The following is a 57,671-nucleotide window of genomic DNA, read 5'->3' on the forward strand; positions in this document are numbered from 1 at the left end:
TCCATCTGCCGGCATCCTTCAATCCTTGGCATTCTGATGGGGGTACTTAGGCTGAGTTTCTCTGCAGCGGCAAGCGCATCACGAATGTTGTGCCGTTCCCCTCCTCTGTCTCGAAAAACAGTTCCCCCTGGTGTTTGCCCATCACGATATCCTGGGCAATCGCCAATCCCTGCCCGGTGCCACGCCCTACATCCTTGGTGGTAAAGAAGGGATTGAAAACAGAGTCCTGCACCTCCATGGGTATGCCGGTACCCGTATCCGCAACCCTTACCTCCACACTATTCTCACTGTGAGACGTGGTGATGGTGATTTTTCCCTTCTGCTGCAACTGGGCCGCTTCTATGGCATGGGCCGCATTGATAACCAAATTGAGCACAACCTGGGAGATCTCGCCCCCCAGGCACTCGACTTGAGGCAGGTTGTCACCAAGCTTCAAATCCGTATCCGCCACATATTTCCATTCGTTCTTACAGACTGCGACAGCATTGCTGACAATCCGATTCATATCCGCCAGGGCCATCTGCTTTGAGCCGGGATGGGCAAACTCTTTCATTGCCAGCACAATATGCGCAACCTGACTGGCACCGGAGATCGACTGCTGTATGGCGTTAGATGTCTCCTCCTCCAGGTAGGCCAGATCGATCTCATCAATGGTTTCCTTCACTTTAGCCGCTTCCGCTCCCAACTCAGGTATCTCAGCGGCCTTGTGCATAAGGTTTGAGTAATCCTGCAGCAGTGAACCCAAATCTTCGTAGGATTCCTTGATGAATTTAAGGTTATCGCCAACATACTGAATCGGGGTATTGATCTCATGGGCGATGCCCCCCGCCAGCTGCCCCACCGCTTCCATCTTGTGGGTTTGATTCAGTTGGCGCTCCAGGTTTCTGCGCTCCTCATCGGCACGTTTCCGTTCAGAGATATCATTAAATGTGACCACCACGCCGCTATCGCTCACCTCTCTGAGCAGGGGTGATACCGAGAAGGCAACATCGACCTGACGGCCCTCTTTGTGGAGAAATACATCATCGAAGCCGGTGCGGATCAATCCATCTCTCAGGGTCATGTCGATTGCCGATTTGACGCTATTCTCGCCGGTGGGCTGCTTGTCTCCGTAGACCAATTCGACAAATTGGCATCCCTCCATTTCCACACCATCCCAGCCCAACAACCATTCACTCTCCGGGTTGGTATATCGCACTGCCCCTTGCTGGTCGATAACCACAAACCCTTCGCTCATGCTGTTGGTCACATCACTCAGAAATTGCTCCTTCTCCCTCAGTTCATTCTTGGTGCGGTTCAATAGGTTGAATTGGTTTCGTAATTGTTGGATCAGCAAGACACTGGTCAGGGAAATAAGCACGAAACCGGCCACATGCATGAAGGTCATCATCTGCTTGAACTGGAATTGCGAATCCATGATCGGTTGCGCCATCACCTTGACGCTGATGCCGCCACGTAAATCACCTACTTTTTTGCCCTCGTAACCATGACACTGGATACACTGCTCCTGCATGAATACCGGGCCGATATACCTGAAATATCCTTGCGCCTGGTCCAGGAACGGCTGGAACACATACCCAGTCCCATTCTCAAGTTTGGAAAGCGCTTCCATTTCCCACGCTTCTGCCATATTTTCCGGATTCACCGGCTGTGCCGACACTGTTCTGTAGTGAATATCATCCATAACCTGTTTCTTGAAAACGGCAGGATCATTGGCCATCAAAACAGGATTGATCTTGGTAAGCCTGACCATCTCAAACATAATGCGTCCGCGTTCAAAGGCGATATCTTTGACGGATCGATCGATACGGGAGAGATTCCATATCAAGGAAGTGGTGGTTATGAGTAACCAAAACAATACCGGAAACAACCAGTAATACCTGGATTGCAAAAGCCTAATCAACATGACTCCACCTATTGCAGGAGAGAGCGGGTAAGGCGGCAGGTTGTTATTAGGGCCTGTTTACAGGCCCTAGGGTATCAGTACCAGCTTACCTTGCATCCGTCCCTGTTCGATCAATTCATGGGCCTTTACAGCCTGATCCAGCGGTAATGAATCGCTGACATGGATCCGCAGGGATCCGCTGTCTATCATTTCCGCGCAATCACTTAAAATAGCGACCTGGTTCGCTCTCGCTTGAGGAAGATGGCGCAGCATCGGCGTCAGCATCAGGGTAAAACCGACACGCAGGTTACGGTTTCGAGCCTCTTTCCAGTCCACCGCCGGTCCCGGGTCGAGCAGCGTGACCAGGTCCCCGTAGGGCGATGTGGCGTCTATCGATGCCTTGAAGACATCCCCCCCCACCGTGTCGAGTACCACATCCGCACCTGCACCGCCGGTTAACGCCATCACCTGGTCCACAAATCCGTGCTCCCTGTACAAAATCGACTCATCAGCACCGAGGGAGGCGACAAATGCCTGCTTCTCTTTCGTACTCACAGTGGTCAGCACACGCGCACCCGCCTGTTTAGCCAGTTGAATCGCCACATGGCCGACGCCACCTGCACCGGCATGCACCAACAGGGTCTTTTCATCGGTCAGACGCGCGCGCCCGAACAGCGCTTCCCACGCGGTGATCAGTACCAAGGGGGCGGCTGCGGCATGGATAAAATCGACGGACACCGGTTTTTTGCAACAGACCGACTCTTCGATGACGGCATATTCCGCATAATTCCCATGCAGTCCACCCAGTCCGCCATCGCAGTACCAGACTTCGTCACCAGAGCGAAACTGAGTCACCTGGCTGCCTGTCTCGACCACAACCCCGGCACCATCACATCCCAATACCGCCGGCACGCCATCGGGTAGAAAGAGTCCTCTGGAACGAAGTTTGGTGTCGACCGGATTGACCCCCGACGCCTCGATGCGCACCTTCACCTGTGTTGCCGAGGTGATTTCCGGCGTTTCGATCTCTTCAAGGGAGAGGACCTCAGGACCTCCGGTTTCTCTCATTACCACTGCCTTCATCTATCACCTCCGAATGAATAGATCATCTCCTCAGTGTTCACTCCCCTTTCTCTCGCCCAAGGGGGCCAGCAAGAGATAGAGGATCCATGCAAACCATGAGACAAAAACCACCGCAAGAATCCAGAACAGCTTCTCAGCGCCATTGGTTTTTCGCGACCGCAAAATCAGCAGGATGGGCAAAAACCAGATGAATCCCGCCACCAGCAGGGCCGTGAGGCTAAGCCCCAGAATGGATGTCATAACAAACCCCTCTAATCATCAGGCTAGTTTGGAGCCCCCGACGACAATCTGCAAGCCTTTGGCGGAACACTCCTTTTCTCAAAATAATTGTTTTGATGCCAGTTAACATCCAAATAATCGTCACATGGAGGATGACATACTTGATCCGCAACAGATAGTGTTAAGCTATAGCCGACCAAATTCACCGATGCCTGGAATCCGATGACACATGCCAAACCCAATCCGGATAAGGCCTTTCAGCTGCGTGCACATCAAGAGAGCCTCAAGCAATGCAGTCGCTGTGATGCAATGATCGGGCCGGTCGTGACTGGACAACCTGTCGCCTCACCCGTACTTCTGGTGGGCCAGGCACCGGGTACAAAAGAGGGTATGGCAGGGAGGCCATTTGCGTGGACTGCGGGTAAAACCCTTTTCAACTGGTTCGGACGCCTGGGTATTGACGAGGAACAGTTCCGCCGGCAGGTCTACATGTCTGCCGTCTGCCGCTGTTTCCCCGGCAAGAACCCCAAAGGTGGCGACCGGGTACCAAACACACAGGAGATCGAGGCCTGTAGCCAATGGTTGCATCGGGAGCTCGAGCTGTTGCGCCCGCAGCTGATCCTTCCGGTAGGCAAGCTGGCAATCACACAATTCATCGACGTGGACAAGCTCACACAGGTCATCGGCCACGTTCATTCCATACAGCTGCAAAATGGGATATGCGATATGATACCCCTGCCCCACCCCTCTGGCGCCTCGACATGGCACAGAACAGAACCGGGCAAGAGCCTGTTGCAAAAGGCGCTCGAACTGATAGGCAGGCATAGGGCCTGGAATAACCTGCCGAAGGCTGCTGAACAAATGCATGGTTAAAAAAACATAATATTGAGGAGGAATAGCATGTCGGAAGAGATTGGCAAGTTCACGATCCAACTTGAACAGGAGGATGACTACGCATTCAGGGTGAAATTCGATTTAAAGAAGGCGCCGGACATCATCATGGACGAGCCTCCCCCATTGGGCGAACGCAACGGGCCCAATGCCTCGCGCATGTTGGCGGCGGCGGCTGCCAATTGCCTCAGCGCCAGCCTGATGTTCTGTCTTGCCAAGGAGGATGTACCGGCAAGAAACGTCCACACCGAAGTCACCTGTACCATGATAAGAAATGAGAAAAAAAGACTACGCGTGGGACGACTGGATGTAAGTATCACCGCGGGTGACGAACTGCTGGCCTCCAGGAAACTCGATCGCTGCATGACCCTTTTCGAAGACTTCTGTGTGGTCACTGCCAGTATTCGCGAAGGTATACCGGTCGGGGTCGAAGTGGTGAACAGCGCCGGAGACCTTCTGCACAAAGCGGAATGACGCCATGGGCCGGAAAATCACACTGAAGACATCGCAGGATGAACCTTTCAGCGCCTACCTCACCGGCGATAAGGCGGCAGCATCTGCCGTGATGATTTTACATGAGTGGTGGGGAGTCATGCCCCATAACCGGCTGTGGGCCGACAGATTAGCCGACATCGGCCACCTGGCGCTGGTGGTCGACCTCTACGACGGCCGCACGACCGATGATCCGGAGTTGGCTGCGGAGATGATGCGCAATATCGATCAACAGCGCGCCGATCGAAAATTGCTGACCGCCATCGACTTTCTGCATACAACCGGTAGGCGCGTCGCCTCCTTCGGCTGCTCCTTTGGCGGCAAGGAGTCGATGCGGGCGAGCCTGCTGCAAGCGGACAAAGTCAGTGCCACAATCGTTGCTTACTGCCGCATGGAAACCGAAGTGGAGCGCCTGAAAAAATTGTCTGGACCAGTATTGGCCATCTATGCCCGGCAAGAACGCAATTGGCCGGAAAAACAGGAGGCCTTCGAGACGGCAATGAAGGCGGCGGGTAAGCAGACCGAATCGGTCGGATTCGATGCCGCCCATGGCTTCACCAATCCCACCAGCCCGCGCTATGACGAGGCGGCTGATAAGGCATCCTGGGCGTGTATCGTCGATTTTCTGCAACGGTATTTAGGCTAGCCTGTAGGCTTATGAGGATCAAATGGCATTAATCGAACGGGTTCCCACCGAACTGAAGGAAATCCAGAGCGGTCTGCCGCAAACTAGAGTTTCGAAGAACGCCGAATCTGGGTGCAGTGGTGCGGTTACTCAGCTAGCCTATTCTTTCAAACAGTAAATAGAAAAGAGATCAGTGCAGGCTGAGGGGTTGTTGTGCCTGATTCTGTGTTATCCCCCATATTGAGCCTATATCAATTCCTTGAATCTTTCGATTATTCACATAATCGCACGATATATCGCTGTTATTTCTGACTGGATGGCATGACCTTCTTGTATCTTTACCCGTCAGAAGGAAGGCTATTTAGCAATGAGTGTCTTGTCAATCTGTGATGGATGTCTTGTCAATCTGTCAATCTTGATTCGGGACGCCTGCGATCAACAGACCAACCCCTATCATCTTGCCGGGATCGGACTATACCTCGCCGATGAATGGGTCAACACACTCGACGGGGAACTTGAAGCGCTCAGGGCATTGAGGCAACCTCAGCCATAAACACGGCGCTTAAAAAAGCAAAAGCCCCGTTCGGTAATGAGCGAGGCTTTATTTTCGAGGGAGGCATTTAATGGCTGTCCCGATTTATTTCGTATTCTTGGCGTACTTGCATCTCTCCTGCTAGCGCGTTCTCAAAAAAATAACTGACTGATTCCCATCTTGCTTCTGGATAGTTCATACCCTCCGAATAAAAATATACTTGAGGATCTTCACTCTCCCCCAGCAAAAAATATCCAAATTCATAACCCTGATGCATAAAAATGATAAATGCATTTTTTGGCAATAGACTGCTTTTACCTTCTTCTTCTAGCAATTCGACAGCCCATTCTTGTATCTCTAGAATGCTATCAAAAAAAATATCTGTTCCCTGGAGAAATGTTCCACTTGATTTCCCCAAGTTTTTCAAAAATTTTTTATACTCCAATGGCAACTGATACCCAGCAGTTTCTTCAATTCTTTTGATTTCAGATTCAACGCAACCTGTTATTTCTTTTTTCTCTGCAAAATAAACCGGACACCCATCGATAATTTGCCAAAATAGTTTAAGTCTGGCAATCTCTACTCATCATCAGCTATCAAGGAGTGATACGATGCCCAAACCAAGGAAAGCCCTGGTGCTTCTGGAAGAGACACCCTATTACCACTGCGTGTCGCGCTGTGTGCGCCGCGCCTTTCTCTGCGGTGTGGACGCTCATACCGGCAAAAGCTATGAACATCGACGCCAGTGGATCATCGACCGCATGAAATTGCTGGCCGATATCTTTGCCATCGATATCTGTTCCTATGCCGTTCTTTCGAATCACTATCACGTTATTCTTCATGTCGATTCTGGGTGTGCAGCCAAGTGGAGTGACCAAGAGGTCATCGAGCGTTGGGAGCTCCTCTTTTCACTCCCGGTGATTGTCCAGCGCTATCTGGGTAAAGAGCCTATCACTCAGGCAGAGCGCGATACGGTTTCTGAATTAATAATTAAATGGCGTATACGGCTTCACGACATCAGCTGGTTTATGCGCTGTGTCAATGAACCCATTGCTCGCCAAGCCAACAAAGAGGATGGCTGTACGGGGCGCTACTGGGAGGGGCGATATAAATCACAGGCTCTGTTGGATGAGAAGGCCCTGGCGGCTTGTATGGCCTATGTGGATCTCAATCCGGTTCGGGCAGGAATGGCGGAGACACCCGAGCAGTCTGAATATACCTCCTTCAAAGAGCGATCCTATTTTTTCAAAAAGAACTCTGGTAGGGCCAAAGAATCCAACACTCCCAATGGTCTGCTACCGTTTGCCGGCTACCTGCGAAAAAATATGCCTAAGGGACTACCCTTTCGCCTCAAAGACTATCTTGAGCTCGTCGATTGGACGGGGCGCGCTATCCTGGAAAACAAACGCGGCTACATACCTGATCATCAACCTCCTGTTCTTGAACGATTACAGGTCGATCCCAAGCATTGGCTCTACATGACGCAGCATTTTGAAAGTCGCTTTAAGGGGCTGGTGGGAGCAAGTCATGCACTTAAAGCGGTCTGTCGTAAACTTGAGTTTCGAAGAACGCCGAATCCAGTGTTGCGGTTACTCAGCTAGCCTATTCTTTCAAACAGTAAATAGAAAAGAGATCAGTGCAGGCTGAGGGGTTGTTGTGCCTGATTCTGTGTAATCACCCAGCAAACACCTGGTCAAACCCGTAAATCTATCAATTATTCGCTTAATCACATTATATATCGCCGTTAATTCTGACTAGATGGAATGACCATCTTCTTTCTTTACCCGTCAGAAGGAAGGCTATTTAGCAATGGGTGTCTTGTCAATTGCTCTCTTGTCAATTGCTCCAGCCATAACCACAGAGCTTAAAAAACAAAAGCCCCGCTCTGGGATGAGTGGGGCTTTTTTAGGGATCATTTAACGAGTGCCCCGGCTTTTATCCCGGATTATTTCACGCTATTTTCATATGGCAGACTGTAGCCATTTTCTTTAAGAATACTTTCGTAATTTTCTTGTTGAGACTCAAAACATTCTACCAAATATTCCAACTCATCAATAAGAACTTCATCTCCCATCTTTTGCGCCAATGACAACGACCTTCTAAGATTAGATAGATAAATACTCCATGTATCACCTTGGATAGCAATAGCCGGAAACTTTCTCCAAGGTAACTTAACTACATTAGATCGCTGCCCATCAGGAAACAAAAACGTATCTGCTTTTTCAGACATATTTTACTCCGGCGTAAACTTAATATAAGGACGACGCTTATCAAGTGGATTTTCAGCTCTAGAGAAAATATCTTGTCCTGTTCTCGCATGTTCACCAGTACCAACAGGGCCTCTCGGCAAAAACCTTCTGATTTTCTTTCTAAGTTTATGATTTAGAGGTCCATCAACGATAAAGTCCCAATCCGATCCATGAGCATAACCGCCAGTATATGCTTGGCTACCTACTACAGTTATCCCAACACCGGTTACGTTAACAAACCCTTGAATGACCCTTTCCACACCTACAGATAAACTACCCGGCAATGCACCTCCTCCGTACTCAGGGGAGCAATTCTTAACCAGGACACTAGAATTACCAATATGATAATTATGAGCACTTGCTACTGTCAGGTTATATGTTTTAACTACGTTAGAAATAGGTTTTATGCCAGTAATTACAATTTGTTGCTCGGCATTTTTTACTTTATCACCTACTATCAAATCTTTGGCGTGGACCCATTGCCCAGAAACATAGAATGGGTGTTCCGGCGTCGCGTTTATTACATCACCTGAATTGAATTGGATCTCGAGATATAGCGCTTTTTCACCTTGAATAAGGTGAATAATTTCTCTGTAGACTAGTTCTTCATTTAATTCATCATACGCGAGTACTAAGTCGCCAATCTCAATATTTTCTATTGCAACCTTTCCATCTGGGGTATCGACCAAAGTCCCTTCAGAAAAACTGTTTTTCTTTTTACATCTATTATTCTTCTTGCTTCCTTTGGATTTACTGAAACCTTTAGCTTTCGTCAGTTTAAGAACACGCAGTGATAAAGATGCAAGAAGCAAAGTTCCCGCTTCTCTTGAAGTTAAACCGTCACCATCTGTTGACAAAGTGAATACGTCATACGTAGTCGTGGCAATCGTCGATAATGTCCCCATGACATTAATCGCCGATATCATGCCACCGATACTAAAGTTGCCCGATGGATCGATCAGGTTCCCCGGATCGGCATGGGCATAGAGATATTTATGCAGGGTGATGGGATCGTGATTTCTTCCCATCCAGGTATCTTGCTGGGTAAAGCGTCCTTGGCTTGGATCGTAGTATCTTGCGCGTAGGTAATACTGATCTAATGTCGGGTCGAACTGCTCTCCAGCATACAGATAGCCGTTTTCAACAGCACCTATCTGATTAAGCACCTCCCCAAACGCCTCATAATCATAGGTGTTCGCAAGGATACCCTGGCTGTCTGTTAAAGAGCGTGTACTGCCCAGCCCGTCGTAGTGGTAGTAGTGGATTTCTCCACTACGATCCTGGCTGATCAGGTCGTCCCCGTAAGTGTAGCTCACCTGGCTCGCGCCGTCGTCCTCGATCAGCACCTGGGCGTAATCCCGGTTCTCGTCCACGATGTAGCGGGTGGTGACCCCGCTCTCGGTCTTGCTGGTGCGGATGCCGTTGGGGTTGTAGCGGTATTGAGTCGTTATCCCACCCAGCTCCACACTGATCAGCTCGTTCTTCGCATTGTAGCTGTAGGTAGTGGTGTCGGTATCCAGCGTTTCACTCAGGGTGTTGCCGTTGTTGTCGTAGGTATAACTCGTTCCCCCCTGCTGGGTCAGTCGATCATTGGCATCATAAGTGTAGGCGGTCTGCACCCCATCGATCGTGCTGTAGATGCGATTGCCCACCCCATCGTATTGGTAGCTGGCGCTGTAATTGCCGTTTTGGCTATCGGTGATGCTTTCGCTGGTCAACCGGTAGAGATCGTCATACCCATAGGCAGTGCTTCTGCCGCTCTGCTCGTCGATCCCGATGCGTCTGCCGGTGGCATGCAAGGTGTAGTCGTAGGCCCGGATCAGGGTGCTGGCGCCGTCGTAGGTCTCCTTGCGGGTCAGGCGGTTGAGGCTGTCGTAGACATAGACCTCGCTGCTGCCGTTGGGATAGCTGACGCTGGTGCGGTTGCCCACGGCGTCGTAGCCGTAGCTGGTGATGCCCGCAGCGTCGGTGACGCTCTGCAGCCGGTTGAGGCTGTCGTAGCCGTAGCCGGTGGTTGTCACCGTACCGCCTCGGGTGAGCGTTACCCGGGTACGGTTGCCCGCCGCGTCGTACTGGTACGCGAGGGTGACACCGTCGGGCTGGGTCTCGCTGATGAGGCGGTCCCGAGCGTCGTAGGCGTAGGTGGTGATTTCGGTTGTGCCGCCTGGGAGGGTAACCAGGACTTGGGCGCGATTACCCACCGCATCATAACTGAACTGCTCGATCCGCCCGTCGGCATAGTCGCTCTGGACCAGGCGGTTGTCGCTGTCGTACTGGTGGCTCGTGCTCTGGCCGTTGAAGTCCACATGGCTGATCAGGTTGCCGTTGGCGTCGTAGGCGAAGCTCTCGCGCTGACCCAGGGGCAGTTCACGGGCCGTGACCCTGCCCAGGGCATCGTAATCCCAATGGGTAGTGCGGCCTGCGGCGTCGGTCTGGGTCAGTTTGTTGCCTGCCTCGTCGTAGCTGTAGGTGGTCTGGCCGCCCAGGGCGTCGGTAACCAGGATAAGACGACCCAGGGCGTCGTAGGCGTAGCTGGTCTCGATGCCCGCCTCATCGGTTTGGACGGTGCGCCGCGAGAGGGCATCGTAGGTCTCGTTTCGGTTGCTATTGTCGTCATGGATCACCGAGATGCGCTGATCCAGGGCGTTGTAGACGTAATCCGTACGTCGGTTCAGGGCGTCGATTTCGGCTATGAGGTTGCCGTCGGCGTCGTATTCGAAGCGGTGCTCGTTACCCTGGGCGTCGGTAGCACTGATGCGCCGCCCAGCGGCGTCATAGGCGTATTCGGTGCGATTGCCCCGTTCGTCGATCTCGGCGCTGACCCGGCCCACGGCGTCGTATTCGGTTTGGACGGTGACGCCGTCGGGGGTGGTGACCTGGATCCGGCGATCGAGGGCGTCGTAGGCGTAGCTGGTGGTGCGGCCCAGGCGGTCGGTCTCGGTGAGCAGGCTGCCTTCCGGGTCGTAGGTTTTGGTTTCAGTGGTAGTGTCGGGGTAGCGGGTCTCCGTCAGACGGCCGTAGGCGTCGTAAATCATTTCGGTGCGCCGGCCCAGGACGTCGACAGTGGCGACTTGGTTGCCCGCCAGGTCGTACTCGCTGTGCGTCACGTTACCCAAGGCATCGGTGGTACGGATTACCCGGTCGAGGGCGTCGTACTCGTAGGCGGTGGTCTCGCTGACCTGGCTGTTGTCGGCCAGGGTGCGGCTGCGGGTCTCGGTGAGCACGTTGCCGTTGGCGTCGCGAGTGTAGCTGGTCACCGCCCCCAGGGCATCGGTTTCGGTCGCTTTGTAGCCGTTGCCGTCGTAGGTATAGCTCGTCACATTACCCAGGGCATCGGTGGTGCTGGTGACCTGGCCGAGGCTGTTGAGGGTGTTGCCGGCGGTGTTACCCAGGGGGTCTTCGATGCCGGTCAGGTTGCCAACGGCGTCATAGGTGTTGGTGAACACATCGCCACTAGCGTCGGTGATAGTGGTTTCCTGACCGCGTGCATTGTAGGCGTAGCTGATGGTATTACCCAGGGGATCGGTCTGGGTCAGTTGATCGTCGTCTGCGTTAAAGGTCGCACTGCTGACCTGGCCCAGGGCGTCGGTTTGGCTGAGCTGGTTGTCGCGGGCGTCAAAAGTATAGGTGGTAACGTTGTTCAGGGCATCCACCTGAGTAGTGACGTTACCCCGTGCGTCGTAGCCGTACTGAGTCGCATAACCCCGGCGGTTGGTGACCACCGACTGGTTGGCGCCCAGGTCATGGTTGAAGCTTGTACGGTTACCGTCGCTGTCTTCCTGGGCGATGAGACGGCCGTCGGTGTCGTAGATATTGCGGATCAGCCGACGGCCCAGGGGGTCGAGGGTATCGATCAGGCCGTGGCTGTTGTTGTAGGTGTAGGTGTAGGTGGTGACCGCGTTGTTGCGGTCGGTGACCGAGATCAGATCACCGGTATATCGGTAGGCGTAGACCAGACTCCGCCCCGCCGGGTCGGTGACGCCGGTGATCCGGCCGTTGCCGTCACGGGTGAAGGTGACGGACGGACCGGCGGAGTGGCTGATGCCCATGTCGCTGTAGGTCAGGGTCTGGCCATTGGGATCGGTGATCCGCTCAACCCCGAAGTCCTGGTTGAGCTGGTAGACATAGCCGGCGCGGGTGGTCAGCGTGTAGCGGGTGACCGGTTGGGCCTGGCCGTCGCCGGCCGTGGCCAGATAGCCGTTGTCCAGATCCGAGAGGTAGAGGGACTGGGCATCGGCGGTCTCCAGGGTCGATTGGGTACCGTCGATCGCCTCGAAGAAGAGATCGTAGGTACGATCAGTCGACATGTAGCAGTTGGGATCGCTGACCGCCCCTTCCAGACCGTTTGACGGCCGGGCCACGACACGGAATTTTTCGATGTCGTTGTTGGGCAGGGTGATCGAGACGGTCTTTTCCGATATCGGGTAGATGCAGATGGCATTGGTGTTGACCAGGCCCGTACCCGACTGGAATGTTTCGTTCTGACTGATCACCTGTTGCCAACCCTGGGTCGGCTCCTGGCTCTCTTCGAGCCGGACATTCTGGTAATCGATCGTCCAGCCGTAACCGAAATCAAGGGCCTCGGTGCGGCGGCGGCTGTCGTAGGTGCGCGAAACCGTGATCGGGATGCCGACCAGGGAGAGTTCGAGATCTTCCACAGTGAAGCTGAAGTGACCGACTTTGCGGTCGCCGTCGACGAAGACCGAGGCCCGCCGACCCATCACGTTATTGTTGCTGTCGGTAGCCTGCAGCAGAATGTGATAGATACCGTTGACCAGCAGACTGGGGTCGAGGTTGGCGATGATCTCGTTGTCGAAGCTTCGGCTGCCCCGGTAGAGGTCGATATATTCGGCGTCGTTCTGATCGGCGCGTTTGTAGGCCAGCCAGACTTCGGCCAGGTTGTCGTCTTGGGCGGTGCCGATGATGTCGGTGAGGGAGGTGATCGTGGTCGCCGTGGCCGGGGAGACGAGCTCCACCACGGGCGGCGTCGTATCGTTCGGATCCCGGACCACGACATAGGTGGTGCGTTCCACGGTTTCGTAGCCATCACTGACGGTGACCGTGACGGGGATCCGCCCAACCCGGTCGGGGGTAATGGTGGACGCCAGCAGGGCGTCGAGATCGGCCGGCGCGCCATCCACGTTTAGCGATACCTGCGGGGTGGTCGACATATTCCGGGGGATCACATTGAGCGTAACGGATTCACCGAGATCGATCGGCTCGGCTGGGGTGAAGAGCAGGTCGACATCCAATGGGATGGTAGCGGGCACCACTTCTACATACCATGTTATTCGCCTGTTAGAAGCAAAGTTACCCAGACTGTCCGTTGCTGCAACCGTTATCCAGAAACTGCCTTCGGTTGTAGGTGTCCAGCTAATGGTCCCATTTTCTGAATCGATAATCGGCTCAGGTGAATATGAGCCTAAGCGATACGTAATGGGATAATCGCCTTCACGGTCGATTGCCTGAGGCTGATGCGTATACTCCCTGCCTACTTTTGCATAGTTCGGCCGGTAAGCGGGGATGAATTCAGGGGGACGGTTAGTGAACGCATCGATTCTGACCAGATTTCTTTTTTCAGCGGTCAAACCCTGCGCATCCGTGACAACATAACTCACCCATGCATTGGTGTTATTATATCGATCAGTTGGAACCCAGTTGATCATCCCCGTGTTTTCATTAACCGTCATACCATCCGGGGCGACTGCCAAGCTATATGTCAGTGAGTCGCCATCAGGATCCGATGCATTAATTTGATATTCATAGGGAATTGACACTTCGGCATTGGGCATACCACCCGGAGTTAAAACCGGTGGTAGGTTATCATCCACCACATTGATAGTGAATTCCTCTGTGGTGCTACTATTCAGTCGATCTTCGACATGCAAGCGAACGGTATGGGTTCCCAACTGATGATTGTTTGGTGTCCAATAAATGTGTAACTTCTGGGTACCATTGGCCATTACCAAGTCATACCGCATACCCGCTGGCGCTTGTTCAAAAACAACCTTTAGATCATCCAGATTGGCATAGGCGTGAGGAGGAACATCGTTTTCAACATTTAATATGTACGAATACTGATATCCCATTGACGCAATGCTTGATGGATTGAAGTCTACGATTTGCGGCGGTAGGTTGGGCGACACATTGACAGTGAAGGCGCGACTCTCCGCCGTACCCCCACGGGCGTCGCGCAGGCCCAGTTCGAACGACTGTTCACCCACCTGCTGGGGAATCCAGCGAAGATAATGTGTTGCACCTACCCGACTGCGCCGATCATTTTCCCGGGTAATGCTCGTATACCAAGATTGAATGCGTTGGACATAGGCCTCATCGGGGCCCGTCAGGATATCCACAAACGCTGCATCTTGATCGGCATCAGTGACCAGCATTTGATATTTGAGGTACAACAGATTGCTCTGTAGATAGTCCTGATTGTAGACATAAGGCACGCCCAGGGTCGCGCTCAGGCTGATGTCCGCCTCGCCAAACACCGGTGGGGTGTTGAAGGGCACATACTCTCGGAGTTCGAAACGTTGTACAGTCTCCAGGCCCTGTGGGTCGGTGACGCTCAGGACCACCTGTTCCCGTTTGTATTTGCTCAAATCGAATTGGGCCTGGGGCCAGGCAACATGACCCGATCCGTCGAGAGTCATGCCGGCCGGTCCCTCGACCAGGGTGTAGACCAACGCCTCGCCTTCCGGGTCCTCCGCCAGCAGATCATAGGTGAAGCTCTCGCCTGCCACGACCTCCAGGTCGGGGAGCGACATCACGACCGGCGGCCGGTTTTGCGTGCCGATCGACCATTCGACGGTGACGGACTGGCTCAATTGATTGACGCTTGCGGTAACTGTATCGATACCTGATTTGTCGCCACTGTAGCAGTAGCGGACAATGCCATGGGCATCAGCAAAGCGGTAAGCATCACGATTCGTCGCCCCGGCCAGGTTAAAGCGGATACGTGCGCCGTTGACTGGTACGCCCTGCGCATTCAGGGCGGTTGCTTCACCACACCATTCATTATCCAGCGTTTGTGCGGCATCTCCGGATAGCGACAAAGAAGCTACCGTGTGGCCCACACTGAGAGCCATGCCCCCCAGGTAGCCGTAGGATTCGAAGGAGTCGTAGCCATACACATAAGCGCCGAAGGGTTCCTGCGCCTCGATGTGATGCGAACCTGGTGTGATAGGCAACTGGCTGTAGGAATAGGGACTGTTCGGGATTTCACTAAACAGAACCGGATCGACACTTTGACCGTCGAGGGTCAGTGTGGAGAGGGCGGCTGTGGGTGCCAGCAGATTGATAAAATTGTAGGCCAGACTCCTTGCGGGCGTATTGATGGTGTATTGCGTCAGGAACTGCTCGGCGGGGGGCACGACCACCATGAAGGGATCGGTGAAATCCGCTTCCAATTCACGGTAACCTTCGTCGAAGCTGTTGCTGTTGGCATATTGCACCAGCAGGATCGGGTGGCTGGCCTTGACCTGTTGCGGGTTGAACGACCTGAATTCGAAATACTCGCCCTCGTTCAGGCGCGCCCTGAGTACACCGTCGATATAGACGGCGGTATTATCGTAGGGCGCCACGGCGCGGAAGGTATCGCCGTACTCTACATGCCAGAAGCGGCCGTTCTCCGTGCGTCCCCAAAACGGGGCGGTATAGTATTCCATCGCCAGGCTTTCAACGGGCGGGAGTTGCTCGACGATGTGGTCGCAGGCGGTATAGCCAACAGGAATCACGACACAGTCCATCTGTCCAAACACACCGATGGGCTTGTCCGCCCGGATGGTGCTGCCGGTCAGATCGGCCTTGAAGGAGCCGCGGGTCTCCAGGTTGTAGACATCACCCCGGTTCATGGTGAGTTCGATCGGGGTGCCTGCCTCGATCTGTCCCTGACCGCCGGTAAAGATATCCATGATCGGATCGATGGTGACCCGAGTATTATCCTCGGTGGCCACCAGGGTAGTGATCGGCCCCGGTTGTCCGGCGTCCACAGTGGCCATAATGCCTATCTTGCCCAGCATGATAGCAGTCGCGGTGATGTATTCCCGGCCCAGACTGGCGACGGGGAGCCCCAGAAAACCATCCGTCGTATCGACCTTTTGGCTCATGAAATAGGCAGCAACTGGTGTCGCCGCAGTGATGTGAATGGCGTAATTATCCAGCAACGCGTTCAGGGTGAAGCCTTCCGTTGCGGCAAAATCATCCAGGTTGATACTGTAGGTCGCCATCTGGCCAGCTGTCAGCGAAAGGCTTTCAACCACACCCAACGCCGCTATCTCAATTGTCGCCTCTGTGTCTGTTCCTTCTGAAACTAGGTTGATATCAAAGGTGCCCCCGGCAATCGTCGTCATATTGTGCGATACCGGTATCCAAAACTCGGTGCCTACATGGCTCAGCGCACGCTCCGCCGGCATGACTTGTATTGAGACAGCCTGCTCCGCCACTCCCCCATTACCGTCCACTACGTTAAACAGGAAATCGTAATTACCCAGGACAACACCCGCGGTGGGCCAAGTGATCAGCCCCGTCGCCGGATTGAGCGCGGCCCCACTCGGCGCCTGGATCATGGCATAGTTCAGGCTGTCGCCGTCCGGGTCATCGGCTACCAGGGTATAGCGCCACTCATCGCCCTCAATTACAAAAGCCGTAGGAGCCGAGGTAATTACCGGTGCCCGGTTGCCTTGAACCACTGTGATAGTGAAACTGAGCGTCTGACTGTCGACGCCGTCACTGACGGTAACGACAACCGGGCCGTGGGTTCCGAGATTATTTCCACCGGGGGTAATGTCAATTGAAGTATCCTGGTGATGGGCGAAGGCAGGCAATCCTTCCACCTGGTAGGTCAGCTCATCCCCATCGGCATCACTGGCGTTGAGGGTAAGGGTCAGCGTGGTGTCGGCATCGAGGGTGATATCGCTTAGAGGTTCTAACACCGGTGCGCGGTTGGTATCGGCAATGGTAAGCGTAAAGAACTGCTCGCCACTGGCGCCAAGCGTGTCCTGTACAGCGACTGTTACGGGATGGTCGCCTGCTGCCGCGTAATCCGGGGTCCAAGCGATAAGCCCATTGGCGTCGATACTCATACCCGCAGGCGAGGTGGTCAAGCTATAGCTAAACGTATTGCTGTCGGGATCGTTGACTTGAACCTGGTATTGATAAGCCTGGTTTTCTATGCCACTTGTCACCGGGACGGAGGCGATTGCCGGCGCATCGTTAACTGACGAGACCGTCACATCAACCGTGGCAGTAGGGGAACCAAGCAATCCATCATGGGTTAAATAAGTGAAGCTGTCACTGCCGTTAAAGTCGGCGTTCGGCGTATAGAGCAGATTGGGTGCCACTCCGGAAAGCTGTCCGTTAAGCGGTTGCGTGACAATGGAGTAGCTTATGCTGTCGCCATCGATATCCTGTCCTTGCAAAACAATGGAAAGAACAACATCTTCTTCGGTGGTCACAGCGATATCGGAGGCACTCGGCGGACGATTGTCGTCAAGCACTTGCAGGGTAAAGCTTTGACTGTCTGTCAGTCCTGCCGGATCGGTGGCAGCCACCGTGACAGCATGCGTACCGATATCGACCTGCCCTGGAACCCAGGTAATCAATCCGTTAGTCGCATCAATGACCATGCCGGCCGGCGCCGTCACTAATGCGTAGGTAATAACATCGCCCGCATTCGGATCGGTGGCATCGACGTCGTATTGATAAGCTTGGTTTTCCATAGCGCTGGTCACGGGCGTGGAGACGATTTGCGGCGCTTGATTTATAGTCGATGCCTCAGACACGTTCAGCATATAGGTCTGCTGATCGTATAGGCCCGCATCATCCACGGCACGCACAGTGACCTTGTATTCACCCGTTTGAGGAGGTGTCCAGGTTATGAGACCGCTCTCACTGTCGATACTCATGCCGGCAGGGAAGGATTTCAGTGAATAGCGAACCGGATCGCCTTGTCTGTCTATCGCATCCACATCGTAGTGATAGACCACACCCACTTCCGCTGTCAGTAGCGGCGTACTGGTGAAGACAGGAGGTTTATTGTCGCTTCGCTCTTTGGGCGTCACATGCACAACCGGTGACTGACAGACCTCCACCCCGTTCGAGTTCACCTCTTTCACGGCATATCTGTAACTGGCCCCGGAGATCAGACCCGAATCCAGATAGTGCGTATCGGAGGATGTTATCTGTACGATCGATTGATAACTGACGCCATCATCGATACTTCGATAAACGTTATATTGCGGCGCCCCGGAGTAGACCCAACGCAGTTGCACCTCGCTTACCGATGCGTTGGCGTTGAAGTCGGTCAGGCAGTAATCGCTGCCGTCTGTCACGATCGGTTCCGCACAGGCTATGTTAAACATGACCGGCAGAGCAAAGATGAACGCTGTGAGTCGCTGAAGATATTTGCTAGAAGACATATCCTTTCTCCGAAACTACTCCTGGTAGTCCTTTTATCCGGTCACTCTTGGGTATTGCTTACTCTATTGAGCAAACCGAAGCCGGCTTGACATCAACATCAAGTCCTTATTGGTGTTAACTTATTCCATACCGTTGAACTCGGGTACAATCCACCAACAGAGCGTGGAGATTTACCCGAATTCCAATTTATTAACTGGGGATTGTTTATTCGATATCTATCGAGGAGCGTTCGAAGCTGTAATGAGAGCAGCGAATGGTTCGGGCTGCCTTGAAGGGTAGGATCCGTACAACATCTTTCCATTATAAACATCCGTGGTCGTGCCGCTTGACTATCAGTAAGCTGTACAGCTCATTCATAATCCGCAAAAAAACGGCCTGTAAAATAACCGATATCCTATTTTGCAGTTAAAGAACTGCATCAGTCCGAGTATTCATCGGACCGACTCAGGATATCTTACCCAATGAAACTATCAAGTAATTTAAATACTGACGTCAGACTGACGACTCAGCTCGGGTAGCAGACACCGGTTCCCCCGAGCCCACAGTATCCTGCCGGGTTCTTGGCCAGATATTGCTGATGATAGGCTTCGGCAAAGTAGAAGGTGGGCGCGGGCAGTATCTCCGTAGTCACCGGTGCGGAGGTCACCTGCTGCAGGGCAAGCTGATAGTGGTCGCGGGAGTCTTCGGCCATGGATTGCTGCTGATCGTCGAAGGTATAGATACCCGATCTATACTGGGTCCCCACATCATTCCCCTGGCGCATGCCCTGGGTGGGATTGTGCCCCTCCCAGAAGGCTTCCAGCAGTGACTGGTAATTGATCGCTGCCGGATCGAAGACAACTCTTACGACCTCGTTATGGCCCGTCATACCGGTACAGACCTCTTCATAGGTTGGATTGGGCGTGAAACCCCCAGCGTACCCCACCGCTGTCGAATAGACCCCAGGCAGTTCCCAATAGCGTCGTTCGGCACCCCAGAAACAGCCCATGCCGAACATTGCGAAATGGTACTGATCGGGAAAAGGCCCCACCATCGTATGTCCATTGACATAGTGGCTTTCACCGGGCTGAATCGGGGTCATTCGACCGGACAGCGCCTCATCCTGTTGCGGCATCCTGGTTTTGCGGCCAACTCCGAACATGGGCTTCTCCTGTGGCGGTTTGTGCTGAATATAGCCTCTTTAAACCCAGATCCAACCCTACAGTCCGTGACTCTATATCAATAGCCGGAGTTGGGTTATCGACCCGATTTGCTTAGCACAAGGCAGATTTACATGAAGAAGAGCAGGAAAGTCTCGATCACCACACCAGGCAAACAGCTACAGGAGCATGAATGCAGCTGCACCCGCAACCGCCAGCAGTCCCAAACCAAGAACGACCATTATAGGCATTTTTGACTTCTGATGCTGACTCTCCATTGCCTGATGAGCCAGATGTTGGTCGAGCAGACTCTCCACCGTCTCGGTGGCCACGGAATTGGCAATTTCACCCGCCACCTGGGTTGCGGTCTCATGAACCTGAGCCTCGAGGGAGCCTTCCGTGATGACACGGATATGCTCGATCATGTCATTCTTTTCCGGAACCTGGTTCAGAATCCGCTGCTCCTGTTCCTGCAGGCGTTGAGAGATATCATCGTCCAACTCTTTCATCTGGCTATAGATACTGGCCTCGATCAGATCCCCGACAGTACGCTGATTGAGCTGCCTGACAAACTCATCCAGGTCCTGATTGACCTTTTCCACCACCGATTCGCGAAGCGCTTCAGTATCGACACTTTGCGGCTCTACTTCTTTTAAACCTCTCTCTACCACAGAGACGATCATTGGTTCGAGTTTGCTGTCAAGATAGGCCTGTACAGTATTTTCGATACGGTCCGCAAGGGTCTCCGCAATGGTTTCTTCCGCCGCCTGACGGGCGGTTTTTTCCGCCGCTTGAAGTGCAACCTCTTTGGCGATACGCCGAACATCCTCATCCGAGAGACCGCTTTGCATCACTACGACCTCCGCTGCAGGCTCCACCGCCCCGGCAGCGCCTTCGGCCTCGACAGCTTGATCGGGCGCCGTCTCTGAAGTTGCAGCAACCTCTTGCTGGTGCTGTTCGATAAGGTCGATGATCACGCCCAGACTCTCATCGGTCGGAGGCTTGGCCAGGATACCAAGAGCACCGTGCTCGACGGCGGCCTGGACATACTCATCCCCTTCATTGGCCGTACACATAACCACCGGGGTATGGCTGAACCTGGGATCCTTTTTGATCTCGGTAATCGTCTCCAGACCGTCCATGCCATCCATCAAAAAGTCGACGAAAATAGCGTCAGGCGTCGACTCTTTCAGTCGCTCCAATGCCTCTTCACCCGACACCGCCATCTCAACGCCGTCAAAACCGCTTTTTTTCAGCATTCTACTGAGTACAATACGGGCGGATTTCGAATCATCGACTAAAAATGCTTGTTTTGACACGCTATAAACCCTTCATCAGATCTGTTTTGCATTCTGTTTTTACACGCTTCCCGAATACGGCAGGCGAAGCTATCACTGTGTCATTGCACCGCATAAATCAACTCTTTGAAAAACAAAGAAAATTGTAATACTAGTTAAGCCCCCGAGGCCACCATAGTCAAGGCGCTGTTTAATTCTGATCGATTACAAGTTTAGACCCATCCTGTAATAGATCACTCGCCTGCCTACCAGCGGCGTCTTATAATTGGCGGCCGTTACAGTTAAAACCTGAGTAGCTTGATGTCATCCGCAACCTCGAATACAGCCAATCATCCTATCGAATCTCTGCTTAAGCAGCGTATTCTCATCCTTGACGGCGCCATGGGTACCATGATTCAGCGTCGTAAACTCGATGAGCAGGGTTACCGCGGAGAACGCTTTGCTGATTGGCCATGTGATTTAAAAGGTAATAACGATCTGTTGGTGCTCTCCCAGCCGGCGATAATCGGCTCGATTCATGAGGCCTATCTGGCAGCCGGAGCGGATATTCTCGAAACCAACAGCTTCGGGGCCAATCGCATCTCTATGGCCGACTACCAAATGGAATCCCTGGCCTATGAGATGAGCGAAGCCAGTGCCCGACTGGCCAGGGAGGCCGCGGACAAATACACAAGCCCCGACAAACCGCGTTTCGTCGCCGGCGTACTCGGCCCCACCAATCGCACCGCCTCCATCTCACCCGATGTCAACGATGCCAGCCTGCGCAATATCACCTTCGATGCCCTGGTAGAGGCCTATACAGAAGCCGCCCGGGGTCTTATCGCGGGTGGCTGCGACCTGCTGCTGATCGAGACGGTATTCGACACCCTCAACGCGAAAGCGGCGGTCTTCGCCTGTGAACAGGTATTCGACGAGGACGCCATCCGCCTACCGGTGATGATCTCCGGCACCATCACCGATCAATCCGGCCGCACGCTTTCAGGTCAAACCACGGAGGCCTTCTACAACAGTCTGCGACATGCTAAGCCCATCTCCATCGGCCTCAACTGTGCCCTGGGTCCCGACCTGCTGCGTCAATATGTGGAGGAGATGTCGCGTATCGCCGACACCCATGTCTCCGCCCATCCCAATGCCGGTCTGCCCAACGAATTTGGCGAGTACGATCTGGATGCCCGGCAGATGGCGGGTTATCTGGCCGAATGGGCGGATGCCGGTTTTCTGAATATCGTCGGTGGATGCTGTGGTACCACACCGCAGCACATCCAGGCCATTGCAGAGACGATGGCTGGCAGAACGCCGCGTCAGCTGCCGGAAATTGAAAAACAGTGTCGTCTATCGGGGCTTGAACCCCTCAACATTGGTGCGGACTCCCTGTTTGTGAATATCGGCGAACGCGCCAATGTCACCGGTTCCGCGAAATTCAAGCGGCTGATCCTGAGCGAGGCCTACGATGAGGCGCTGGACGTCTGTCGCGAGCAAGTGGAGAACGGTGCGCAGATCGTGGATATCAATATGGATGAGGCGATGCTGGACGGTGTCGCCGCCATGCGCCGCTTTCTCAATCTCTGTGCCGGCGAACCCGAAATCGCCAAAGTGCCGGTCATGATCGACTCATCCAAGTGGGAAATTATCGAGATTGGCCTGCAGTCCGTACAGGGGAAACCCATCGTCAACTCCATCTCACTGAAGGAAGGAGAGGAAGCCTTCCTGCGTCAGGCCCACTTATGCCGCCGTTATGGCGCCGCAGTGATTGTCATGGCCTTCGACGAAACAGGCCAGGCAGACACCCAGGCGCGTAAAATCGAGATATGCGCACGGGCCTATCATCTGCTGACTGAGGGAGTCGGTTTCCCGGCCGAGGATATTATCTTCGATCCGAATATCTTCGCCATCGCCACCGGTATCGAGGAGCATAACAACTATGGCGTCGACTTTATCGAGGCCATACGCGAAATCAAACAGCGGCTGCCCCATGCCCTGGTATCAGGGGGCGTCTCCAATGTCTCTTTCTCGTTTCGCGGCAACAATCCGGTGCGTGAAGCGATCCACGCCGTGTTTCTCTATCACGCCATCAAGGCGGGCATGGATATGGGAATCGTCAATGCAGGTCAGTTGGCGGTCTTTGACGAGCTGCCGGGCGAGCTTCGCGATACGGTGGAATCGGTGGTGCTCAACACCGACCCGCAGGCGGGTGAACGCCTGGTGGAGCTGGCGCCCAAATACCAGGGTGACGGCAGGGTGGTAGAAAACAAGGAGGATGCCGAGTGGCGTAACTGGCCGGTGAACAAGCGCCTTGAGCATGCCCTGGTCAAGGGCATTACCGAATTCATCGAAAGTGATACCGAAGAGGCCCGGCAGCAGGCTAGGCAAACCCTGGAGGTGATCGAAGGACCCCTTATGGATGGCATGAATGTGGTCGGCGATCTGTTCGGCGCGGGCAAGATGTTCCTTCCGCAGGTGGTCAAGTCGGCCCGTGTGATGAAAAAAGCGGTCGCCTACCTGGAGCCCTACCTGGAAGCGGAAAAGGCCGAGTGCGGGGTACAGAGCCAGGGCAAGATATTGATGGCCACCGTCAAGGGCGACGTCCACGATATCGGCAAGAACATAGTCGGCGTCGTGCTCCAGTGTAACAACTACGAGGTTGTGGATATCGGCGTCATGGTCCCAGCGGATACCATTCTGCAAAAAGCCAGGGATGCGCAGGTCGACATCATCGGACTCTCCGGCCTGATCACCCCGTCGCTGGACGAAATGGTCCATGTAGCCAAAGAGATGCAGCGTCTCGGCATGTCTCAACCGCTACTGATCGGTGGCGCCACAACCTCCATTGCCCATACGGCGGTCAAGATCGACCCGGAATATGACAACCCGGTGATCTATGTGGCCGACGCATCCCGTGCGGTCGGGGTAGCCTCCAACCTGCTGTCTACCGAGCATCGCGATAGCTATGCCGCCTCGCTACACGAGGAGTACGAAGCGGTGCGGCAACGGCGTGCCGGTATCAACCAGTCGCGCAACCTGGTCTCCATCGAAGATGCAAGGGCCAACCCGACCCCTATCGATTGGTCCCAATACACACCGGCCCGCCCCAATCTCTGCAATCCAGACTTCGAGGCCCCTGAATTTGCACAAATCGTGCGTCTGGACAAGGACAGGTCTGCCGGTAAACCATGCGCAACTTTGCTGGTGATGAAGCAGATCCCCCTTACAGAGCTGACAGGCTATATCGACTGGACCTTCTTCTTCCATGCCTGGCAACTCAAGGGGCGCTACCCACAGATACTGGATGATCAGACGAAAGGCGAAGAGGCGAAAAAACTCTATACCGATGCCCTGTCCATGCTTGAACGGGTAATTGACGAGGGATGGTTGCGGGCAGCGGCCGTTGTCGGCCTCTTTCCCGCGAATAGTCAGGGCGACGATATCCTTGTGTACCGGGATGAGACACGAACCCAAACCCTCGCAACCCTGCACAACCTGCGTAAACAGGGACGGCAACCTGGCGCTCCAGGTAAAAATGGACAGTACAACGAATCGCTGGCTGATTACATCGCACCGGAGAGGTACGGTAAGGCCGACTATGTGGGCGCTTTCGCCTGCACCGCAGGTATCGGCATCGAGCAGAAAATCAGCGAGTTTGAAGCGGATCACGACGACTACCATGCCATCATGCTGAAGGCCCTTGCCGATCGCTTGGCCGAGGCCCTGGCGGAGTGGTTGCACGAGCGTGTGCGAAAAGAGTATTGGGGCTATGCCAAAGAGGAGTCCCTGAGCAATCAACAGCTGATCGCAGAAGAGTATCGAGGCATCCGCCCGGCAATGGGTTATCCGGCCAGCCCGGACCATACGGAGAAAGATGTGTTGTGGGAGCTCCTCTCCGTTGAAGGGCTTACCGGCATCTGGCTCACGGAGAGTAAGGCGATGGTACCCACGGCGTCGGTCAGCGGCCTCTACTTCAGCCACCCCGATGCTCGCTACTTCGCAGTGGGCAAGCTGAATCGGGATCAGGTGAGTGATTATGCTCGCCGCAAGGGTCGTTCAGTGGCTGAAATGGAACGTTGGCTTGGGCCCAATCTCGCCTATGAACCCGGAGAGTAAATAGACTTCACAGCAAATCCCACATTCCATTCCATGCCGGAACATTGAGACTTATCAATACACGCTCCTGGCACAGTCTGGAATGCTTTGCCTTGTCTGCCGCCTATGATCAGGCAACATCGGCTACCGACGATCCACTGGCTTCATGCACAACCGGGGACCCCAGTTCGGCGAATGAGAAGAGCTTGAAGGCACGCTCGCCGTTGTAGTCGAGTACCCGCAGATCGTCACTTTCATGCAGATCGTTGGCTACCACATTAAAGTGGCCGCCGTAGCGCTGTTTGGCCAGATCATAGGGAACCTCATAGGCGAGAAACTTCTCGATGCCCTTACTCACCAGTTTTTCCAATATCAGAGGATCTTCTATGGAGGTGTGGGATGTGAGAATCATCAATGGACCGCTCCCGGTCATTAACATAAAGGTCTTCATGACTACCTCCCTCCCGCAGGATTAAGGATTGAAGGTTTTCGTCTTTACCTGCATTAATTTTAGCTCACTCCACAATATCCAGGTTAATCATTGCGATTAACTCACTGCCGAGCAGACAGTGGTCCTATGCGCTACTTCAACTAGATATGGCCCTGTTTTTCCAGGGGGATCTTGAAGCTCTCCAATAATTCCCGGGGACCGGATGCCAGAATTGAACCATTCAATTCATAGCGGATACCGGAGAGGCCCAGCAGTGCCGAATAGAGCCCCTTGCCGGCTTCGGCCAAATCGATGGTGAGGGGGATGCTCAACACACTGTTGCCGCCCTGCGCGATATCCACAGGTTGCCGGATCAGACCCTTGCCGATCGCCGCACCATTCAGCTTCAGATTGTAATCCAGCTGCTGCAGCACCAGGGAGAAGCTGTTCGGATTCTCCACCCCGAGCTGCAGCAACACTTCGGCTTCATTCAGGGTAAGCCGCTTGACCGACAAAGACCTGATACTGAAATCGGGTATTTTCGGTACTGGAAAATCACCTGCAAAACTGACAGGTAAGCGCAGGTTTCCGATCACCGGCATTATGAAACCCAATCCCATATCCAGTTGATAGCTGGCCTGATCGGCATTTCTCAATTGATGGTAGCTCTTCAGCAGTTGCTGGAAACCGAGCCGCAGAGGCACCTCTATGCGGCTTTTGGTTTGAGCCGCCAGATTCACGCCCGCAGATTGTCTGCCCTTGAGAAATGATTGTTCAAAGAGCTGCAGATCGTAATCGAATTCAGCCAAATCAATGGCGAAGAGATTCGGGTTGTGAACATCCACATCGAACACCAGATCCACACCATCAAAATCGAGACCGGTCAGCCTGATCCCCTCAACCTGAGCCGTAGGTTTCCGACCTTCCATCACCTGACCGACCTGCTGCAGGGAAGAACACCCCTGTACAAGCCCTATCAATAGACAGCAGATCAGAAACGATATATACCTGGGCATCATCGGAAGCTCCCGGCGTCCAGCGCCTTGTCGGGTTGAGATGCCCATCTTACTCTTTGAAACAGCGTATTCCACCCCACCGCCTTGGGTTGAAAAAACGTATTACAAGCGCCAGAGCCAGCAGCAGAGTCAAGAGACCAGTGGTGCCACCGCCGCCATAATCGTCGCGATAGCTATCCTCCAAAGGCAATACCGCCAGATCTCCATCCTCATATGGCCCATAATTCACTGCCAGCAGATCATTATCGCCATCATACAGCTCGATCAGGACATCATAGTAACCGCTCGGGTAACCATCCAGTAGCCGTGTCACCACCTCATACTCATCATCGCTGACATCACCCTCAATGGGAAACAGGTCGGTTGTGTAGTAGTGGTTCCATGGCCCCCCCTCCAGGCTGAGGTAGAGTCTGGCATAGACCCAGACCTCATCACCCGATGTGTCCGCATCGAAAATCACCTTAATGCGGTGGTAGTACCCATCGTCGTCGTCATCCCTGCTGATCACGGTATATGCATCGAATATACTCAATTCACGCCCCACAGCATGTGCTGCGAAAGTGCGCTGAGCCGTTGCCCGAATACGGCCTCCCGAGACGACCAATTCCTGATATTCGTCCACATCGGCCTGATCAAGCTGGATTTCGTCTTTTTCGACGCCTGCAGCGACCGCTCCCTCCACTGATTGCGAGAACCTCGCAACACCCTCAACCGCAAAAGCATGCTGCCCTGCCGCCAGCATCACTACCAGTAGTGTGCTCAATCGCAGCCATCCGATCTTGCTATACCTGTGCATCACGACTCTCCCGTTCAATCCCTACGGTCTCGACGATGGCGAGGTTTGTCGCCATGACGATGATTTCTGTGTCTGTCGCCATGACGATGGTTTCTGTGTCTGTCACCGTGACGATGGTGTCTGTGTTTGTCGCGGTGACGATGGCCGTAACTCTCACTGCGCCGATACTCTCTGTGGCGATAGTGGCGGTCTCCATGGCGATGGGAGTGACCATGGTCGTGGTAATGATTCCAACTCAAACCGAGGAACAACCCGCCCAGCAAACCGTAAGGGTAGTCATAGTAATCGTGGGCCTGTGCCGGCGCTGCTGTTACCACTGAGGCAGAGAGTGCGCTTGCCAGGATCAGTGCTTTGGCTTTCATCATGTTTCTCCATATCGAACGAGCTTATGAGTAAGCATATGGAGTTGTGGCTGAACGAAAGCTGAATGGTGTGGAACCCGCTTGGATACAGGCAGAAAAATAAAGACTTAGGAAATGGGGGACCTCTCCAGCAGATCGTTCTGATACAACGCCTGGGCAATCTTTTTACTCTTCGCCGCCAAACGGCTGAGATCACCAAAGCTGGGTATGGCGCCATTGGCCAGTTTGGCCTCCCACCCATCCAGTTCGGTTTCCAGATAGATAAGCAGCTTGCTTGAGCAGCCTTTACAGGAATCGCCACACAACGCCTCATCGGGGAGACCGAAGGGAATCTCGTTCCGCACCTGATCGATAAGTTGGCGCATCGCGGTCTGGGTATTCGGTTTACGGTTTCTGTCCGTCACGCTAATCATCTCGAACGACACCATCTAGACGTTGGCATTCAAGGATGGACCTCTATCTCATCCAAAATTGCGGAAAGATCCAGCCACACTGAGGCCAGAGATCGCCACATCAAACATATTACAGTAATATGACATTTAGATGACAGTGATCAAGGCAATCCACAACACACCGTAATAAAATCCGAACCATCAAAAAATAAGCATTGAACAAATTGTGTATCGACTTTGAGGAGGGGGCACGACAGAACGAGGCAAGAGCTCGATCAGGCTTGCGTGGAGGATATGCGTTTACCTCGCAAAAACCGCACATAGTAGTTATACCTACTACTAGAGACCCTGTTTCCGATGTTTCAAATTCAATCTGATACACATTGTTCACAAGTTATCTAAACCTGCCGTAAGGCAGCACTTTCATACCAACTCACACTAAATGAGGATAACTTTATGCGACCAACCAACCCCATTGCTTCCCTTCTGGGAAGCTCACCTTTCAAACCCATGCAGTTGCATATGGGTAAAGTCAGAGAGTGCATCTCAGAAGTTCCTGGGCTGTTCGATGCCCTCATCGATAAAGACCAAGAAAAGCTGAAGGCTATTAAAGAGCAAATCTTCTCCCTCGAGCATGAAGCCGACCAGATTGAAAACGACATTCGCGCTCGTTTGCCAAAAAGCCTGTTCATGCCGGTAGACCGACGAGACCTGCTCGAACTGTTGGAAATGCAGGACAGCATCGCCGATACCGCACAGGATATCGCCGGCCTGTTGATGGAACGAGACATGTCCGTACCGGCCGATATGAGTGAGCCGCTGCGCAACTTCGTGCAACGGTGTGTCGACACATGCAACCAGGCGGCCACCATCATCGACGAACTTGATGAACTGATCGAGATGGGATTCAAGGGAAATCAGGCCAATAAGGTCGAGGAGATGGTGGAAGCACTCGGCAAGGTTGAGGACGAAACCGATGAGATGGGCATGGCGCTGGCGCGCAGTCTGTTCGCCCAGGAGGAGTCCATGAACCCGGTCTCAGTCATGTTCTGGTATCAGATGATCCAGTGGATCGGCGACTTGGCCGACTATGCAGAGAAAGTGGGTGACCGCATGCGATTACTGATTGCACGCTGACAGAGAAGACCGGAAAAGCATTAATCCGGGATTCTGACAAGGGTCTCAAGAATCAACCGACCGTATCACGCCAAACAATCCGCGTGATCACGGGCACAAAAGAACATCGAGGATTTCAAAGTGGAAATCATTAGCGAATGGGGTACAGTCTTTATTGCGTTGGCCGTCATCTTCGGCCTTTACATGAGCTGGGGCATCGGCGCCAATGACGTGGCCAACGCCATGGGCACATCGGTAGGCTCAGGTGCGATCACCGTAAAACAGGCGATTATCATCGCCGCCATCTTCGAATTTGCCGGCGCCTTCATAGCCGGCGGCTCCGTCACCAAGACCATCCGTAAGGGGATCATCGATCCCACCAGTATTGTCGGCAGTCCGGAACTGCTGATCTACGGCATGCTGGCCGCACTACTGGCATCCGCCATCTGGCTGATGATCGCCTCAACCCGTGGCTGGCCGGTCTCCACCACACACTCCATCGTCGGCGCCATTGTCGGCTTTGCCATGGTGGGCATCGGTGTGGACGCGGTAAACTGGGGCAAGATCGGCAGCATCGTCGCCAGCTGGATCGTCTCACCCGTGGTGGGCGGCTTCATCGCCCTGATCTTGATGATCAGCATACGAAAATTGATCCTGAACACAGACAATCCCTTTGCGCGCGCCAAAACCTGGGCGCCGGTATACGTCTTCCTGGTCGGTTGGATCGTCTCTCTTGTCACTCTTTTCAAGGGCCTGAAACACCTGAAACTGGAACTCAATATGTTCGAGAGCCTGGTGGTTGCAACCATAATCGGCATCATTGTTGCCTTTATCGGTAAGGCGATGATCAACAAGGTCAAGGTCGATGACGAGGCTGACCGGGATTTCCATTTCGCCAGCGTGGAGAAGGTTTTCACACCATTGATGATCTTCACCGCCTGCGCCATGGCGTTCGCCCATGGATCAAACGACGTTGCCAACGGCATCGGTCCCATGGCAGCGGTACTCTCACTGGTCGAAAACGGCGGTGATATCGCGCAAAAGTCAGAATTGCCGATCTGGGTACTCTTTGTGGGTGGTGCCGGTATCGTAATCGGTCTCGCCACCATGGGCTACAAGGTGATGCAGACAATCGGCACCAAGATCACAGAGCTGACACCAACCCGTGGTTACTGCGCAACCCTGGCGGCAGCCACCACGGTGGTCATCGCTTCCAAGACCGGCCTGCCGGTCTCGACCACTCAAATCGCGGTCGGCTGTGTGATGGGTGTCGGCCTGGCCCGCGGTGTTGGCGCCATCGACCTGCGCGTTGTGGGTAATATCGTCGTCTCATGGGCCATAACACTGCCGGCGGGTGGTATACTGGCCGCAGTATTCTTCTTCATGCTGAAGGGTATATTCAGCTGACAGGCGATAGTAAACGGGAGGAAAAGCCCCTGCCACAGGGGCTTTTTCCTTTTCTCCCATGGCTTGTTGTCCTCACCTGACAGACCAAACAGACCAAAAGACACCCAACGATTCACTACAGGCTGTATGGACTCATTACATACCCGACCTTTCGAAAGCACAAAAAACATCAAGGGGATCACTTTTCCGGGATTTGTCTCTTTCCGGCAACTGCTGATCACCGGCCCTCCCGGAGCCGGTAAGAGCACCATCATCCGACAGCTGGGCGGCTGGTCTGAAGAGGGCTATATCGACCTCTCTCTGAAGAATTGGTGGACTGCGCAGAGCCTCTCTCTACGCCCTCGGGAGATCCATCTCGGATTCCCTTTCAAAGGTGCTAAAGAGGCCTTGACGGTGTTCGATAAGGCATGGATCGATGCCTCCCCACCACTGGAAATCGATTTTGAGCGGATTGTGCTACCACCTCCCAAGCGATTTTTCTTTTCGGTCAATTGGAAAGAACGCTACGTTTTTGAGTTCATACTGCCCGAACCGGACGCACTGCTCAGGCAACGAATAAAGCGGGCCAAGCTTGGCACCCATCACGTGGATGAGGCTGTCAACCTGGAAAGGATCAAAAGGCAGTTGTCGGTCTTTCGCCAGGTAGCGAAATATCTTCACCAACAAGGCATCTCTATCTATATTCGGGAAGGGACCGAAGGCGGTCCACTGCAGATTATCGATTAGAGCAACACGATCATGAACCAAACCGGAACGAAAAGTAAAAAAGGTCTTCTTCAGCTGATTAAGAATGCCTTTGCCGGTCTGTCACAGTGCGAGGAGATCGACCTCAAGGAATCGTACCATCTGCATGGCACGAAAGTGAAGGTGCCGATTCACTGTTATCCGCTGCAGATCAATCTCCCCCCCGATGGCAAGGCGCTCCACCTCTATCCGGAAAGCCTGACCAATGCCATAGATAACAGCTGTAATTCAAACAGCTTTATTGTTTTCGATCCAGAGACCTACTACAAGCAGATCAGTGGTTTTTTCCGCGTGGGAGACGGAGAGAAACTGGTTATCGGCAGCCAGGATAAAGAGCGTCAACGGACCTTTCTCAACATGCAACCCAAATTCTCGGATTATGTCTTTTCCATCACTAACGAGGATGGCAACCTGATATTCCGCGACTACTCCCCAAAAGCGGGCAGTTGCATGTCGCCATTGCTAAAAGACAAAAAGATGATGCGGGTTGCCACTTGGCGGCGTAAAAAGCTTAAGCGTATAGCTAAATTGTTTAATGGCGAGATTGCTGCATTACAGAAGGATAGGGCGCTAAATCTCATCCAGGACGTCAACCGGATCATGGAGAATGAGGCATTCCGCGAAAAGGACATGGCCGGCAACCCCGGGGGGGTCGTCCGGCTGCCCGATGATATGGCGCCGTTCATCATTGGAGACCTGCACGGAAAGGTCGACAACCTGTTGGTCATTCTGAGTCAGAATGGATTTCTGGAAGCCATGGAGCTGGGCAAGGCCTGCCTGGTAATCCTGGGTGATGCGGTACACAGTGAAGAGGAAGGCCGCTTCCATGAGATGGACAGCTCTATACTGATCATGGATATTATCTTTAGACTTAAACAGCAATTTCCCCAGCAGGTTTTCTATCTGCGCGGCAACCATGACGGTTTTTCCGATGAGATTGCAAAAGGCGGCGTGGCGCAAGGCCTGCTGTGGAAAAAGGCATTAAACAAAATCCGGGGTAAAGAGTACCGCAAAGAGATGGAACGCTTCTACGACTTGCTTCCATATGTCGCCTATTCCGGCCAAATGGTCTGCTGTCATGCCGCCCCCCCCACCTCGAAGACAAAACCGGAATTGTTGGTCAATATCAAAAACAATCCGGGTCTGATCAAGGAGCTATGCCAAAATAGACTGCAAAAACCCAACCGTCCCGGCGGTTATACGAAGGGTGACATTAAGCGTTTCCGCAAACTATTCAACCTTTCTGCCGATGTGCCGGTTATCGTCGGACATACCCCTATCACCCTGGACAACACGCTATGGAGCAATGTGGGCGATATCGAAAATCACTATGTCGTATACGGCGGCTATGATCAGTGGATAGGCGTCATGGTCCGCCTGGGCGATAAAATGTTTCCGCTCACCTATCCGGTGGAACCGCTACTCGACTATATTAATTCACTCGCAGAGTGAGCGTACCCCGCGATACCACACTACAATCACTCATTCTGCCTTGCTGGGCGGCAAACAGTCTCGGCACGACCAATTGGATTAGTGTTGACAGATCCTAAGTCGGGCCAAGTTGCTTTCGTCGCTTTTTTCCCTTTTTCAGTTTGATCTCGACAATCTTCAGTTCCGCTTTCAGGCGCTTTTGTTTGCAGACACGTTTCTCCTTTTTCAAGCGATGTCGTAAATGATCTCTCCTGTCCCTGAGACGTTTCAGAAGCTGGTCAATCTTGTCCAGGTCATCCTCACTGCCCTTCTTCCCCTTATCCAGAGACTTGAATAGACGCCGAAAGAGTTTGTCCAACTTCATATTCGTCATTCGACACAGGGAATGGCGGCAAACACTTCAAGAAACAGCTTAATCCTCCTTGATCTCTTCAGGCGGAATCACGGATTTCGCCATACGCTTGGCAAAGTAGTAGATTCGTTTTTGCTTTTCGATAATATCCACCTCGGTAGTGTAGGCGGCGATTCGATTGGGTTCTTCCGCAACCAGTCTTGAGGCCTGGTGTACAGCGGCAGACTCCGCCATCTTGTTGATCTCATGTTTCATGGCGATCACACTTTGCGCCACCCCGGTGTTGAGCTGAGAAACAGACTGAACAGCGCCATCGACCGCTTTCTTCACAACCTTGTGAAATCCTGAAAGCACTTCTTTGGTAGGCTCACTGATGGAGAAACCGTGATCGATGCGTTCGTGGCCCAAAGCAACCATATTGGTCTCTATGGTATCACCGATATTTTCCAGATCGCCGACCGCCTCCATCAGCGAAAGGAATTCCTCGGTCTGTTGGTCCGTCATCGATTGCTTACTGATCTTGCCGAGATAATCGATGATCTGTTCATAGAGAATATCCACCTCATCGTCAAGCATCGCCACATCATCCAGGGACTTGTGATCGCCATTGAGAATGGCGGGCATGATCCTGTCCAGCATCTCCATTACCCGTTCACCCATGTGCAGCACCTCCAGCCGCACACGATCCAATGCCAGGGATGGGGTGGAGAGCAGTTCATCGTCCAGATATTTTGCGCTGACGGCCAATCCCTCTTCCTCCAACAGCCGGTCGGGAACCAATCGCTCAACCAACCGGGCCAACTGGGCGGTGAACCAAATGAAGATCAGCGTGTTCGCGATGTTGAAAATGGTATGGGCATTGGCGATCTGGCGCGGTGTTTCAGCACCCAATCGCTCTATTCCCGAGAGTTCCGGATGACTCGGGGAGATCAGCGTCACGACTTCGGCCAACTGGGGAATGAACATGATCCACAGCACCACCCCCGCCACATTGAATATGACATGCACAATCGCCGCACGCACGGCCTCCCTCGGCTTGCCGATCGATGCCAGCATGGCCGTTACGCAAGTACCGATATTGGCGCCGAATGCCAACGCAATCCCTGCGGGAAGTGTTATGAAACCCTGGCTGGCCATCACAATCACGATACCGGTGGTCGCCGATGAAGATTGGATCAGACCCGTGAAACCCGCGGCCACCAGAATGCCGACCAATGGATTTTCCATACTGATCATCAGGTCCAAAAACGGCTGATAGGTGCGTAGCGGCTTCATGCCGTCACTCATGATACTCATTCCGAAGAAGACCAGGCCCAACCCCATCAACATGGCGCCGTAGTGCTTGATCTTCTCCTGCTTCGACGCAAATAGCATGGTAAAGCCGACACCGATCATCAACAGAGCGGCTTTGGTGACTTTGAATGCAACGATCTGGGCGGTGATTGTCGTACCGACATTGGCGCCCATGATGACGCCGATCGATTGAGATAACGACATCAAGCCGGCGGTGATAAACCCGACCACCAAAACCGTCGTTACCGATGAGGATTGAATAACGGCCGTTACGAAGGCACCGGTGACCGCTCCCATGAAGCGATTTGTCGTCAGTTTGGCGAGAATACCCTTCATGCGGGCGCCCGCCACGGCCTTCAATGCATCCGCCATCTGTTCCATACCGAACAGAAACAGGGCAAGGCCGCCAAACAGCTTCATCCCCATCACACCCCATTCGATGCCAGCATCTGCACCGCCATTCGCAAGCACGGGCAGCGCCAGCAGCATACCCAGCACACCGGCTAGCATGATGACTGATTGTTTAAGATTGAATTCAGTATTCTGGATAAGTTTATCGATAATCATGTCAGGATGTCTCTTCTTGTAGTTCAGCCTTTACCACCAATACCGGCAACGGGCAAAGCTGGACCACGCGTTCAGCCACTGATCCCAACATTAAATGCTTGAGCCCCCTCTCGCCTTTACTGCCCATCACCACAATTGATGCATCGATTTTTTCTGCGACCTGCATAATCCGTGTAACGGGCAAACCAATAACCAGCATCCGCTCAGTCCTTTTGAGGCGTTGTTTGGTATTGTATTTTTTGCGAAACTCCTGGATGAATTCCTCCAGCATGGCGCGCGCGGCATCTTGCATTCTGGCGAGTTTCTTCTTTTTTAGCATAGTCGTATAGTAACCCGGCATATCACCAGGATCGTGTACGACATGTAACACGACTACCCTTACCTTGAGACACTCCGCCAACTCAAATGCCTTAAGTAGTGCCGCCTCCGATGCTACTGAAAAGTCGACAGGTACCAGGATAGGTTGTTTGGCTGTTTTAACGGCCATGACCACATTCCTCCCCATTCAGTCGTTGTAATTTAGTGATTATTTCACCCCAGTTGTCTTTCGATTCTCACTTTCAGCACAGAACGCTCATCAGACTCTATCACAGTCAGGCGGTAGCCTTTCTCTTCAATCGCATCGCCCTCTGACGGTATATTACGCAGGCGGCTGACGATCAGGCCACCCACCGTCAGTGCCTCCTCCACCGGAAAATCCACATGTAAAATATCATTGATCTCCGATATCGGCGTTCTGCCGCTCACAAGGTGGCTGTTTTCACTCTCATGTTCTATGTAGTTCCGACGCTTCGGCTGGTATTCATCAAAGTCATACCCTACATCGATTTCACCCACCACCTCTTCAAAAACGTCTTCCATGGTCAGGATGCCGATCGCAGAGCCGAATTCGTCCACCACCACAGCCATATGGTCCTTCCTTGCCTGCAGCATCGGCAGTGTACGATCGATGGTCTGCCTCGGGGATAGATAGAGTACCGGGCTGATGTAATCGGTAATCGGTTTATCCTCCAGATCGGGTAGCATCAGGTCCCAGGTATCGAGGGTCAGTATACCTTTGACATTGGTAATGTTGCCGCGATAGACGGGCAGGCGATTGTAGCCATGCTTCATGACCAACCTCACCGCTTCCTTCATGTTCCGCACTTCATTTATACCCACAACATCCGGTAATGGGATCATCGCTTCACCGACCGTGGTATCGGCAAAACGAATGATTCTTCGGATCCGCTTGCGATCGATGGTCTGCATGTCAGAGGTCGAATCGGACACATCCAACAGCACCCGCAACTCCTCGCGGGTTATAAACATATTCTGCGGTACTGTGCCGCCTCCCACAATCCGGGTTGCCAACCTGGCTACGCGACTGAAGATGAAGATCACCGGGTAGAATACATAGGAGAAGAAGCGCAGGATATAGACCAATCGGCTGACCAGGCTGTCAGCTTCCTGCTGAAATACACTTTTCGGCACTACTTCGCCAAAGATCAACAGAATGGGTGTTAATATGATCACTGAGATCAGGTCGCCGGTATTGCCAAACAGATCGATACAGACAAGCGCACCCAGAGTTGATATTGTGACTGTGGCGATATTGGTACCGACCAGGGTCGTACCCAGGATCACATCAGGTGTTTTGAACAGCCTGAGAACCAAATTTGCACCACGATTGCCCAGTTTCCCCTGATGCCGCAGTTTCAACTTGTCAGAGTTCACCATCGCGATCTCCGATCCGGAGAAAAATCCCTTCAACAACAGAAAGAAAAGGATCATCAGCAACTCAACGCTCCAGTTCATTTTCAACCTCCTCTGATTGCTTCTTTGCCTTCTCCTTTTGATCAATCATGGTTGGCTCCTCAATCCCCTCTTCGACCTTCTCCTTACCCGCCATTGCCGCCTCTGAGCCTTCATCCTCGACAACAGGAGGCTCCTCATCTTTGGCCACGATTTTACGCACCTGCACCTTGCTGATCCGCAGGCCTTTCACCTCCTTGACGATAAACTCATAGCCTTCGTTGCGCAGGTTATCCCCCTCATTTGGCAGACGGTCGAAAAGGCGGAATACCACGCCTCCGATGGTTGCCATCACGGGATCTTCGATATCGAAGTTGGTAAGATTGTAAAAGTCGGTAAGGCGCATATCGCCAGGAACGGTGTAGCTGTTCTCATCCTCTTCCTGGTAATACTCCGAACCGGCCATCTTTCCGGTAATCTCACCGAAGATGAAGGTCAACACATCCTTCATGGTAACGACGCCAAGCACCTCACCGTATTCGCCGAGTACGATGGAAATCCGGGTATTATTGGCCTGAAAATAGTCGAACATCTCATCCACCTTCTTGGTGGGCGGTACGAAATGCGCCGGTTTGAGGATCATATCCAGGGTAACCTGCTCCAGATCACCCCCACCTCTGACGAGTCGCAGGATATCCTCCGAGTGGATAAAGCCGATTACGTTGTCCCAGTGCCCCTGATAGACCGGAATCCTGGGATGCTGAAAACTGCGAAACGCCTCGATCAGTTCAGATACAGGCAGATCCGCATCCAGGAAAAGTATGCGTGGGCCGGGCGTCATTATCCGTGAAATATCTGTCTCTGAGGCCTCCAGTACATTATCGATAAGCACACGTTCGGTGGCTTCGATCACACCACTCTCTTCGCCCTCTTCCAATAATGTACGCAGTTCATCGGCATGCAGAATGTTCTCGCGACTTATCGCCTCACCCACGATCATTGTGGTGATGCGGTCGGATACCGATCTGACCGCTTCTCTCAGGGGCGTGATAAAAACGATCCACCGCGGCAATATTCTTGCTGTCAACCGGGTTGCGAACTTAACGGGAAAACTGACCGCAATGGTCTTTGGGGTTACCTCACCGATCAACAACAACAACGGTACCATGATGAGGATGTTAAACCAGGTGACGTTGGCATCACCGTAGAGCATCAGCAGGATCGCCGCCATATTGGCGGCCGAGGCGATATTCACCAGTTCGTTGCCGCATAGGATCGAAATAATCAGGCGTCGCGGCTCATCCAGCATGGCATGGATGCTTTCCGAATGCTTGTCACGGCTGTTTCTGAGTTTTTGCAGATCTATCCGACTGAGAGAGAAGAGGGCAGTCTCGGAGCCGGAGAAAACGGCCGACAGAGAAAGCAGGAACACTTGAAGCAGGACGCGCAGCAACAGCTCCCAGTCTACCTCTGCGAGTCCAAGAGAATCGATGAGTGTTCTCAACTCTTCCATTAACTATTCCGAATCGGCTTCTAGCGGCCACGATGGGCGGACAGATTAATACTGAAGCGGGGCTTTTGAATCAGATCGCATGATTCAGAACCCCATCATCAATGGCCAATTAAATGGGCTTGCAGTTATCGGGATTTCAAATACAGCTTCATCCGCTGCATGAATCAAAACAAACCCGGTTATTTTTTTCGTTCAGGATTGAAGAGACACTGTCGAAGCAATTAAGACCGCACGACAGCTACCTGTTTAACTCTACCTGAAATCACCAGCCCTGGTGAAATGCCGGAATCTTGCTGCCTCCCGGAACGAGCTGTTCGGATGAATCATAGAACAGCTTCTATATGAGTTTAACAAGAATACATCCCCTAGCGTATAATTGTTACAGTTTTATGACAGTATGATGACAGCAGTCAACATACAATAGAAATCCCGACCATAAATTCTCTCTTACCTCACCAGATTGAGACATGGTGCTGCCTATCTATCAATGTAGAAAGCGCGGATACACATACTTCGATAATACAGCCAGGATAATGGCAGCTTGAAACAGGTCCGATAATGATACGAAAAATATTTCTTCCCAGCATTCTGATCATACTAACCTATGGCTTCTGGATCAGTCCTGATTTCAAGGAGATAGCAGCGGGTGTCGCCATCTTTCTATTCGGCATGCTGTCTCTCGAGGAGGGCTTCAAGGCATTTACCGGCGGAACGCTGGAGCGGATCTTGCGCAATAGCACCAACCGTTACTGGAAAAGCCTCAGCTTCGGTATCGTCAGCACCACGATCATGCAGTCCAGCTCACTGGTGTCGGTCATCACCATCTCCTTTCTCAGCGCCGGCCTGATCACCCTGGCTGCCGGTATCGGCATCATCTTCGGCGCCAATATCGGCACCACAACAGGGGCCTGGTTGATTGCCGGTCTCGGCTTGAAGGTGAAAATCTCAGCCTACGCCATGCCCATGCTGGCATTCGGCATCATCATGGTTTTCCAAAAGTCCAATACATACAAAGGATTAGGCTACATACTCGCCGGCCTCGGCTTCCTGTTTCTCGGCATTCATCACATGAAGGAGGGCTTCGAGGCCTTCAAATCCACCATCGACCTGACCGAATTCGCCGTTGCCGGCTATCCCGGCCTGTTTCTGTTTGCCGGCATCGGCATATTCGCCACCGTCGTCATGCAATCGAGCCATGCCACCCTGGTATTGATTCTGACCGGCCTCGCAGCGGGGCAGATCACCTATGAAAACGCCCTTGCATTGGCGATAGGCGCCAACGTGGGTACCTGTATTACCGCAATCCTCGGCTCGCTCAGCGCCAATGTGGAGGGAAAACGCCTGGCGGCTGCACACCTTGTCTTCAATGTCATAACCGGTGTCATAGCCATCGTCTTTATCCAACAGTTTCTGTGGGGCGTTGAGAGCATCAGCGCCCTGGTGGGAATAGCAGACGAAGACTACACCCTGAAACTGGCCGTATTCCATACTCTGTTCAACATCACCGGTGTATTGGTCATGACGCCGTTTATAAGCATGCTTGTCACCAAATTGGAAAGCATGCTGCGGGCAAAGGAGGTTTCGGTTGTTGAACCCAAATACCTCTACGATGCCACCATGGGATTTCCCGATACGGTGATGGAGTCGGTACGCAAGGAAACCCTGCATCTCTACGATAATGCCCTGGAGATTATTGCCCATGGTGTCAGTCTCCACAGGCGTGATGTTTTCTCCTCGGCCGATCTGTCTGAAATCGTTGAAAAACCTCATAAAGTTATCGATATCGATATCGACGAGGTGTATGGCCGCAACGTCAAGGTGCTGTACGGTGCCATCGTCAGCTATATCTCGGAAGCCCAGACCCAGATCACGTCGGAGTACTCTGAAGACCTCTACTCCCTGAGACTGGCAGGCCGACACATCGTGGAGGCCTTGAAGGACGTGAAACACTTGCGCAAGAACCTGGCAACCTATATGGTTTCAGACAATGAGCATATTCGTGCAGAATATAATAAATTCAGGTTGCAAATTGGTAACATTCTGCGTGAGCTTGGGGATTTAAGGATACAGTCCGAGGATCCGGATAACATCACAATCCTCAATCTGGACGGTCTGAAAGCGGAGATTGAAGAGATCGATGTGGTAGCCAACGGTTCGCTGGATCATCTGATTCGTGAGAACCTGATAACCGAGAAGATGGCCACATCGATTATGAATGACAGCGCCTACACCTTCGACATCTCCAAAAATCTGATCGACATGGCGGAGATACTGTTCGCCGCACGCGCACTTGATCTCAGAGAGGCGGAACAGGATATCGCACTCAACGAAGATGAACTGGAACAGATCATCGAAGAGGTCGAGGCCGAAGAAAAAGCACAAGACAGATAGATAACGAAGAGGTAGCCACCATGCCCCCACCAGAGAAAATCGTAAAAAAATTGATGGACCTGCTCGATTCAGGCAAAAAAAAGGATAGGGCCAAATGCGACCGCATCTCAGAACTCTTAAAGAAACTAAAAAAGCAGGAACGCGTAGTCAAAGAGAAACTGGCCAACGAAAAGGACCGAACAAAACGCAAGCGCCTGTCAACCGAGGTCAAAATCATCCATACTCAGCGTAAAAAGGCGATTCGGCGTTTCAAGGAGCTGAAAAGCAAGTGTTAGGTAAGCGTGAACACGCTGACAATCACTATTTATAGTTATCCAGTGCATCAAGCAGGCGCTGCCGAATTGCTTGACGCAGATCAGGCGGTGAAATAATTTCCACATCAGGACCATATTTCAATAGATCCATCAGTAGTTCCTCAGGGTTGCCGTAGGGTAATGTCAATTCGTATCGCCCATCCTCCAGCCAGCGAAACTGTTGTTTGGGGTGCCACTCTTCAGAGGCCACCCACTTGGCTGCACGGGGTGTGAAGCGCACGACTGCCAGATGATTGGCTTGCCCCGAAAATATGCCGTAGGTATCGGCAAAGTGGTGTTCCAGCTGCTCTTCCTCCACCTCTTTCGCGGCATAATCCAGCTGCCTTGCTTGCCGAATCGAATCCATGGCAAAGGTACGTATTCCCTCACGCAAATGACACCAGGCATCCAGATACCAATTGTCGCGATAGTGGGTGAGGCGTTGTGGAGACACCTCGCGCTCGCTAAGCGTATCACCTGATCGGTTGTAATAGGTGAGATAGATCCGGCGCCTGGCTGCCAGGCTTCCTGCAATGAGGGTAAAGAACGGACTGGAGGGCCGGGCGGCGGCTCGTATCAGTCGAATCCTGTTTGTGAGCGATTCACCACCCTGCCCCTGCTGCCGCTCCAGCAGCGTGTCGATCTTTCGCCGCAACGGTTGCAGGTGGCTCTCCAGGAGGCCAGGCTGCACTGCTTCAAGTAACTGCTGAACGGTGAGTAATGCATGCAGTTCAGAGGCATTGAACCAGAGTCCCGGCAGTTCATACATCTCCCCTTCATTCGGATCGTATCGATAGCCGTTGAGTTTTCGATCATAGACGATCGGTGCATTGAGGTAGAGACGCATCTCTTCGATGAGGCGCTTCACAGTGGCCCGGGAACACTCCAGCTCCTGTTCCAATCGATGTCTCGAAACCGGATAGCGGGCTGTCTGCAGGATACGGTTGAGCTCAAAAATCCGGTCGAACCGATCCATGCAAGGTGTCAAATAGATTTAAGTTTCTGCGCAGGGTTGTCCGGCTCATCCAGAGACCAGAGTCTTTCCAGATGGTAGAAATCCCGCACCTTTGGCTGCATCACATGCACCACGACACCGTTAAGGTCCACCAGGGCCCATTCACCATCTTCCATCCCCTCGGTACCGAGCGGGGCTTCACCGGCTTGTTTCGCTTTGAAGGCCACTGTCTGGGCAATCGATTTCACATGCCTGTCAGAGGTGCCGCTGGCGACAACCATGATATCTGTTATGCTGGTCTTTCCTCGTACATCCAGTACCACCACATCCTTAGCTTTCATGTCGTCCAGCGCCTGCAGAACGACGTCTCTGAGTTCTTCTATTTGCATTGAGTCCTGTGTCTGTTGCCTAAAAAAGTGACCGAATCACCGGTGGGGTGCGATTTTACCCAATCTTAAGGTCAAGCATAACCTATTGTGGCTCTTTTGCATGATCCGTCAGATAGAGATGTTTGTTTTCAATGAGTTGCAGCACCGCCTCCGGTAGCAGAAAGCGTGGAGTCCGCCCCTCGGCAACCAGGCTACGGATCTTGCTCGCTGAAATATCAAGCTGGGTAACCGGCTGGTGCAGGATCATGCCACAATCCCGATCCCTGAGTTGCGCAGGGTTGGAGACGAGACGGGCATCAAGCAGCATTTCAACCTTTGATTCCTTGGAGCGCTCCTCCCCCGGCCGCTTCATCACAATGAGATGGGCAAGACGCAGAATCTGATCCGGGCGATGCCAGCCGAGAAAACCGTCAAATGCATCCATGCCCAACAACAGGCATAACGACCTGTCAGGTTGTTCTTTTCGCAAACTGGCGAGAGTATCCACCGTATAGGAATCCCCTGCACGCCGTATCTCCCTGTCGTCGACAACAAAACCCTGTTGCTGTCGCGTTGCGAGGCGCACCATTTCGAGTCTCAGATCTGCGGGTGTCTTGGGCTGATCGCGGTGTACCGCGCCATGCAGGGGGATGAATCGGACCTCATCCAGCCCGACAGTTTGCATCACATCCAGCGCAGTGCGCAGATGGCCGAAGTGAATCGGATCGAAGGTGCCACCGAAAATGCCGATCATCTTCTCGCGTCTAGTCAGCTACGGATGTGACCATCACCAAGCACGATGAACTTTACCGAGGTCAGCCCCTCCAGGCCGACCGGGCCCCGAGCGTGGAACTTGTCTGTCGAGATACCGATTTCAGCGCCCAAGCCATATTCGAATCCATCCGCGAAACGGGTCGAGGCGTTTACCATCACCGAGCTTGAATCCACTTCGGTGAGAAAACGGCGGGCACGTGTGTAATTCTCGGTCACAATGGCATCAGTATGCTGAGAACTGTGGCGATTGATATGAGCAATGGCCTGTTCCAGGCCTGCGACAACCTTGATGGAGAGTATCGGCGCCAGATACTCTGTATCCCAATCAGCCTCGGTCGCTGGCTGACAGTCGGCAACGATCTCCCGCGTGCGTTCACACCCCCGCAGTTCGACCCCCTTGTCGATCAGCGCACCGCCAATCTTTGAGAGGGTCTGTTCAGCGACCCCATCCGCCACCAGCAGGGTCTCCATTGTGTTACAGGTGCCATAGCGTTGAGTTTTGGCGTTCATCGCCACTGCAAATGCCTTGTCAAGATCGGCCTGGTCATCGATATAGACATGACAGATCCCGTCCAGATGCTTGATTACCGGCACTCTGGCTTCCTGGCTGATACGCTCGATCAGGCCTTTGCCTCCGCGTGGAATAATGACATCGATTGATTCAGGCATGGTGATCATCTGACCCACGGCAGAGCGGTCGGTGGTGGCCACCACCTGTACCGCTTCCTGAGGCAGGCCCGCTTTTCGTAAACCGCTATGAATCGAAGCCGCAATTGCCTGGTTGGAATAGTAGGCCTCGCTGCCACCCCGCAACACTGCGGCATTACCGGATTTCATACAGAGTGCCGCAGCATCGGCTGTGACATTGGGACGTGATTCGTAAATGATGCCGACGACCCCCAAAGGCACCCGCATACGACCCACCTGGATCCCGCTCGGGAGATACTTCATATCAAAGATCTCGCCGATGGGATCGGAAAGAGCGGCAATCTGACGCAAACCCTCGATCATGCTGTCGATTCGCCCAGGCGTCAGTTCGAGGCGATCCAGCAAGGCTGCGTCCAGCCCTTTCTCCGCACCCGCCTCCAGATCCTTGCTGTTTTCCGCCATCAACCTCTCTCTGGACACACCCAGTTCATCGGCAATGGCCTCGAGAGCTCTGTTTTTTTGCGCGGTAGTGGCGCTGGCAAGCACCCTTGAGGCCTGGCGGGCCTCTCCACCGAGCGCTGTCATGTAGCTGGCGACATCGGAAATCTGTTTTGACATGATCGTATGGTTGTCTCGTTAATTACTGCAGCCTAGGTTTAGGCAGCTGGATCAATTAAGCTGCTAACTTTAACAAATCTCGAACAAAATAACGCCATCCTTGATCCGGTCCTCCCCCGACCGGCAGTGCACCCGCTTCTCAAATGCGTGTATCTCAAAAACCATAATAAATTTATGGAGACAATTCGTGAGCCCCCCTGATCTTCTCATCAGATTATTTACATCTTATTGATAATAATAAGTAATTATCTCACCGAGACTTCAATGACCGAAACCATTCGCCATCGCTGAATTGAATTATTGCCTCTTCTGATCACCAAATTACTTAAGTTCGACAGAATCCAACCGATCTATGTTGTGAGTAAAGATAGATATCGAGCAAAGCCTACGGCCATGATCAAAACACTTCTAAGTACCCTGTTGATACTCGGTTATAGCGGTCAGCTATGGGCGGAGCAGTTCATCTTTGATGTACCCATGTTCTCCAAGGGCGCCAGCACCTACTATATAGCGGGTAAGATCGGAGACATGCCGGAAACAGAGTTCATGGTCGATACAGGCTCCAGTTATATGACTATCAATGAGGTTACTCTGAGCGAGTTGCAGGCCAGTGGCAGTCCACGCTACTTACGGAATTTGAAGGGAGTATTAGCCAATGGAGATGAGTTGAATGTACCTGTCTACAAGATCTCGAATGTTCGAATCGGCGATGAATGCCTGTTGAAGGAGGTTGACGTCGCGGTGTTTCCCGGTAAGACACGTCAGATCCTGGGGTTGAGCGCATTGTCGAAGACCGCACCTTTTATTTTTTCCACCCAACCACCACAGCTACAGTTGAGTAATTGCCATCTGGTTAAGGCGGAGACCGGCAACCAGACTAAGCTGGCCGCCGGTATTAAGACCCCCTAAAAGGAGATCCTACTCCCTACCGAAGTTATTTGCCTTCAGGGGCGCTGCTAGCCTCGAATGCACTGAACTCGGCCGCATCAACTTGTCCATCCTGATTCGCATCGGCGGTTTCCCAGCCCTTATAGAGCGCCTCGTGAGCTGTCGCCTCTTCAGAAGAGATGGCACCATCAGCATTGGCGTCGAGTTTGCTGAATGCATCCTCGCCAGCAACCGCTGCGGTAAGAAAACCTGCTGCTGCCAGAGCTACTGCAGAATGGAGGATAGTTTTTTTATTCATAATGTTCTCCTTAACGGAATGTAATGATTTTCGATCCAAAAAGCCCTGTCTGGGCCCTCCGGTATTTCATGAGACACCGCTGGGGGAAGAATTTAAGTGAAGTCAATCACAAAAACACAACTTTAATTCCCAGCAAAAATGGGTTTTTAGGGTTACTCCTTATTTCTCGCTGTTTTCACTTTTAATTTCAAAGGCGCTGAACTCGGCGGAATCGATTCTGCCGTCGTTATTGGCATCGACAGTTGACCAGTTCTTATAGAGTGCCTCGCTTACAATCGACTCTTCTGCGGAGATGAAACCATCTGCATTTCGATCCAGCTTCATGAACGCGTCTTCAGCGGCTGTGACGCTACACACCCCACCTAATGTTATAATTGCAAAAACTTGATTTATTAGGATTTTTTTCATCACCTGCTCCTTGTTGATGTTGTTTGAATCCCAGGCCGCCAGGATAGCGGCCTTGGGTGGCAGATCTGACTATGCGGGAAGAATTAATGGCTTGACCTGGTTCACAAATAAGCGTTATGCCCATTACAAACCATTATCTCCCTGGGCACTGTGAGCAACAGGTCACATCTGAGGTATGCCCGCCATACCCCTTGCGAGCTGTTGAAACAACAACCAGGGATCCGCAGAATCCAGCCCCTTTATTGCCTTATCCGCCAGCGCGCAATCCGATAACAGACGCTGCCAATGATCCACCTGTCGCTGCAATGCCCTGCGCAGGATCGGCTTACGCCTGTCCCAGACGTGGTGTTTAGCCATTACCTGGTCCACACCCACGCCCAACCTTATCTCAAAGCCCATTTCGGCGAGCAGACGAATCTCCCGGCTTAATGCCCAAAGCACCACCGGTGCCGCAACACCCTCACCCTTCAGACCCTGCAAAATACGGCTCCCCTTGGTGATATCGCCCACAAGCAGGGTATCGACGAGGGTAAAGATATCGAACCGGGCACTATCAGCCACGGCCTCGATGAGCTTTTCCGGTGTAACCACACCCTGACCATACAACAGCAACAGTTTCTCTATCTCTTGGCTGGCCGCAAGCAGATTTCCCTCGACCCGATCTGCAAGCATCTCCACCACACCTGTTTCCGGTATCAGTCCCGCGCGTCGCAAGCGCTGCTCGATCCAGGGGACCAGCCGCTTCCCTTCAACCGGCCAGATCTGTACCACCACACCTGTCCGCTCAACCGCCTGATACCACTTGCTGTTTGCCTGCATCCGTTCCAATTTGGGAAGTGTTATCAGCAAGATGGTATCGATTGCCGGACGCTGGCAGTAGGCGCCGAGGGATTTCCCCCCTTCTGCACCCAGTTTTCCACTGTTGAGGCGTAGCTCCAGTAGCCGTTTCTCACCAAACAGCGAAAGGCTTTCGGCGGCAGTGTTCAGACTCGACCAGTCAAATCCACCCACCTGATCCAGGACTTCACGTTCGCTGTATCCCTGCCGATGCGCTGCATGCCTTATCGCATCCCCCGCCTCTTGCATCTGTAAGGGTTCGTCACCGCTCAACAGATAGACAGGGGCAAGCTGTTGCTGCAGATGGTTTTCCAGTTGTTCATTGCGCAGACGCATGTGGAATCCCGAGAATATCGCTATTTGATGGCTTCGAGACGACGAATGATCTGTTCCGCCATTTCATTTCGCATATCATATTTCATCAAGCTGGTTTCACTTCTTTGGCCGAGCTCATCGTCACCACTGAAACTGAGCTGACGCAACAGATCCAGCTGCTGCTCCACGCCCGGTTCACCGCTACCCGGCACCCTGGCACGAATCACGGCAGATAGATGCAGTTCCTTGTCCAGCGCCTTGCCGCCGGCATCCACCGATAGCACTCTGCTGGTGAACCTTTCCTCTACGACCTCGATATTCAGCTTTGCTGAGGCTTCATCACCGGCCATTACCGCACCCCTGCCCTGTAAATTGTCATACAGAACAGCGGCCAGGCTCTCCCGTTTCTCAAAACCGGAGATATAGAGCCCATTCAGTGCGGGTGACAGCTGCCCATACCCCTTGAGGTGGAAACCGCAACCCGCGAAAAGGACCGATATCAGCACGCTCCAAAGCAGTTGATGGCGAATATGCACTGAACTATTTGGCAACGATATTCACCAGTTTATTCGGCACCACAATGGTCTTCCTGACAGTCGCCTCACCGATAAATCGCTGCACATTGTCATTTGCCAGCGCCAAGGCCTCGATAGCCTGTTTTTCGGCATCCGCAGGTACCTGTATGGTTGCCCGCACCTTGCCGTTAACCTGTACCACATAGGGCAGGCTCTCCTGTTTCAGGGCAGCCTCATCGGGTTGTGGCCATTCGCTGTCGAGTATCTCATCCCCATACCCCAGATCACACCAAAGGCGATGGGTTACGTGAGGTGCGATCGGCGCCAGCAGGCGTAATACCAGGGATACGCCTTCACGCAGCAGCTGATGATCCGCAGGTGCGTCTCCCAGCTTGTAGAGGATATTTATCATCCCCATACAGGCAGACACGACATTGTTGAAACGCTGACGCTCGTAGTCATAAAGGGCTTTTTTCAATAACTCATGAATTTCCCGCCGTGCCGTCTTCTGGGATTCAGCCAGTTCTTCCACTGCCGTCTCCGCTGCCATCGGCTTGGCGTAGATAGCCTCCGCCAACGCCCACAAGCGCCTGAGAAATCGATGCGCACCCTCGACCCCCTCGTCATTCCACTCCAATGACTGGTCTGGCGGGGATGTAAACATGGTATAGAGACGAACCGTATCGGCCCCATAGCGATCGATGAGCGCCTGTGGATCAACCCCGTTATTCTTTGACTTCGACATCTTTTCGATGCCGCCGATGATAACCGGTCCGCCATCCTCCTGCAGGCAGGCTGAAAGTGGGCGTCCCTTCTGATCACGCTCAACCTCAACCTCGGTAGGGTTATACCAGTGCTTGGATCCGTCATCCTGATCCCGATAATAGGTGTCCGCGACAACCATTCCCTGGGTCAACAGACGCGTGAATGGCTCATCGCTCTTCACCAGACCGGCATCGCGCAACAGTTTGTGATAGAAACGGGCATATAAAAGGTGCAACACCGCATGTTCGATACCGCCTATATAGTGGTCGACAGGCAACCAATAGTCTGCCCGGTCATCGAGCATGGCATTGGCATCAGGACAGGTGAAACGCGCATAGTACCAACTCGATTCCATAAAGGTATCGAAGGTATCTGTCTCCCGTTGCGCCTCTCCACCACACTCCGGACAACTGCAGGCAGAGAATGCGGGATTATCTTTAATCGGATTGATCGTGTTTTCGTCGTAGACGATGTCTTCGGGCAGCCGCACCGGCAAATCTTCCAGCGGCACTGGAACAATCCCGCAGTTATCACAGTGAATCATGGGTATCGGCGCACCCCAGTAGCGCTGGCGTGAAAGCCCCCAGTCGCGCAGACGATACTGTTTGGTCTTTTGTCCTTTGCCCCTTTCCTGCAGCCACTCCGCTATGGCATCGAAGGCGGCGGCCGACGAAAGGCCGTTAAAGGGTCCCGAATCCCGCAGAGCACCCGACTCGGTATAGGCAGCGGCCGATATATCAGGATTGGCGCCCTCGCTGGGGTAGATCACCTGTTTGATCGGAATTCCATACTCGCGGGCAAAGGCATGATCACGTTCGTCATGTGCCGGAACCGCCATGACCGCCCCCGTTCCATAACCCATCAACACAAAGTTCGCGGCATAGATGGGTACCGCTTCACCGCTTACCGGATGGATCGCATCGATCCCAAGCGGAATTCCTTTTTTCTCGATCGTCTCCAGATCGGCCTCGGAGGTCCCGCCCCGGCGACACTCTTCTATAAAGGCCGCGAGCCGATCATTCGTTTCTGCAGCCTTCAACGCCAACGGATGTTCAGCGGCGACGGCGACATAAGTGACCCCCATCAAGGTGTCAGGGCGCGTTGTATAGATGGTCAGAGGTTCATCCGATGCATCGATATCGAATACCATCTCGACACCAAAGGAACGGCCGATCCAGTTACGCTGCATGGTACGCACCTGCTCGGGCCAACCCTCCAGATTATCGATCTCATCCAGCAGTTCATCCGCGTAGTCGGTGATCTTGACGAACCATTGTGGAATCTCACGCCGCTCGACCAGAGCCCCTGAGCGCCAGCCACGACCGTCGATGACCTGCTCATTGGCCAGAACTGTCTGATCCACCGGATCCCAGTTGACAACGGCATGCTTGCGGTACACCAAACCCTTTTTGAAGAGCTCGGTGAACAACCACTGCTCCCACTTATAGTAACCGGGTTGACAGGTTGCCAGCTCCCGGCGCCAATCGTAGCCGAAACCGAGCCGAATCAACTGGCCCTTCATATAGGCGATGTTGTCATATGTCCACCCGGCCGGAGCAACCCTGTTCTTCAACGCCGCATTCTCCGCAGGAAGACCAAAGGCATCCCAGCCCATGGGTTGCAGCACGTTTTTGCCCAGCATACGTTGATATCGGGCAATCACATCACCGATAGTGTAATTACGCACATGCCCCATATGCAGCTTACCGCTGGGGTATGGAAACATGGAGAGGGAGTAAAATTTCTCTTTACCCGGATCCTCTTCGACCTCAAAGGTCTTTTCTGTCTCCCAGTATGCCTGCACCTCTGCCTCGAGGGCTGCAGGTTCGTAGTTTTTATGCATGTTATGGTCCGACTGGATCGTTGTTAAATATGGATTGACCGGAAGGCATGTCCCGCAGAGAATGGCCCCGGTTCGCGCCAAAGCGCTTAATATCGCGGAAGGATACCGCAGCTGGCTGCTGACAGAAAGACGTCACACCCAGGTCTCGATGAATTCAAGCACCAATAGATGCGAACTCACACCCTGAGATGACCACGCATACTCATTCTTAATCTTGGTGACTAGAGTTTGATAATACTGTTTACAGGGTGAATGTCTAAGTGGCGGACTTATGTGGAAACAGGAATTTAAGTCAGGCTCATAGTAGGTCTAAGAGGCCTTTAATCTTGCTTCTTCCAGGGCGGAAAACATTGTTTCGATAACTTCGTCGATCACGTACAGCCATGCGGCCAGGACCTCGTCATCGTATTCATCATCATAGATCTTGACCGCCTCCAACAACGCCTCTTCCCACATGTTGAAGTGCTTGCGCTGAACATTCAGGCGCTTGTGTATGCGCCCCAACATCTCGATATAGAGTGTCAGCCCTGGCCGCCCCTCGGCGGTTTCAGCAAGCATGAACAGGGTCTCGCGCAACTTTTTTTTCAACTGCGCCATATCTCTATTCTTGAAAAACCTGCTGATTTCATCGGACTGGTTGATGAAATTATCGTAAAAACAGTCGAAAAAGGCTGGCGATGAAGTCACCCGCTGCAAACTTCGATTAAATATTTCGAGATTGTGTTGATTCATATCCGACAGTTAATACCAGCCTATTGCACTACTAGTATCGGCCGTTAGCACCCAGACATTAACCAGGGTCTGTTAATATTTGTGCAAACGGTTCTGCTGGGACCTTTTTTGTGTCCTACAAGGCAGAATGAGAGATTTGCATTCACATTAGACGAGCGAAAAATAGTGCCGCTATGTGGCCGCAACACTGTAGGTTGCAATTGAAAAGCGCCTATTGGAATCGTTATAACAGGCCTTGGGGAGATTCGCGGAGATGACCTCATTCGCTGTTTGAGGTCTGAATCGGCAACTAAGAATCTTTTTTTCTTCTCATCCATGATAAGTTACATCTCCAAAGCGACATAAATGGTATATTACGCACCAAAACAGGAAACTAACATATCTTATTCATTGAATTTGTTAAATTTCCGCTGTGTGGCGACTGGTATTCAAACCCGTTCTGGAATAAATCATTTTTCATGGATGAGACAATGCGAGTGCCGATGCGATGAAGCTGATAATACAGATCCCCTGTTATAACGAAGAAAAAACCCTGGCCCTCGCACTCGCGGAACTGCCCAGAGAGGTGCCTGGCTTCAACCAAGTGGAATGGTTGGTCATTGATGACGGCAGTACGGATGCAACCCGCCAGGTCGCAATCGATAACGGGGTTGATCATATCGTCGGTTACACCCGAAATCAGGGATTGGCAAAAGTTTTTATGTTGGGCCTGGACGCATGTGTAAGGCAAGGGGCCGACGTAATCGTCAATACGGATGCCGACAATCAGTACGATGCCGGATACATCCCCAGCCTGACCCAGCCAATATTGGATGGAAAGGCGGACATGGTCATCGGTGCCAGACCTATCAAAATGATTGAGCACTTCTCGTTCACCAAGAAGGTGTTGCAACGTCTGGGTAGCAGTGTGGTAAGAAAGGTCAGTCATACCGACATACCGGACGCCCCGAGCGGCTTCAGGGCCTTCAGTCGCGATGCCGCGATGAAACTGAATGTCTTCAACGAGTATACCTACACCCTTGAAACCATTATCCAGGCCGGCATGAAGCAGATGGCGGTAACCTCGGTCCCGGTCGAAGTCAACGAAGACCTCAGACCATCCAGACTGGTCAAAAGCATCAGCAGTTACATTAAAAAGTCTATCATCACCATACTGCGGATCTTTGTTGTCTACAAACCGTTCCGTTTCTTTCTAATAACCGGGCTGGTCCTCTTCGGTATGGGTTTAATCCTGGGATTGCGCTTCCTCTATTACTACCTGTTCGGAGATGGAACGGGACACATACAATCCGTCATCCTCGCCGGCGTCATGATGGGGATTGGGTTTCAAACCATTCTCGTGGCTTTCATCGCCGATCTGTTGAGTGTCAATCGAAAATTACTGGAAGAAGTGCAGTACCGCATCAGAAAACTGGAATCACAACCGGACAAAGGCGAGCGGGATGATTCTACCCAAACCCGGCCCCAAGCGACCTGACCAGAATCACCAGCGGCACAAAGGCAATCAGTGTCAACAGCAGTCCATAGCCGGGGAATACTGCAGCAAGCCAGGCCAACGGCAACAACCATACCAGGTTGATCAGCAGGCCTTGCAGGATAACCCAGCGGTGCGCAAGGCTCCGGGAATGTTCTGCCGGCAGACCTCGATTGATACAGAGAGACTGTCTTTGTCTGGCAAGATGCTGGTAGGCGTGTTTGGCATGAGGCCGGTACCATTTTTCACCATTCGCCATACGCACACCAAGCGTCCAGGTGGCATCCACGACGAACAGCCCCAGCAAAATCAGCCAGCTCCAAAGGGAAATTGGGTAGGCATTGGCCGTGTAGAGAGCAAAGACACCCAATGCATATCCGATAAAACCGCTCCCTGCATCGCCCATAAAGATCTTTGCGGGGGGCCAGTTCCATACCAGAAAACCCGCTATGCACGCTGCCAGAATCAGCAACCAAGCTGTTGCTTCTGAACCGGCATGGTTGAGCACCAGCACCAAGGCTGCGCCACACAGCACGGTGATTCCCTGAAGACTGGCGATCCCGTCGATACCGTCCATGAAATTGTAGAGATTCAATAACCAAACCAGACCAATCACCATCAATGCATCGAGCCACCACCCCTCCAAGCTTAATCCCGGCCAGAGATCAATGGCAGGCATCTGCAACAATTTCACGGCGACAAGCGCCGCAATCAGATGGACAATAAAACGCACCATGGCGGAGACGTGGCGGTGATCATCGATATATCCGATCACTACAACCAAGCCTCCACCCAAGAGAAGGGTAAGGTGCAGCTTATGGCCAAGATCGTCAGTGCTGGAAGAGGAGATCATCACCCCGGCCAATAGCGCCAGATAGATCAGAACAAAGGCGATCCCACCCCCACGAGGCGTCTCAACCAGATGGGAACTGCGATTATTGGGCCGATCCATCAAACCACGCCGCAATGCATAGGAACGTGCCAGCCCCGTCAATCCCAGGGACAAGGAAAAGCTCAGTGCAATCATCCAATATGAATGCAACCACTCAGCCATTATCCATACTCACCATTTCCGATAGCGCCCGATCCATCTCCATCGCGGGCGCCCAGCCCAATCGTTCCCTGTTCTTTGACAGGTCCACTTGAAGGTCTTCAGTCAACCTCGCGATCATTGAGGAACGCCCCGTCAGCCATCCGCCGAGACGAAGCAGCGCCAATGGCACAGGGTACAACCTGGCCCTGCAATCCATTGCATGCGCCAGTTTGCGAATCAGCTCGGGTGTCGACAGACCCTCCCCGTCAGCTGCCAGGAATACCTCACCCGCCGCATTCGGATGATCGACACAGCAATGCAGGAAATCGAGCAGATTCTGGATACTCAAGAAACTGCGACGGTTTGAAATCCCCCCCAGAGGCAGAGGCACGTCCCGCCTGATCAGGCTCATTAAACGTTCAAAATTCCCCTTTACTCCGGCACCGTATACAAGGACTGGCCGCACGATGACCAGTTCCAGCTCCGTCTGCTCCGCAACCCGCATCAACGCCTGTTCCGCTTCCCATTTAGAAATGCCATAAGCATCTTCCGGTCTGGGCTCATCATCCGCTCTATAGGGCTCTCCATGGGTCCTTTCGCCGTTCACTTTCACGCTACTCAGATAGATCATGCGTTTAACACCGGCTTCAGCGGCTTGCCGGGCGAGTGCAGCAGAGCCTGCCACATTGACTCGACGAAACGCCGCCAGGGGATCGGATTCGGACTCACGCATCACATGCACCCGGGCAGCCAGATGGACGACGGTAGCCATGCCATCCAAGGCACTGCTCCAGTCAGTGGTACCGTCAATATCGCCAACCGCAACCTGCTCACACAACTGCCAGTGTGGCGACTTTTGGCGAAGCACGGCTCTTACACCATACCCATTGGAGAGCATATAACGGCAAAGGTGTTCACCGACGAATCCATTTGCTCCCGTAACCAGAATAGTGTTCACGGTTCCAGTGCCCGCTGATAGATATTCAAATGGCGCTCAATGACTTGATGAATGGAGAACTCCGCTTCCGCCATCGCTCTCCCCTTCTGTCCCATGGATTGGCGAAGTGCTGGATTTGTAATCAAACGCCTCAGCGCATCTGCCAAGGGCCTGCTTTCTCTGGCCGGCACCAACAGCCCATTTTCCCCTTCAATGACAATCTCGCGACAACCCGGAACATCGGTGGCGACGATTGCCCTCCCTGTTGCGGCGGCCTCCAACAGCACTTTTGGCAATCCCTCCCGGTAGGAGGGTAAACAGACGATGTGAGCATTGCTGTAGATTTCAGGCATATCCTGGCGGTTACCCCACCACTCAACACTACCTTCTCTGGCCCACTCCGCCAAACGCGCGGCAGGCACAGACTCCGGATTATTTGGATCGATGCCTCCCACCAGGGCAAAGCGGGCCTTGATTCCCATTCGGTGTAACTGCTGGGCGGCCTCGACAAATTCACCGACCCCCTTATCCCACAACATGCGACCAGGGAGAACCACCAGTGGCAGATCATCGCTCTCCGCCGACATGACAAAATTGTCCACATCGACACCTGAGCCCCGAATCAATTCAATCTTATCCTGACTCAGACACTCTTTTTCCAGCAAGTAATCATAATCATCCCGGTTCTGCACTATGACCCAGAGTCGTTTGCGGGAAAACAGCCAACGATAGCTGGTCAGTACTGCAGAACGCGCCATGGCACTGAACCAACCTCGCGCCAGAAAAACAAAACCCAAACCGGATATTGCATTGACCACAGCAGATACTTTAGCCACACGCGCAGCCAATGTGCCGTAGAGGACCGGTTTTATGGTCACATGATGGACGATTAACGGCTGCAACTCCCGATAAAGTCTGTACAGATTCCATATCGTCCGCAGCTCGGCCAAAGGATTCGCACCACTTCGGCTAAGTGAGACCTGCCTGTAGCTCAAACCCTCTGCTTTGATCTGCTCCACACCGTCACCGGTGGGTGTGGCGACACACACATCATACCCCTGTTTCTTTGCCGCCAGCGCCAGGGGCAATCGATGAGAGAGAAAAAAACCGGCATCATTGACAACAAACAGAATCAATCGATTGTTAGGCAGGGCACGAGACATGGAGTGTGTCACCAAAATAGAGAAATTGGGTTCTCCCCAAATAGATCAGAACTGACCCTGCATTATAACCGGATTGCAGCGGATGCCGCAGGGATGCGATCGTCATCATACAGCAACAGGGTTAGTGTTCACGCCTGACACCCAAGCCTCTCAGGAGCCACAATCGCTCCTTTTTCTCCAAAACATGACGCCACACCAGGTAGATAAAACCTGTCAATACGATACCGGCAAACAGGAACTTCTCCAGCAGATCCTGAAACTGGGTGGCAAGAACAAAGAGCATAACCGCCAAAAGCACCGATAATCCGAATCGTATGGCTGATGCCCGACACTCGGGTATCAGCGTCAAAGACATCATATACAGTGCAAGCGCATCCAGCCATGCTCTCAGCGTCCAAACCAGGGCCGCACCCAGAATGCCGTAGTGGGTCAAGGCCCACCACAGACCTGCCAGATAGATCGGCAACTCCAAAAGATGCAGCTTGGCAGACCAATCGGGGTGACCCGCCGACTGCACCAGAGAAAAAGGCACCAGAGAGAGCCCATAGAACAGAACCCCGACAGCCAGCCACTGCATCACCTGGTAACCATTCTCAGCAAATTCCTCGCCCACCCACAATTTCAAGCCATCGAATGAGAATAACGAAATCACCAGCAGCAGAGGGAACAGGGCGATAAAGATGTAACTGAGCCCTTTGTTGAACAGTTCAGCTGAGTATTTTCGATCCTGGCCCTGTTCTATAGCCAGTGTAGTCGATTGGGCAGGCAGCAAAACGGCGACAAAGGCGGTTGGTATTACCATCAATCGAAATACGATTTCATAGGGTGTCGTATAGAAGGCCACTGCGGTCACTGACAACACCGCGCCGATCACAAAACGGTCCATGGATACCATTAACGGCACGACAATGTTGCTCACCGTCATCCACCCGCCAAAACCGAAAAGCGGACGCAATTGACTGGGGTCGATTCGATAGTGTTGGCGTACCTCAGGCACGATTCGAAACATCAACAGGAAGTGAGCCAGGACAGCGATGAACCGGCCAGCAACCAGTACGGCAACGATGGGATAAAGACTGGTGGAGAATGGCAATACTGCAACCGGACCGACAAAGGTAAATATACCCATGGGTATGCGTATGGCTGTTAATAACTTAAATTGCTGATAGGCTGCAATCACACCTCGCAGGCCAACTGTGACAATTACGAATGGAATCGATACGGAGAGGAGATAGAAGGCCTTCTGCGTCTCATGTTGCAATTCGGACGGAACCTTCAAGACCGAACCAACCAACCAGGGTGTGAGCCAGAAGATGACAACAAATCCGATCACGCCAAGGATAGTCATCAGAATCATAGCCGTCCATACCAGGCCGGGTATCTTGTGGTGTTGATGTTCACCTAGGCATTTTGCAACCAACACCGTCAACGCACGTCCAAGGCCAAAATCAAACAGACTGAAGTAACCGACGAACATCCAACTGATTGCCAGCAGCCCAAAACGGTCTTTGCCAATACCGTCAATCAGGATTGGTATGGTGATGATGGCGATAAGGAAAGGGACAATGATACTCAGCAAATTCCAGACGACGTTCTTGGCCAGTCGGCCACCACGTGTCAGTTCATTATCTTCGGCGCTCATGATCAGCTACGATTCCGGACAGAGAGTCATGTATCCAAGCACTCCAAGATTTCAAGTCGTTACGAGGCCTAAACATAACTATGCCTGCAGACCACAAAACTCCGAAAGAGTGGTGTTCTAGGGCCTGTTAAGCCCAGCGCCAACCGTGCTTGTGATAAAACACAAACGCCGACTTGGCAAACATGAGAATATGCTTGATTCCCTTTTTTGAAGCGTTGCCTCCACCATGGACAATACGCACATCCGGTACATAGGCGATGGTGGAGCGTTTGCCTATCCTGATTGACAGGTCGAAATCTTCAAAGTAAACAAAGAAATCCGGCGAAAAGCCTTTTACATTCACCAACACATTGTGTCGTACAAACATAAAACAGCCACTGGCCATCACTTCCTTACTGAGCGTACGTCCCTTTAAATCGTAGCGCATCTCATACTCCTGCAGACGCTCCGCAAAATATCGCTTCACGAACCTTGGTGCAAAACCACGCAAAAACAGATCGAGAACCGCGGGATAGCGCTTGCAAAGATACTGCTTGTAACCTTCCGGGTCTTCTGAATAGGGGGATAGCAAACCGATATTGGGATTGTGGTGCATATATTTGATCGCCTTCAGAAAGGCATCTTCGAGCACTTCCACATCGGGATTGATAACAAGATGATAGTCGCTCTGCTCATTCAGGATTACCAGGTTATGCGCGGCGCCATATCC

General features: G+C 52.8%; 47 protein-coding genes (1 of these 47 only partly in view). 14 read left to right on the forward strand and 33 right to left on the reverse strand.

Features of this window, described 5'->3' with window-relative positions; all coding sequences use genetic code 11:
- Nucleotides 1-46: 46 nt before the first annotated feature.
- The 3 genes from CODIS_RS11395 to CODIS_RS11405 form a co-directional block, all read right to left on the reverse strand.
- Nucleotides 47-1,906: an ATP-binding protein gene (locus tag CODIS_RS11395; protein WP_069124936.1), complete on the reverse strand. Its 1,860-nt coding sequence runs from the start codon at nucleotides 1,904-1,906 to the stop codon at nucleotides 47-49.
- A 66-nt stretch (nucleotides 1,907-1,972) separates the two neighbouring features.
- On the reverse strand, nucleotides 1,973-2,968 hold the full coding sequence (locus CODIS_RS11400; protein ID WP_069124937.1) for a zinc-dependent alcohol dehydrogenase family protein: 996 nt from the start codon (nucleotides 2,966-2,968) through the stop codon (nucleotides 1,973-1,975).
- A 30-nt stretch (nucleotides 2,969-2,998) separates the two neighbouring features.
- Nucleotides 2,999-3,208 carry a hypothetical protein gene (locus CODIS_RS11405; protein WP_069124938.1) on the reverse strand — a complete coding sequence of 70 codons (210 nt, stop codon included), beginning with the start codon at nucleotides 3,206-3,208 and terminating at the stop codon, nucleotides 2,999-3,001.
- A 201-nt stretch (nucleotides 3,209-3,409) separates the two neighbouring features.
- On the opposite strand from CODIS_RS11405, the gene CODIS_RS11410 reads away from it, so the two are divergent.
- The 4 genes from CODIS_RS11410 to CODIS_RS11425 all read left to right on the forward strand — a co-directional run bounded on the left by CODIS_RS11410 (nucleotide 3,410) and on the right by CODIS_RS11425 (nucleotide 5,748).
- Complete coding sequence (locus CODIS_RS11410) at nucleotides 3,410-4,060, forward strand: uracil-DNA glycosylase family protein (RefSeq protein ID WP_235615200.1); 651 nt, start codon at nucleotides 3,410-3,412, stop codon at nucleotides 4,058-4,060.
- A 27-nt stretch (nucleotides 4,061-4,087) separates the two neighbouring features.
- A complete protein-coding gene (locus CODIS_RS11415) occupies nucleotides 4,088-4,552 on the forward strand; it encodes an OsmC family protein (RefSeq protein ID WP_069124939.1) in 465 nt (154 codons plus the stop codon).
- Between the two features lie 4 nt (nucleotides 4,553-4,556).
- Nucleotides 4,557-5,216, forward strand: coding sequence for a dienelactone hydrolase family protein (locus CODIS_RS11420; protein ID WP_069124940.1), 660 nt, complete (start codon nucleotides 4,557-4,559; stop codon nucleotides 5,214-5,216).
- Between the two features lie 346 nt (nucleotides 5,217-5,562).
- Nucleotides 5,563-5,748 (forward strand): hypothetical protein, encoded by a 186-nt coding sequence (locus CODIS_RS11425; RefSeq protein WP_069124941.1) that lies wholly within the window; start codon nucleotides 5,563-5,565, stop codon nucleotides 5,746-5,748.
- A gap of 67 nt (nucleotides 5,749-5,815) precedes the next feature.
- Here the strand turns inward: CODIS_RS11425 and CODIS_RS11430 are convergent, their stop codons facing one another.
- Nucleotides 5,816-6,304: an SMI1/KNR4 family protein gene (locus CODIS_RS11430; RefSeq protein ID WP_083220711.1), complete on the reverse strand. Its 489-nt coding sequence runs from the start codon at nucleotides 6,302-6,304 to the stop codon at nucleotides 5,816-5,818.
- 34 nt (nucleotides 6,305-6,338) lie between these two features.
- Between CODIS_RS11430 and CODIS_RS11435 the strand changes: the two genes are divergently transcribed.
- On the forward strand, nucleotides 6,339-7,328 hold the full coding sequence (locus CODIS_RS11435; protein ID WP_069124943.1) for a transposase: 990 nt from the start codon (nucleotides 6,339-6,341) through the stop codon (nucleotides 7,326-7,328).
- A gap of 344 nt (nucleotides 7,329-7,672) precedes the next feature.
- Here the strand turns inward: CODIS_RS11435 and CODIS_RS11440 are convergent, their stop codons facing one another.
- The 4 genes from CODIS_RS11440 to CODIS_RS11455 all read right to left on the reverse strand — a co-directional run bounded on the left by CODIS_RS11440 (nucleotide 7,673) and on the right by CODIS_RS11455 (nucleotide 20,856).
- Nucleotides 7,673-7,957 (reverse strand): DUF6959 family protein, encoded by a 285-nt coding sequence (locus CODIS_RS11440; RefSeq protein WP_069124944.1) that lies wholly within the window; start codon nucleotides 7,955-7,957, stop codon nucleotides 7,673-7,675.
- Between the two features lie 3 nt (nucleotides 7,958-7,960).
- Nucleotides 7,961-18,397: a putative Ig domain-containing protein gene (locus CODIS_RS20960; protein WP_069124945.1), complete on the reverse strand. Its 10,437-nt coding sequence runs from the start codon at nucleotides 18,395-18,397 to the stop codon at nucleotides 7,961-7,963.
- 506 nt (nucleotides 18,398-18,903) lie between these two features.
- Nucleotides 18,904-19,539 (reverse strand): peptide-methionine (S)-S-oxide reductase MsrA, encoded by a 636-nt coding sequence (gene msrA, locus CODIS_RS11450; protein ID WP_069124946.1) that lies wholly within the window; start codon nucleotides 19,537-19,539, stop codon nucleotides 18,904-18,906.
- 177 nt (nucleotides 19,540-19,716) lie between these two features.
- Entirely contained in the window at nucleotides 19,717-20,856 is a 1,140-nt protein-coding gene (locus tag CODIS_RS11455) for a response regulator (protein WP_069124947.1), read from the reverse strand.
- A gap of 279 nt (nucleotides 20,857-21,135) precedes the next feature.
- On the opposite strand from CODIS_RS11455, the gene metH reads away from it, so the two are divergent.
- Nucleotides 21,136-24,933 (forward strand): methionine synthase, encoded by a 3,798-nt coding sequence (metH, locus tag CODIS_RS11460; protein WP_069124948.1) that lies wholly within the window; start codon nucleotides 21,136-21,138, stop codon nucleotides 24,931-24,933.
- 109 nt (nucleotides 24,934-25,042) lie between these two features.
- On the opposite strand, the gene CODIS_RS11465 is transcribed toward metH, so the two are convergent.
- The 5 genes from CODIS_RS11465 to CODIS_RS11485 all read right to left on the reverse strand — a co-directional run bounded on the left by CODIS_RS11465 (nucleotide 25,043) and on the right by CODIS_RS11485 (nucleotide 27,929).
- Nucleotides 25,043-25,363 (reverse strand): hypothetical protein, encoded by a 321-nt coding sequence (locus CODIS_RS11465; protein WP_069124949.1) that lies wholly within the window; start codon nucleotides 25,361-25,363, stop codon nucleotides 25,043-25,045.
- A gap of 140 nt (nucleotides 25,364-25,503) precedes the next feature.
- Complete coding sequence (locus tag CODIS_RS11470) at nucleotides 25,504-26,361, reverse strand: LEA/WHy family protein (RefSeq protein ID WP_162420199.1); 858 nt, start codon at nucleotides 26,359-26,361, stop codon at nucleotides 25,504-25,506.
- A gap of 46 nt (nucleotides 26,362-26,407) precedes the next feature.
- Nucleotides 26,408-27,154: a choice-of-anchor H family protein gene (locus CODIS_RS11475; protein WP_069124951.1), complete on the reverse strand. Its 747-nt coding sequence runs from the start codon at nucleotides 27,152-27,154 to the stop codon at nucleotides 26,408-26,410.
- The gene (locus tag CODIS_RS11480; protein ID WP_069124952.1) at nucleotides 27,141-27,368 is read right to left on the reverse strand and encodes a hypothetical protein; all 228 of its coding nucleotides are present in this window, start codon (nucleotides 27,366-27,368) and stop codon (nucleotides 27,141-27,143) included. The genes CODIS_RS11475 and CODIS_RS11480 overlap by 14 nt, the downstream gene beginning before the upstream one ends.
- 255 nt (nucleotides 27,369-27,623) lie before the next feature.
- Complete coding sequence (locus CODIS_RS11485; RefSeq protein WP_069125110.1) at nucleotides 27,624-27,929, reverse strand: hypothetical protein; 306 nt, start codon at nucleotides 27,927-27,929, stop codon at nucleotides 27,624-27,626.
- 435 nt (nucleotides 27,930-28,364) lie between these two features.
- Here CODIS_RS11485 and CODIS_RS11490 point away from each other — a divergent pair, with 435 nt between their 5' ends.
- The 4 genes from CODIS_RS11490 (at nucleotide 28,365) to CODIS_RS11505 (ending at nucleotide 32,627) form a co-directional block, all read left to right on the forward strand.
- The gene (locus CODIS_RS11490) at nucleotides 28,365-29,045 is read left to right on the forward strand and encodes a TIGR00153 family protein (RefSeq protein ID WP_069124953.1); all 681 of its coding nucleotides are present in this window, start codon (nucleotides 28,365-28,367) and stop codon (nucleotides 29,043-29,045) included.
- A 120-nt stretch (nucleotides 29,046-29,165) separates the two neighbouring features.
- Nucleotides 29,166-30,431 carry an inorganic phosphate transporter gene (locus tag CODIS_RS11495; RefSeq protein ID WP_069124954.1) on the forward strand — a complete coding sequence of 422 codons (1,266 nt, stop codon included), beginning with the start codon at nucleotides 29,166-29,168 and terminating at the stop codon, nucleotides 30,429-30,431.
- Nucleotides 30,432-30,557: 126 nt separating this feature from the next.
- On the forward strand, nucleotides 30,558-31,157 hold the full coding sequence (locus CODIS_RS11500) for an ATP-binding cassette domain-containing protein (protein ID WP_069124955.1): 600 nt from the start codon (nucleotides 30,558-30,560) through the stop codon (nucleotides 31,155-31,157).
- Between the two features lie 12 nt (nucleotides 31,158-31,169).
- Nucleotides 31,170-32,627, forward strand: coding sequence for a metallophosphoesterase (locus CODIS_RS11505; protein WP_069124956.1), 1,458 nt, complete (start codon nucleotides 31,170-31,172; stop codon nucleotides 32,625-32,627).
- A 94-nt stretch (nucleotides 32,628-32,721) separates the two neighbouring features.
- Here CODIS_RS11505 and CODIS_RS11510 read toward each other — a convergent pair whose 3' ends face one another.
- Genes CODIS_RS11510 through CODIS_RS11530 form a run of 5 tightly spaced genes read right to left on the reverse strand, consistent with a single transcriptional unit; the run spans nucleotide 32,722 to nucleotide 38,065 of the window.
- Entirely contained in the window at nucleotides 32,722-32,970 is a 249-nt protein-coding gene (locus CODIS_RS11510) for a hypothetical protein (RefSeq protein WP_154723099.1), read from the reverse strand.
- A gap of 48 nt (nucleotides 32,971-33,018) precedes the next feature.
- Nucleotides 33,019-34,818, reverse strand: a complete 1,800-nt coding sequence (locus CODIS_RS11515; RefSeq protein ID WP_083220712.1) for a Na/Pi cotransporter family protein — start codon at nucleotides 34,816-34,818, stop codon at nucleotides 33,019-33,021.
- Nucleotide 34,819: 1 nt separating this feature from the next.
- Nucleotides 34,820-35,305 (reverse strand): universal stress protein, encoded by a 486-nt coding sequence (locus tag CODIS_RS11520; protein WP_069124958.1) that lies wholly within the window; start codon nucleotides 35,303-35,305, stop codon nucleotides 34,820-34,822.
- Nucleotides 35,306-35,349: 44 nt separating this feature from the next.
- On the reverse strand, nucleotides 35,350-36,615 hold the full coding sequence (locus tag CODIS_RS11525; protein WP_069124959.1) for a hemolysin family protein: 1,266 nt from the start codon (nucleotides 36,613-36,615) through the stop codon (nucleotides 35,350-35,352).
- Nucleotides 36,599-38,065, reverse strand: coding sequence for a hemolysin family protein (locus tag CODIS_RS11530; RefSeq protein ID WP_069124960.1), 1,467 nt, complete (start codon nucleotides 38,063-38,065; stop codon nucleotides 36,599-36,601). Before CODIS_RS11530 ends, CODIS_RS11525 begins: the two co-directional genes overlap by 17 nt.
- Before the next feature lie 558 nt (nucleotides 38,066-38,623).
- Between CODIS_RS11530 and CODIS_RS11535 the strand changes: the two genes are divergently transcribed.
- Both CODIS_RS11535 and CODIS_RS11540 read left to right on the forward strand, forming a co-directional pair.
- Nucleotides 38,624-40,456: a Na/Pi cotransporter family protein gene (locus CODIS_RS11535; RefSeq protein ID WP_069124961.1), complete on the forward strand. Its 1,833-nt coding sequence runs from the start codon at nucleotides 38,624-38,626 to the stop codon at nucleotides 40,454-40,456.
- A 20-nt stretch (nucleotides 40,457-40,476) separates the two neighbouring features.
- A complete protein-coding gene (locus CODIS_RS11540; protein ID WP_069124962.1) occupies nucleotides 40,477-40,731 on the forward strand; it encodes a hypothetical protein in 255 nt (84 codons plus the stop codon).
- 25 nt (nucleotides 40,732-40,756) lie between these two features.
- Here the strand turns inward: CODIS_RS11540 and CODIS_RS11545 are convergent, their stop codons facing one another.
- The 4 genes from CODIS_RS11545 to CODIS_RS11560 all read right to left on the reverse strand — a co-directional run bounded on the left by CODIS_RS11545 (nucleotide 40,757) and on the right by CODIS_RS11560 (nucleotide 44,112).
- On the reverse strand, nucleotides 40,757-41,725 hold the full coding sequence (locus CODIS_RS11545) for a helix-turn-helix transcriptional regulator (protein WP_069124963.1): 969 nt from the start codon (nucleotides 41,723-41,725) through the stop codon (nucleotides 40,757-40,759).
- Nucleotides 41,726-41,733: 8 nt separating this feature from the next.
- A complete protein-coding gene (rsfS, locus tag CODIS_RS11550) occupies nucleotides 41,734-42,093 on the reverse strand; it encodes a ribosome silencing factor (RefSeq protein ID WP_069124964.1) in 360 nt (119 codons plus the stop codon).
- Between the two features lie 82 nt (nucleotides 42,094-42,175).
- Nucleotides 42,176-42,826, reverse strand: a complete 651-nt coding sequence (gene nadD, locus CODIS_RS11555; RefSeq protein ID WP_069124965.1) for a nicotinate-nucleotide adenylyltransferase — start codon at nucleotides 42,824-42,826, stop codon at nucleotides 42,176-42,178.
- A 14-nt stretch (nucleotides 42,827-42,840) separates the two neighbouring features.
- Nucleotides 42,841-44,112: a glutamate-5-semialdehyde dehydrogenase gene (locus CODIS_RS11560; protein ID WP_069124966.1), complete on the reverse strand. Its 1,272-nt coding sequence runs from the start codon at nucleotides 44,110-44,112 to the stop codon at nucleotides 42,841-42,843.
- A gap of 393 nt (nucleotides 44,113-44,505) precedes the next feature.
- Between CODIS_RS11560 and CODIS_RS11565 the strand changes: the two genes are divergently transcribed.
- Complete coding sequence (locus CODIS_RS11565; RefSeq protein WP_069124967.1) at nucleotides 44,506-45,021, forward strand: retropepsin-like aspartic protease; 516 nt, start codon at nucleotides 44,506-44,508, stop codon at nucleotides 45,019-45,021.
- Nucleotides 45,022-45,046: 25 nt separating this feature from the next.
- Here CODIS_RS11565 and CODIS_RS11570 read toward each other — a convergent pair whose 3' ends face one another.
- From CODIS_RS11570 to CODIS_RS11595, 6 genes are all read right to left on the reverse strand, one after another.
- The gene (locus tag CODIS_RS11570) at nucleotides 45,047-45,298 is read right to left on the reverse strand and encodes an EF-hand domain-containing protein (protein WP_083220713.1); all 252 of its coding nucleotides are present in this window, start codon (nucleotides 45,296-45,298) and stop codon (nucleotides 45,047-45,049) included.
- Nucleotides 45,299-45,457: 159 nt separating this feature from the next.
- Complete coding sequence (locus tag CODIS_RS11575; RefSeq protein WP_069124968.1) at nucleotides 45,458-45,706, reverse strand: hypothetical protein; 249 nt, start codon at nucleotides 45,704-45,706, stop codon at nucleotides 45,458-45,460.
- Nucleotides 45,707-45,868: 162 nt separating this feature from the next.
- Nucleotides 45,869-46,879: a DNA polymerase III subunit delta gene (holA, locus tag CODIS_RS11580; RefSeq protein WP_069124969.1), complete on the reverse strand. Its 1,011-nt coding sequence runs from the start codon at nucleotides 46,877-46,879 to the stop codon at nucleotides 45,869-45,871.
- Nucleotides 46,880-46,899: 20 nt separating this feature from the next.
- Entirely contained in the window at nucleotides 46,900-47,409 is a 510-nt protein-coding gene (locus tag CODIS_RS11585; protein ID WP_162420201.1) for an LPS-assembly lipoprotein LptE, read from the reverse strand.
- Nucleotides 47,399-49,981, reverse strand: a complete 2,583-nt coding sequence (gene leuS / locus CODIS_RS11590; RefSeq protein WP_069124970.1) for a leucine--tRNA ligase — start codon at nucleotides 49,979-49,981, stop codon at nucleotides 47,399-47,401. Before leuS ends, CODIS_RS11585 begins: the two co-directional genes overlap by 11 nt.
- Nucleotides 49,982-50,290: 309 nt before the next feature.
- Nucleotides 50,291-50,668 (reverse strand): globin domain-containing protein, encoded by a 378-nt coding sequence (locus tag CODIS_RS11595; protein ID WP_235615202.1) that lies wholly within the window; start codon nucleotides 50,666-50,668, stop codon nucleotides 50,291-50,293.
- Nucleotides 50,669-51,200: 532 nt separating this feature from the next.
- Between CODIS_RS11595 and CODIS_RS11600 the strand changes: the two genes are divergently transcribed.
- Nucleotides 51,201-52,190, forward strand: coding sequence for a glycosyltransferase family 2 protein (locus CODIS_RS11600; protein WP_069124972.1), 990 nt, complete (start codon nucleotides 51,201-51,203; stop codon nucleotides 52,188-52,190).
- On the opposite strand, the gene CODIS_RS11605 is transcribed toward CODIS_RS11600, so the two are convergent.
- From CODIS_RS11605 to CODIS_RS11625, 5 genes are all read right to left on the reverse strand, one after another.
- Nucleotides 52,162-53,241, reverse strand: a complete 1,080-nt coding sequence (locus CODIS_RS11605) for an MraY family glycosyltransferase (protein ID WP_069124973.1) — start codon at nucleotides 53,239-53,241, stop codon at nucleotides 52,162-52,164. The genes CODIS_RS11600 and CODIS_RS11605 overlap by 29 nt on opposite strands.
- Entirely contained in the window at nucleotides 53,234-54,178 is a 945-nt protein-coding gene (locus tag CODIS_RS11610) for an NAD-dependent epimerase/dehydratase family protein (protein ID WP_154723100.1), read from the reverse strand. Before CODIS_RS11610 ends, CODIS_RS11605 begins: the two co-directional genes overlap by 8 nt.
- Nucleotides 54,175-55,320, reverse strand: coding sequence for a glycosyltransferase family 4 protein (locus CODIS_RS11615; RefSeq protein WP_069124979.1), 1,146 nt, complete (start codon nucleotides 55,318-55,320; stop codon nucleotides 54,175-54,177). Before CODIS_RS11615 ends, CODIS_RS11610 begins: the two co-directional genes overlap by 4 nt.
- Nucleotides 55,321-55,441: 121 nt before the next feature.
- On the reverse strand, nucleotides 55,442-56,962 hold the full coding sequence (locus CODIS_RS11620) for a flippase (RefSeq protein ID WP_069124981.1): 1,521 nt from the start codon (nucleotides 56,960-56,962) through the stop codon (nucleotides 55,442-55,444).
- 127 nt (nucleotides 56,963-57,089) lie between these two features.
- Nucleotides 57,090-57,671, reverse strand: the 3' portion of a protein-coding gene (locus tag CODIS_RS11625; RefSeq protein ID WP_069124983.1) for a glycosyltransferase. The gene runs 234 nt beyond the window's last position; the window shows 582 of its 816 coding nt (coding positions 235-816); the start codon falls outside the window, past its right edge — the gene reads right to left on this strand; it ends in the stop codon at nucleotides 57,090-57,092.

The sequence above is a fragment of the Candidatus Thiodiazotropha endolucinida genome (assembly GCF_001715975.1).
GTDB lineage: Bacteria > Pseudomonadota > Gammaproteobacteria > Chromatiales > Chromatiaceae > Thiodiazotropha > Thiodiazotropha endolucinida.

Excerpts from the sequence above, each read along its gene's own strand:
- CODIS_RS11500 (WP_069124955.1), top strand. The coding sequence starts at position 30,558 with ATGGACTCATTACATACCCGACCTTTCGAAAGCACAAAAAACATCAAG.
- CODIS_RS11425 (WP_069124941.1), top strand. The coding sequence starts at position 5,563 with ATGAGTGTCTTGTCAATCTGTGATGGATGTCTTGTCAATCTGTCAATC.
- CODIS_RS11560 (WP_069124966.1), bottom strand. The coding sequence starts at position 44,112 with ATGTCAAAACAGATTTCCGATGTCGCCAGCTACATGACAGCGCTCGGT.
- msrA (WP_069124946.1), bottom strand. The coding sequence starts at position 19,539 with ATGTTCGGAGTTGGCCGCAAAACCAGGATGCCGCAACAGGATGAGGCG.
- CODIS_RS11410 (WP_235615200.1), top strand. The coding sequence starts at position 3,410 with ATGACACATGCCAAACCCAATCCGGATAAGGCCTTTCAGCTGCGTGCA.
- CODIS_RS11620 (WP_069124981.1), bottom strand. The coding sequence starts at position 56,962 with ATGAGCGCCGAAGATAATGAACTGACACGTGGTGGCCGACTGGCCAAG.
- leuS (WP_069124970.1), bottom strand. The coding sequence starts at position 49,981 with ATGCATAAAAACTACGAACCTGCAGCCCTCGAGGCAGAGGTGCAGGCA.
- CODIS_RS11400 (WP_069124937.1), bottom strand. The coding sequence starts at position 2,968 with ATGAAGGCAGTGGTAATGAGAGAAACCGGAGGTCCTGAGGTCCTCTCC.
- CODIS_RS11475 (WP_069124951.1), bottom strand. The coding sequence starts at position 27,154 with ATGCACAGGTATAGCAAGATCGGATGGCTGCGATTGAGCACACTACTG.
- CODIS_RS11435 (WP_069124943.1), top strand. The coding sequence starts at position 6,339 with ATGCCCAAACCAAGGAAAGCCCTGGTGCTTCTGGAAGAGACACCCTAT.
- CODIS_RS11520 (WP_069124958.1), bottom strand. The coding sequence starts at position 35,305 with ATGGCCGTTAAAACAGCCAAACAACCTATCCTGGTACCTGTCGACTTT.
- CODIS_RS11565 (WP_069124967.1), top strand. The coding sequence starts at position 44,506 with ATGATCAAAACACTTCTAAGTACCCTGTTGATACTCGGTTATAGCGGT.
- CODIS_RS11570 (WP_083220713.1), bottom strand. The coding sequence starts at position 45,298 with ATGAATAAAAAAACTATCCTCCATTCTGCAGTAGCTCTGGCAGCAGCA.
- CODIS_RS11405 (WP_069124938.1), bottom strand. The coding sequence starts at position 3,208 with ATGACATCCATTCTGGGGCTTAGCCTCACGGCCCTGCTGGTGGCGGGA.
- CODIS_RS11395 (WP_069124936.1), bottom strand. The coding sequence starts at position 1,906 with ATGTTGATTAGGCTTTTGCAATCCAGGTATTACTGGTTGTTTCCGGTA.
- CODIS_RS11465 (WP_069124949.1), bottom strand. The coding sequence starts at position 25,363 with ATGAAGACCTTTATGTTAATGACCGGGAGCGGTCCATTGATGATTCTC.
- CODIS_RS11420 (WP_069124940.1), top strand. The coding sequence starts at position 4,557 with ATGGGCCGGAAAATCACACTGAAGACATCGCAGGATGAACCTTTCAGC.
- CODIS_RS11540 (WP_069124962.1), top strand. The coding sequence starts at position 40,477 with ATGCCCCCACCAGAGAAAATCGTAAAAAAATTGATGGACCTGCTCGAT.
- CODIS_RS11615 (WP_069124979.1), bottom strand. The coding sequence starts at position 55,320 with ATGTCTCGTGCCCTGCCTAACAATCGATTGATTCTGTTTGTTGTCAAT.
- CODIS_RS11510 (WP_154723099.1), bottom strand. The coding sequence starts at position 32,970 with ATGAAGTTGGACAAACTCTTTCGGCGTCTATTCAAGTCTCTGGATAAG.
- CODIS_RS11535 (WP_069124961.1), top strand. The coding sequence starts at position 38,624 with ATGATACGAAAAATATTTCTTCCCAGCATTCTGATCATACTAACCTAT.
- CODIS_RS11490 (WP_069124953.1), top strand. The coding sequence starts at position 28,365 with ATGCGACCAACCAACCCCATTGCTTCCCTTCTGGGAAGCTCACCTTTC.
- CODIS_RS11515 (WP_083220712.1), bottom strand. The coding sequence starts at position 34,818 with ATGATTATCGATAAACTTATCCAGAATACTGAATTCAATCTTAAACAA.
- CODIS_RS11530 (WP_069124960.1), bottom strand. The coding sequence starts at position 38,065 with ATGGAAGAGTTGAGAACACTCATCGATTCTCTTGGACTCGCAGAGGTA.
- CODIS_RS11485 (WP_069125110.1), bottom strand. The coding sequence starts at position 27,929 with ATGATTAGCGTGACGGACAGAAACCGTAAACCGAATACCCAGACCGCG.
- rsfS (WP_069124964.1), bottom strand. The coding sequence starts at position 42,093 with ATGCAAATAGAAGAACTCAGAGACGTCGTTCTGCAGGCGCTGGACGAC.
- CODIS_RS11440 (WP_069124944.1), bottom strand. The coding sequence starts at position 7,957 with ATGTCTGAAAAAGCAGATACGTTTTTGTTTCCTGATGGGCAGCGATCT.
- CODIS_RS11605 (WP_069124973.1), bottom strand. The coding sequence starts at position 53,241 with ATGGCTGAGTGGTTGCATTCATATTGGATGATTGCACTGAGCTTTTCC.
- CODIS_RS11575 (WP_069124968.1), bottom strand. The coding sequence starts at position 45,706 with ATGAAAAAAATCCTAATAAATCAAGTTTTTGCAATTATAACATTAGGT.
- nadD (WP_069124965.1), bottom strand. The coding sequence starts at position 42,826 with ATGATCGGCATTTTCGGTGGCACCTTCGATCCGATTCACTTCGGCCAT.
- CODIS_RS11600 (WP_069124972.1), top strand. The coding sequence starts at position 51,201 with ATGAAGCTGATAATACAGATCCCCTGTTATAACGAAGAAAAAACCCTG.
- holA (WP_069124969.1), bottom strand. The coding sequence starts at position 46,879 with ATGCGTCTGCGCAATGAACAACTGGAAAACCATCTGCAGCAACAGCTT.
- CODIS_RS11415 (WP_069124939.1), top strand. The coding sequence starts at position 4,088 with ATGTCGGAAGAGATTGGCAAGTTCACGATCCAACTTGAACAGGAGGAT.
- CODIS_RS11480 (WP_069124952.1), bottom strand. The coding sequence starts at position 27,368 with ATGGTCACTCCCATCGCCATGGAGACCGCCACTATCGCCACAGAGAGT.
- CODIS_RS11470 (WP_162420199.1), bottom strand. The coding sequence starts at position 26,361 with ATGATGCCCAGGTATATATCGTTTCTGATCTGCTGTCTATTGATAGGG.
- CODIS_RS20960 (WP_069124945.1), bottom strand. The coding sequence starts at position 18,397 with ATGTCTTCTAGCAAATATCTTCAGCGACTCACAGCGTTCATCTTTGCT.
- CODIS_RS11505 (WP_069124956.1), top strand. The coding sequence starts at position 31,170 with ATGAACCAAACCGGAACGAAAAGTAAAAAAGGTCTTCTTCAGCTGATT.
- metH (WP_069124948.1), top strand. The coding sequence starts at position 21,136 with ATGTCATCCGCAACCTCGAATACAGCCAATCATCCTATCGAATCTCTG.
- CODIS_RS11525 (WP_069124959.1), bottom strand. The coding sequence starts at position 36,615 with ATGAACTGGAGCGTTGAGTTGCTGATGATCCTTTTCTTTCTGTTGTTG.
- CODIS_RS11545 (WP_069124963.1), bottom strand. The coding sequence starts at position 41,725 with ATGGATCGGTTCGACCGGATTTTTGAGCTCAACCGTATCCTGCAGACA.